The following is a 56,188-nucleotide window of genomic DNA, read 5'->3' on the forward strand; positions in this document are numbered from 1 at the left end:
TCCTAAACCTGTTAGACGAGAAAAGTTGCTGCATGAAATGAGCAATTATCTTTGATTAAGAGATCTAATATAGAGCCGTCACACTACGTGGCGGCTTTTTTTATGGGAACTCTAGTCTAGTATGTCGGCGCAGCATAGTTACCTTAGGGGGGACGCTAGAAAATCAGATATAGCCTCATAAAATAACCTTCCTTTTTGAACAACTGAGATACGCTATGCTTGCCGTTGCTTTCCTAGTAACCCTATGTTGCCTGTTGGCTTTGCCAATCCTAATCAGTAAGGAGAAATACGTACTGGACGATGTTCATCGTGCAGAAGCTCCGGGTCGATTTGTCGAACTGAAGTTAGGAAAAGTTCACTACCAATTAGAGGGCGATCCTGACGCGCCCTTAGTCGTACTTGTACACGGGTTCTCAGCTCCGTCGTATATGTGGGATAACAATCTCACCGTAATAGCGAGCGCGGGATATCGTGTTCTGACGTTTGACCTTTTTGGTCGCGGTTATTCATGTCGTCCGAAGGTTAACTATGATAAAGCGCTTTTTGTCGAACAAGTTCGAGAATTGACAGAGTTGCTTGTACCTAACAAACCATTTCATATCATAGGGCTCTCTATGGGTGGGGCAATAACCTCCGCATTTGTTAAGCAGTATCCAAAGAGAATTTTGAGTGTTGGTTACTTAGCACCATTTAATCAAGCCATTGATATTGGAGCACTAACCCTGCCAATCATTGGAAAATGGTTAGGCTATACCTTGTTCATACCTAAACTTCCGGCAAATCAGACTAACGATCTCGTTGCACCTGACAAGTTTCCGTTTTGGTCAGATAAGTTTAGTGAACAGATGAAATACAAAGGCTTTAGCCGTGCGGTAATTAGCACCGGTCGTCATCTAATTGCAAAAGATCCAAGTGAAGATTTTCTAGACGTGGGTACGCTTTCGGTTCCAAAACTAGTGCTTTGGGGAACGGAGGATAAAGTTATACCCCTGTCGGATCTAGAGTGTGTTGTCCAATTACTTGGTGACAATACTTCATATAGCGTATTTGAAAACGCAGGGCACGCATTGCAGTATGAATGCTATGAAAGGGTGAACAAACGAATCATCGAACACCTCAATCATGTTTAGTGAACTGTAGCAAACAAGAAACGCCAAAACATATGCTGTGTTTTGGCGTTTTTTATCGTCTAACTAGGGAGAAGAACGTTAAGCTGTTGCTAACGTGAGGTTGTTCATCCAGTAACGCTTGAGGTAGCGATGGAAACAGAGTGAAAACTTCACGACTTCTTCTACCAACATACAGGTGTAAACCAGTTTAAATTCCAATCCGAAAATGAAAGCAGCTGATGCAGTAAGCGGTAGCCCGACACACCACATCGCGATAAAGTCCATTCTTAGACAGAACTTGTTGTCACCACCCGCTCTTAGAATGCCATTAATGATGATTAGATTGAGCATGCGCAACCAAATCGCACAACACAAAATCACCATTGCGGGTGAGGCGAGTGGGTGAAGCTCTGGCGTCGTCAGATTCAACCACGACAAGATGGTTTCTCGACCCATGAGTAGGCCCGCTCCTGTCAACAAACCAAACACTAGTACCGCCTTGATAAACGTTTTTGACATGTTGAACGCCTGTTCAAACTCGTCTCTGCCTAGTGACTGACCCAATAATATCGAACAGGCTACAGAGATCCCAAAGAACAGAGAGTAACAGAGCGACTCAAATGGCCCCATCATGCTAAAGACAGCAAGCTCTGTCGTACCCATATGGCCAAAAATAACTTGGTACATCAAGGTACCCATCGCCCATAATACTGCATTCAATGTTGTTGGAATCGCAAGTGATTTGTAAGACGCCCATAAACGGGTAGCGTTATCCAGTACTTGCTCTCTCATCAACCAGTGATTACGTGCTTTTAAGTAGCCCCAGATAAACAACACCTGCAGTAAGCGAGAAATAGTGGTAGCAAGCGCTGCACCTGCGACCCCCATTGTTGGCACCCCCCAGCCACCTTTGATTAGCCAGAAATTCAGTGCGATGTTGATAACAATCGTCACCGCACCTAATACCAAAGGTGTGACAGCGTCACCTGAAGAGCGCATTGCGGATTCTGCAACGATGACAACGTGAGTCAAGATCAATACTGGGAACGCATACCACAGGTAGGTCGCACCAAGCTCAATAACACTCGTGTCTGTCGTTTGCAGCATCATGATGTAGCTGGAAAAAACAGTGATGACAAACGTCACAGGAATAAGTAGTTTCGCACCAAAAATCATTGATAGCTTGGTGATGTTTTTTGCACTGCGCTTGTCTGAGCGCCCCCAATACTGAGCAACCAAAACCCCATTCGCTGATGCCATACCAGCCATGATCATAATTGCTACGAAGTGCCATTTAGAGGCGATCCCCACTGCTGCTGTCGCTTCCTTACCAAAGTCACTGACCATAAGCACATCCGCTAACGCCAAAATCGCGACCAATGCACTTTGAATAGCAACTGGGAACCCCAACTTGACGACAGCGGATAAAAGTTGACTTTGAGCCACACCGTTAGATGACTTAAGATGGTGTTGAGTTGTCATAGCTGCCTCCTAATTCAGTAAGTTAGAGATTGAATAATCGCGTGAAGAGTGTGGGGGTATTAACGTCGCTAATATAAGAAAAACGGTATTACGAAACCATGTTCAAAAATAGACAAAACCTGTGCAAATCCGTCATTGAGCAATTTAGCAGCAAAAATGAATGGGTGGATGAGGTGCATTTATCTGAGCTGTGTGAAGAGCGCTTTCTATCGGCAAGCGATGTGCCTGAGTTTTCGTCGGAAGACATCTTTATGTCAGGTATGGCGAATCTCATTGACAGCTATCATGTTGAACGTGGGGGCGTCGATGTCCACACGATATTGTTCACCATAGAAGGTGGCGGTATTTTGATAACAGAAACAGAGGTAACGGCGATAGAGCCCTACACTGTGGTTGTGTTGCCAGCAAACAGCGCGTTTCGTTTCGAAATAAACCCTCAGTATCGTCATTGGCGCATGATTTGGTTTCTACCAAAGAATCGCCCGCGTTGGCAGATGTTTGCTGATTTGGGGCAAAAGGTGCTGCCGTTCAACGGCTGTGAGCGAATGTGGGCGTTAATGACCTTGTTGTATGCGGAGATTGGTGGTCGTTCGAGTTATCGAAAACTATTGGTGAGTGAAGTATGTCGATTGATAACGGGCTATGAATCGCAAACTACAGACTCAACAGTGAGGGTACAAGCCCTGTTTGCGCAAATAGAAAGTCAATTGCACTTGCCTTGGAGCGTTAAGTCGATGGCGCATAAGGCGTTTTTGAGCGAAGAGCAATTAGCTCGAATATGTAAGCAGCTTTACGGTGTCTCTCCGAGGACGAGGTTAATTAACCTAAGAATGGAAAAAGCCTGCGACCTACTTGAGAATAATGATTGGTCGGTATCTATGATTGCAGAGCGACTGGGCTATCGAGACCCGTTCAACTTCACCCATCGATTTACCAAGCAGGTCGGCTGTTCTCCATCGGCTTATCGCAAACGTATGTTAGAAGAGTCGACCCACTAGAAAAAATGACGAGTTATCTGTGGTTAAATCAACCCTTGGATAGTGCTTGATTTAGCCATTGATCAAATTGGGTTTTAGGTAATGCGCCATTGATCATGTCGACACGTTGACCAGATTTGAACACCATAATGGTAGGAATGCTTCTGATTTGGAACTGAGCCGCAAGTTGTTGCTGTGCTTCGGTATCGACCTTTAGAAAGCGAACCTCTCCTTTGCGCTCCTCAGCAACTTGCTCAAAAACAGGTGCAAACCCGACACATGGGTTACACCAAGTCGCCCAGAAGTCGACAACGACAGGTTGTTCACTGTTAATCAAAGCACTAAAGTTATCTAGAGTGCCCTCAATAGGGTGACCATCTAGCAGTGGAGTTTTGCAACGACCGCAGTTTGGAGACTCAGAGAGTCTATCGATTGGCAGTCGGTTGAGACCATTGCAGTTTGAGCAGCGTGTGTTGATTGTGGACATTACTTTTCTCCTTTCTATACCCTAGTTTTCTGGTACCAAAATGACTTGCGTATAGAAACGTGGATTTTTGGAAATCAGACTTCTTTGAGCCCTGGAATGTGAGTATACTCAGTCTTCTATAGTCAAGATAAGCAAGACATTGTCGGCCATTATGAATGCTTAGTGATTGATATGAATTGTTTATCTTGATTGGCGAAAACTATAAGAAAATAGGTACAGAATGACAACTTTTTACGCCGAAATTACTGGGTGGGGTAAGTGCCTTCCACCAGCAATTCTCTCTAACCATGACCTCAGCACAGTAATGGATACGTCAGACGAGTGGATTCGTACTCGTACCGGTATTGAAAATCGCCGTATTAGCCATGTTAATACTTCAGACATGGCGACGGTAGCGGCTAAGCATGCAATGGCATGTGCGGGTATCACAGCGGAAGAGGTTGATCTGATCATCGTCGCAACGTGTTCACCTGACTCGCTCATTCCAAATACGGCTTCTCGCGTTCAACAAAACCTTGGTGTACCTGCAGCGGCTGCGTTTGATTTAAATGCTGCGTGTACTGGCTTCGTGTATGGTCTTGAAACAGCGACTAAGCTGATTCAATCGGGCAATTATCGTAACGCGATTGTTATTGGTGCAGAGCGTCTTTCTTTCTTTATTGATTGGACAGAGCGCGACACGGCAGTTCTTTTTGGTGATGGCGCTGGTGCAGCTGTACTGACTCGCACAGAAAACCAAGTCGGTCTGCAAGACGCACAAATTGGTTGTGACGCCAAAGGTCGAGATATTCTAGCTGTACCTAAATTTGGTACATCTATGGAGCGTTTCGCGGCAGACAATGGCTACTTCGAGTTCGACTTCATCGGAAAAGAGATCTTTAAGCGTGCGGTTAAAGGCATGGGTGCTGCGGCAAACACGGTATTGTCTCGCTCAAACCTGACAAAAGATGATATCGATGTTGTGATTCCTCACCAAGCGAACATCCGCATTATCCAAACGCTGTGTGACCTATCTGGTATCGAGCAAGATAAAGCGTTTGTGAACATTCAAAACTACGGCAACACGTCTGCGGCAACAGTGCCAATTGCACTGTGTGAAGCACTCGAGCAAGGTAGAATCAAACCGCAAGATGATTTGCTGCTTGCCGCATTCGGTGCAGGATTGACGTGGGGTGCAGGACACATCAAATGGGGTGAGCGTGTTACTCCAGTAGGAACCAGTGACGCTGCGCTGCCGGTATGTGAGCAATCAGCATTGGAGCTGATGGCGACTGCGATTGAACATTGCAAAAACAAGCCAAACAAATAGGTTTGCAAGGAGAAGGGTGCACAGCGATGCGCTCCTTCTAAACTGATAAAAAACGCCAGCAGGCTTAGCGCATGCTGGCGTTTTTATTTGACTATCGATTAGATGAAGCGTCGATTAGTTGCTTTCTTTATCTCGATTTTCGTAGTAATCCCAAACCGTGTAGCGCTCTTCTTCAGAAAGTACGCAGTATGGTACGCGCTTGCCATTTTCTGTAACGCGCTCAAGCTTATGACCTTGCTCCACACAATAGACGTAAGCAGGATCACTTATTACCGTGATTTCATCCACATCATACTTATCTGGTTCACTCGCACAGCCTGCTAAAATGCCCACTGCAACAGCGCCAATCATCCATTGTACTTTTTTCATTATCTCTCCTATTTGGAAGTTAGGCTTTTGCTTAAGTGTAGGAGATTTCTAATAAAAAGTGTTTTGATTCGGTCAAATTATTCAACTTTATGATGAATAATCGCTGTCATTGCCCAGTTGCTCCCAGAATTCCTACAAACTCGATAGCTCATCGCTATTAGATGTGCTTGTTACCTTCACCAAATCGGTAAATAAGGCGCGAGCCCCAAAGGCTATCACGTGCTCCAGAGTTACGGTGATACGCGTATTTCCAGTCTGCTTGAATAGACCAGTTAGCATTGAGCGTATAGTGCAAGCCTGTACCTATGTTCCACTGGAGTTTCTTGGTGTCACGGTCTTTATTCAACATCGCTTCGCCCACACCCGCATTGATGTAGGGTTTAAGCGCGTTGTCAGCAAACAAGTAGTATTGCACGTCGAAGCTGTAGTTTTCGTAAATATGCTTCTGATTATCCACGGTCGACTCATAGTTGCCTTGCATGTAACCCAAGCGTGCTGACAGTTGGTTGGTAAAATACAGACCAAGAGTGAAGGCTGGGGCAAAGTCGTTCTTTAGGTTACGTTCTTTGTCGAGTTGTGGGTAAGCAAAACCAGCACTCACACCAACAATTCCATATGTAACAGGATCGTCTGTGTATTGATGATAGTTTTTCTTCTGACGTCGTTTTAGGCTGTCATCCGTCTCGCCTGCACCAAACGCGTATTGAACCTGCATTTGATATATAGTTTCTACTTCGCCGTTTCTTAGAACATTGGAGTGAACGCCAACAAAACCAGTACCCGCTTTGACGATTTCGCGACCCGCAATGTTGTTTACACCGCGGCCTAGGCTATCAACTGGGTCTAAGAAAAATAGGGCAGTTGAACCCAGCGCATCGGAACCGAACACAGTACCGCCACGTAAACGAATTTCTTTCTCTTTATTAAATGCCCATTCACCATATACCCAACCGAGCGTCGGGGTAACAACGAGGTCTTGGATAGATGGTACTTCGGCAAATGCTTCAATACCGTATTCCCAATAGAAGGTCGACATTAGCGTCGAGTACATGAAGGCGTCCCATTGGCGATAGCCTGACTTACGTGCCGCTTGATAGTAAACACCACCAAAATAAGGATGACCAATGTAGTTGATCACGTGATCATCACGATCCCAAACAGGACCAGAGCGAACGTTGTCCCACCATTTGTTCATCAACTTAATGTCGTCTTTTTCCCAGTTGGTGATGGACTCTGGCATCAGTGCCAAAACACCAGCTACACCAACGCCGTAAGCAAAAATAGACTTGGTTTGAGACCAAAGGCGCTCACTGTCTTCGCCATTCTGCGGATTAAACAGCGAGACACGGTAAGGGGAGTCATAAAAGTTTGCTTGGCTGATGGAGTCGTCTTGGCGTAGCTCTTCAAAACTGCTGTTGGTGGAAATCGAACGATATCCCAATGCATTCAGTGATTCTGATTGAGTTGAGTGAAACTCATCGTCAGTCATCATCTGATCGGAACGAATCGCTTGATTAAGTAAGTCTTGTTCTGAAACTGAGTCGCTTGATGAGTCGTCGGCTAGGGCATAAGAAGCCGAACTAAGAGCAACAGCAGCGAGAAAAGAAGTCGTTGGGTTCATAATGATTTATATTTATTTGATTGATACGGAATTAGTTGCTTAACCTGAACTTGGGCAAGTCGGCAATACTACCATTTCTATAAATATATGTCGCAATCGAATTGACTAGAAAACGCCATACAACTGTAAGTTCATATTTTTGTGGTAAACTTCACGAAAACAGACCATTAAAGAGCAAAACTGTGAGACAAATTACCACTGCTATCCACCCAGATATCTCTCACCTAGACGATAAAACGATCATAAAACGAAACGCGACGCGCGCAATCGTTGTTGATGGTGAAGACATTCTTCTACTCTATACAGAGCGTTATCACGATTACTCTTTGCCAGGTGGCGGCTTAGATGATGGAGAAGACGTTATTGCGGGTATGGTGCGTGAACTTGAAGAAGAGACGGGCGCGAAGAACATCCATGGTATCAAACCGTTTGGCATCTACGAAGAGTTTCGGCCTTGGTATAAAGACGATGCTGATGTTATGCATATGATTTCGTTCTGTTATTCTTGTAAAGTTGATCGTGAGTTAGGACAGACCGCTTATGAAGATTATGAGGTGAAAAATGGAATGAAACCTCTATGGGTCAACATCCATGATGCTATTGCCTTTAACGAAAAAACCATTGCTGAAAGCGACAAAAAAGGCATGAGTATCGAGCGAGAAACGTATCTGTTGCATCTTATTGCCAAAGAGATGCTGTAGCGTTAGGGAGAATGCATTCGATGAAATTGATGAGTAAAGACGACAACTTTTTCTTCTTGCTAGGCTCATTGTTGGTTCTTTTTTTTATGAGCGCCATGGTGCATCAGTTTAAAGATGACGCACAGGACTATGTTCTTGCCTTGATCATCTTATGTATGAGTACCTCGATAGTTGGCGTTCACCGAAAACAGACCTTTTACCGTTCTTGGTATGCGGTGATGATAACGGTTGCCGTTATTTCAGGTGTGTTTTCGCTGTTTGATGACTACGATTTGTCGCTGGTTACGTTGTTTTCGTTGCTGTTTTTCGTGCTTGCCCAGGCTTACTCTGCGTTAAAGCAAGTGATGATGCCAACTAAAGTCACCCTGAATCAGATCGTTGGTTCTATTTGTGTCTACTTGTTGTTTGGGCTATCGTTCGCTTTCATCTATCTCATTCAATTGGAGCTGTTTGAAGCTCCCTTTAATGGATTGGAGGCTAAGCCGTGGCTGGATAACTTGTTCGACGTTATTTATTTCAGCTTCATTACCTTAACGACCGTTGGCTATGGGGATATTTCTCCGGCGCTAGCCATCCCGAGGTTTTTTGTGTTCCTCGAGTCAATTACGGGCAGTTTCTATCTGGCAATCATGGTCGCAAGCCTGGTTAGCAGCCATCTAGCTCAAAAAGACGCATAGTTCTTTTTTATTGGTGAACATTTATCCTAAATCGAGCAGCGGCTTGCTGCTCGCTTCATCTCAGCTTGTCTCATTGGCATAGCATCAATAGTATCTTTGATTTCAATCCAATTGGTTGTCGGACCCCAACGAAGTTTCTCTGTGCCATCTTTGCCAATGAGTATTGCCTTGTGGTCACCTTCTTTGATGTCGTACATCTTAACCAACTTACTGTAGTCAAAGGTGTCTTTTACCCACCCAGGTGATGAAAACCCATCTTTGGTCATCACCATAGTGACAACGTCACGCTCTTCAAGCGCACACTCGTTAATTAGCGTACCGAGTAAGAACTCGTCCACCAGTACGTCTTTGGTAGGGGCAAAGTACATGACGCTGCGATGAGACAGTCCATGATAGAGGTGACCTTCATGATACTGAGAACCATGAGGATCGCTTTGATGCCCCTCTTTAGCGTATTCTGGATAGCCACAAGCTGTGGCACTGACTAGCGATGCGATTGCGATAAATACGATACCTTTCATAGTTGCCTCCTACCTAGCGACCAAAAGGTTATACGTTAAGTTTAGCCACTGAGATTCGTCTCACTAAGTTCCACTTCAGGACAATAAATTTGATACACTGCCGCCAAGGCAAATTCAATATCATGATTATGAAAAAAACAGCCATATTTGTTGACGTTCAAAACGTCTACTACACAACGCGTCAAGCTTTTGCGGGTCGCTTTGATTACAACGCGTTTTGGGCTCGAGTGAGTGAAAGTAGTCAAGTCGAAATCGCTCGTGCTTATGCGATTGCTTCACAAGATCAAAAACAAAGGCAATTTCACCACATTCTTCGCGGAATAGGGTTCGATGTTCAGCTCAAGCCGTTTATCCAGCGTTCTGACGGCAGCGCAAAAGGTGACTGGGATGTAGGTATTGCGCTTGATGTATTCGAAATGGCCCAAACTGTTGACCATGTTGTTTTGGTTTCTGGCGATGGAGACTTTCAAATCTTAGTCGAGCGCATCCAACAGCGTTTTGGAACTCAAGTAACCCTAGTGGGGGTTGAGCAACTCACTGCTAACAATCTTATTGATGCTGCGGATCAATTTATTCCAATCGACTCAAGCCTGCTGATTGGCGGATAGATTGAGAGGGTGTCATGAAGAAAAGCAGTGAAATCTTAGTTGGTGAGTTAGAAACCGAGTTCAAAACGGTTGCTGCTATGATGAAGATCTATTGCAAGCAACACCATGGTAGCTCAACGCTGTGTCAGCAATGTCGAGAGCTCCTCGTTTACGCTGAAACTAAGTTGGATCGCTGTCCTTATGGAGAGTCTAAGCCGACTTGTAATAAATGCCCAATCCACTGCTACAAACCAGAAGAAAAACAGCAGATGAAAGCCGTGATGCGCTACGCAGGGCCGCGCATGTTGCTACCACATCCGATTTTGTCGATTCGACATCTTCTACATGAACGCCGCGAAGTACCACCAAAACCGAAAGCGGGCTTGTCTAACCGAGCACGCCGCAAAGCTCAGCCTTCCGATAAACAGTCTTCAGATAAATAGTCTCATGTTAGTGGGCGCCGGCGAAAGCAACGATATGTGCCACAGCCACGCCCACGGTTAAATGGCTGCGCAGACGCTTATAATCTTTAGGAAACTCGTCTCCTAAAGCGTTAAGCTTGATTCTCTCGACCAGCCAAACGCAAACATATCCGACTAACGCCACGACGACGCCTAATCGAAACTGCTCTGGTGCGATGATAATCACCAGCCATCCCATCAGACAGATGAGGTTACTAAGAAGCAAAATAGGGAAGGAGAGCTTGTGTGTCGCGTAAGCGAGGGCGTGTGACCACAAAATACCGCACAGAAAACTCAAAATGATGGCACTGTACGCCAAGAACAGCAGTCTGGTATTAACGCCCATAAAGTCGGCGCTTGCCGTAAATGTTGCGATACATAGTGCAAAAGGAACTAGCCCAAGATAACCTAGCCAGCTCATCAACGCGATGGTTTTAGTCGATTCCCGATTTTCCATGTTCCCTCAATCATTAAGCTGCGAATACCCACAAGTTTAAGACGAGAAACACTAAGATGCTAACTATGGTGGTGACTAATACGTCTTTGATAATTCGAGCTAAGATAATCGCAAAGGTCGCTGCTAATAGATAAGGCAAGTTGTCAGGCAGCGCTAGTTCGCCGTGCGGGAGAAAGACGATGGGCCCCCAAATTGCTGTCAACACGGCTGGACTCGCGTAGGCTAGAAAGCGCTGTGCACCGCTACTGATCCGCAAAGGAACTTTGGGTTCCAAAAATAGGTACCGGCTTAAAAAAACAATCGCGGTAAGTACAAGAATTACGAGATACGTCATCGCTTCATTTTCTCCTCACACAGGTATCCAACTGTCATGCCGACTATGCTGGATATCACCAAACCAAGCTCAATGTCTAAAGCCGCGAAGAGCACTGACGATACTAAAGCTGATAAAGCAGCAAGGAATATAGGTAAAGTGGTAATGTTAGGAACAACAATGGCAATGAAAGTGGCGGCAACGGCAAACTCCAGACCATATTGCTGAAGGTTTGAGATCTTTGCTCCGATAATAATGCCAACGACCGTCGCTAAGTTCCAAATTAGATAGAAGGAAAGACCGGCACCTAAGGCATACCATCTATCAAATTTATCTGGTTTATGGTGTCCGCAAAGTGCGAACAGCTCATCTGTTAACAAGAAGCCAAGAGATAGCCGCCATCGCAACGGCAAATCTTTGATATGGCTGCGCATAGATAAGCTATAAAGGAAGTGACGAGAAGTAATAAAGAATATGGTCACGACCATGGTAAGGAGCGTCGCACCGGATTTTATCATACCCATCGCGACGAGTTGAGCTGCACCCGCAAAGAGTATCGCGCTCATCGCTTGCCCCTCGAGCGGTGTCAGACCTGAATCAATAGCAAATGAACCGGCAAGAAAGCCCCAGGGCACGACCGCCAAACTCAATGGCAGCATGGCAACACATCCCTTGGTGGCGCGCGCAACACGCGATGAAGAATTATCCATAAATACACTCCTTGTGTGACATAGATTGTATTTAACTGAATGATTTTCAAGGCTTGGAGCATATAAAATCGGAATTATTCATCACGCAGACTCCTTGATACTATCTCGCTCCCTGTTTCAACCTGAGTATCCCTCTGATGCTACGCACTCTTACTTTGATCATTCTTTTAGGCATGTCCACGTCGGCAATATCTGCGGAGCATGAAACCAAAACCGGTATTAAGGATGAAGATTATGGTCGCACGCTGCCATTTTTTGGCGATCGTGTGAGAGATATGGGTATTAAGCTTCCAAAGCCAATTGGAATCTCTCTATTTACCCACCAACAGGAAGATCTTATGCAGCTCGGGGATTTTAAGATTGATGGTGAACCCGTAGACGATATATTGCCAAATGGCGGCAGCCAAACCACCAACACAACGAGCATTGTTGCCGTAAGAGGGGATGTGTGGGTGCTGCCGTTTTGGGGCTTTAATGCCATGATTGGTAAAGCGGTCACCTCGTCAGACATAGCAATCGGTATAAGTGATCTTTCGAATGGTAACCTAGAACGACTAGAGATTAATGGTATGGCAACGTCCTCAACGATTACCGCTGTCGGTACCACGTTGGCGTATGGGCATAAGCAATTCTTTACCACAGTCGATACTCAATACGTGTCGACCTCTGTCTCTGGTGTCGGTGTGAGTCTCGACGCCTTAGTGGTGACGCCATTAATTGGACTGAATATAGGTGACAGTGGTTGGCGAATTGTGGTCGGCGGCCAATACCAAGATTATCAGAGACAACTTAAAGGGCAGTTAGGCGATATTAGGTTTAGTGCCAAACAAACGTCCAGCCGGTGGTCAACAATGGTAGGTATGCAAAAAGCCTTTACCGACAACTGGGAAGCGTCGTTGATGGCTCAGAGCGGAAAAACGAGGGAAGGCTTTACTTTTATGCTTGGCAAACGCTTTTAGCTAACCAGCTTTAAACGGGGAAGTAGAGCTTGTGGCATGGCTAAGTGGTAGCCTTGAAAGAAGTCAATATCCAGCGCTTTCATCGCTTCAAGCTGCTGTTCTGTTTCTACACCTTCAATCACTGTCTTTGCGTGACACTCTTTTTGCCAGCTTAATGCCATTAAGGAGTGGTTCTTTGGTGTCTTCCATATAATCAAGCAGCAGTTGTCTATCCAGTTTTAAGATATTGGGTTTTACCTGGGCAACACGCTCCGGGCTTGACTCTTTACACCCAAAGTCATCAATAGCAATCAAAAAGTCTTCTTTAGTTAGGTGGTTTGCCGCTGAAGCCAGAGTTTTGGAACTAAACGCAGTAAGCTCAACCAACTCAACAACGACTCGTCGACAATCGATTTGTAGCGCCTTTAATCGGGACATCAGCAAAGATGAACGAATACCTTCTGCAGCAAGTCGCTCACTAGAGATAGGTAGGAAGTTAAGAAAAATCAGCCTCTCTCGATAGTTCGACATACTAAAATTACGTAGATGGATCGCTCGGCTCAATCTATCCACATTAAGCTGGTCTGCTAAAGAAACGCTCTCATTTTGGAAGTACAAATTGGGTGGGATCGGGTCACCGTTTTTGTCGAATAACCTGACTAAAGCCTCCATACCAATAATAATATTCGAACGACTAAATATCGGTTGAAATACACTCTTAAGGGTGAGGTCTTTGTACTGCGCGATATAGCAACCGTTTTCTTCGGTTCGAATACACTGAGTAAATTGATGTTTTTCAGTAAGGAGCATCTTTTTGGAAACTGATATTGACGTTGTGATCATCTTGTCACGCTTAAATGACAAGTCAAATCGGTTTGGTGAATGAAAAGGGATTCAGTATTAGGAAGGCATTAGCGAAATGAAACGCAGATCAACATTTCATCTATAAAATAGAGCATAAAATGTGCACAATCATTGATAATTTGAACTATTAAACATTTTATCTCTATATTGAGTGAGTTAGATCATATAAAACACGTAAATGTTAGTAATCTAAATACAAATTTAAAAATATTTGTTTTTATGCAATTTTTTTGAAGAAACTCTCATTTCAGCGTTCGTCGAAAAAATCTTTGTTTCGAATGTACTTGCTCATCAGGTGGTAAGAGAAGGGCCGAATTATCCATGAGACCAACGACCGACCTAGACGGACAATTGTCGGTGTATTCTCGTAAATTCTTCCATTGTAGAGCCAAAGCAGTTTTCCTACGTGCCAGTAGATAAGGGGAAGCGGAGGAAGAAAGGTGACGATATCGAGATCGCAGCATATCCGATAGGTCTTGTGAGCGAGTTGAAAGTTCTTTTTAAACTTGAGTCCACCAACCGCTGGCTGTCCAAAGGTCACAATCCGCTTTATCGACTTTGGATATGCCGTCTCTAGTGCATCTGCGATGATACAACCGATAGCGCCGCCAGAAGAGTGGCCAGTAATCGTAATTCGCTTACCGTCTTCGATTAACTCTGATGCAATCTTTATCGTACGCTCAAAAAGCGTTAGCCCAAGTTTGTCTTTCTTGTGAGCAGGTTGGCTCTCTTGGTTCAGAATATAGTGGAAACCGGCGTGAATGCGATAGTCCAAGCCAAATGTTTTACAACTGCGTTGCCACATAGCAAAGGTGAGTAACCAGTCGGTTAGACTGTGAGAGCCTTTAATTACGATGACGGCTTCTTCTTGGTCTTTACTCCAAAGGATACGAACGACTGTTTTTCCGTAGCGATTCGAGACAATTCGTTGGCCGTTGGGGTCGAATCCATAGCGAGTTTGTTTAAACACTCTAGGATAAGCGAGGTTACAAAGTACAGCGTATTTCTCGTATTGGTAGCGTTTTAAACTCTTCACAATCTTTACGGTTTTCTATGAGATTACAATACTATGAAAAACCTTAGTGAAAGTTTAATGACATGTCGAAGAAAGCAGGCAACTACATTGTGGTGACAGCATACAATTGAACATACTTGAGAACCGTTTCTCCGGAGCCAGGCTTAGTCAGTGGGTGTATATGTGTCACATAATTGGGTACAACACCAAAGCGTTCGGAGAGTGTTGAGCTCATTGATGTTTCTGAAGGCAATAATCTTACGCCTTGTTTGATATAGGCAGCTTCATCTAACTGCGTGTCGTTGTTCCACCAGCTAATAAGAGAGCGGCTCTGGTGACAGCGACTTAGCCAGTGATCAGCAATAATAACTAACAGGTCTCGTTGCTGTACTGCAAACTGATATTCCGCTAGCCACTCGTTAATCAGTGAGTAAATATGGTCGCGACTATTTTGGTTTCCATTGACGAAATGATATGCCAGGACCCAAACCGTACCGTAAGAGGTGGTCACACGGTAGGTGCTGCTCAATTTGGGCGGCTCACTACAATCTAGAGATACAATTTCAGCGCTTAAACCCTGCTGTTCGAAATCAGATTTAATACGACGTGCGAACGCAAGTGACAAATGATGGCTAGTAAGTCCACCATTATGTACTGCCGGATAATGTTGTAAACAAAGTGCTTGGCAGTCCGTTTTAAATCGACGGATGCTATGCACGACGTTATCGAGAAGCATAACTCTTTCCTTGTCTCAGATACGGATTACCAGACGCGTACTCCGTATCAGAATTCCTTATATACGCTTTTCCCAAGTCCCCCAACGTACAACTCCAAGAATCTCGATCTCGTCGTCGTTTACCTGATGGATCGCGTTCTTCGTTGTGTCGTCACCGTACCAAACGTGAATGGTAGTACCGACTTTTACAAGCGTAAAAAAGTCTGGGTGGGGATTACCAGGTAATCGAGCGAGTACGATGTCATCGTTAATCCATTCCTGATTACGATTGACCAGAGCGACACAGTCCCATTTGTAAGAGACGGTGCCTCCTACTGGATATAAGACCCCAAAGCAATCTTTGTACTCAGGAGGCACGGGAATTGTTCCTTTACTTTCTGCTTCACCCGTTTCAAGCAGTTTAGTCACTTCGGTTCGGCTGTAGTAAGACACTGTTGCGGCACTTGTGCTCGCCGCTTTGGTAATTTCATTGGCTTCCGTGTACTTGTCGCCGACACCAAAACAGAGCCAGTGAGCCTGAACGTTGAAATAGTCTGCGATAAGAGCAAGGTCTTCGATAGAGGGATAGGTGCGAGTAGGACCTTTAGTTAGGTAACGACCAATTGTGGCTTTTCCTTTGCCGATAGCTTCTGCAAGCTCATTGTTAGTGATTTTATTTTCCTTAAGCAGCGACACAATGCGCTCTTGATAGCCGTAATCCATGATTCCTCCGTAATTTCCTGCATAGTGTAGTTTATGAGTTTCAGAAATGAAACGGGATTCTTGAATAATGTTTGAAAATGAGACTCTTGCGAGATTGTTGAATCGTGATCTAGTGTTAAAAATCGACAATCAGCATTGAAATCATAACGTTAATCACCCATAACCATCCTATATTTGTAACAAAAAATGAGATTAACAATGTTTGATACCAAGAAAAGAGCCGCAATAGTGTCAGAGTTGCAAAAGTATTTTGAACAAGAATTAGAGACAGACTTAGGCCAGTTTGACGCTGAATTCCTATTAGACTTCCTGATTAAGAAATTAGGGCCAGCCTTTTACAACCAAGGGTTAGAGGACGCAAAAGGGGTTCTTGACAGGCGAGTAGCAGACATAGCGGATGAACTCTACGAAATTGAAATGTCGGACGATCTCTAACCTGTTGTAGCACATCAGTTTTATAGATGTTCGAAAAAACTGAATGACTCTATCGAAGGGGTGTTGTCGTTAAAGTGTCAAGTTAGGTAAATACTGTATCCCATAGGTTGATGAGTTGTTAACATTATTGGCGAGTTAGATTAAATCATGGAAATGACGATGGCGGTAAAAGAAGTAAAAAACTACAACCCGATAGCAAGAGCACTGCACTGGATTTCAGCTATTGTAGTGATTGGAATGTTTGCAGTGGGTTTGTGGATGGTCGATCTCACTTACTACAGTGAGTGGTATAAAACGGCTCCACACTGGCACCGTTCTATCGGCATCCTTTTGGCAGGGCTCACTATTTTCCGTTTGGTTTGGAAGCACGTGACTGCAGCACCAAAAGTAGAAGGCAACCAGTTCGAAAAGGTTGGCGCTAAGGTAGGTCATCTCGCCATGTACGTTGCACTTATCGTCATTTTCGTTAGTGGATACCTTATCTCGACTTCAGATGGTCGCGGAATCGAAGTATTTGACTGGTTTACAGTTCCGGGCTTGGGAGAGTTTTTCCCTAATCAATCAGACATTGCGGGCGAAGTGCACTTTTACGCTGCTTGGTTCGTTATTCTTGCCGCTGGTGGTCATGCGCTAGCTGCTTTGAAACATCACTTTATAAACAAAGACAACACTCTTCGAAAAATGTTAGGAGTTTCGAAATGAAAAAGACACTAATCGCTACAGGAATGGCTGCGGCAATGCTATTGCCACTAGGTGCTAACGCTGCTGACTACGCAATTGATACGAAAGGCGCACACGCTTCTATCAACTTTAAAGTAAGCCACCTAGGTTACAGCTACATCAAAGGCCGTTTTAACACTTTCTCTGGTGACTTTAGCTACGACCCTGCAAACATCGAAGCGTCATCTGTCAACGTTGTTGTTGATACAACAAGTCTTGATTCAAACCACGCTGAGCGTGATAAGCACATCCGCAGCTCTGACTTTATCGATGCTGGTAAATTCAAGCAAGCGACATTCAAGAGCACAAGCGTGAAAGACAAGGGCAACGGTAAACTTGATGTAATGGGTGATCTAACACTTCACGGTGTGACACAGCCAATCACGATCGAAGCTGAGTTCATTGGCGCTGGTCAAGATCCGTGGGGTGGTGAGCGCGCTGGCTTCAATGGCACAACTCGTCTAGAACTGGCTGATTTCAAAATCCCAGTCATGGGCGCATCAAGCTACGTAGACATGGAACTACACGTAGAAGGTATTAAGAAGTAATTTCTACCAACTATTTTCCATCAAAGCCCCGAGCATAGTCTCGGGGCTTTTTTTATTCCTTAAATTCAACCAATTGACTTCAAGCCCTAACTTCATTTCTAACGCTTATCTAAGTAATTCAAACTCTAATAGGTTACTCACGAAATTTTTCTATCAATAGGATGCACTCCGTGTTCGAAGCGAGCACGACGGATGCAAGCACCGGGCAGTAATGGGGTGCATGCAGAAACACGTAGTCATCTCCAATGGATGACTGCGCGTTTGAATAAGGCGAAAGGAGAGTCGCCAGATAACGAATTCCTATTTTCCTTATTGATACGAAGAAACCTATTTTATGAAAAAGACATTTATCGCACTTGCACTTACTTCCGTTTTCGCTGCGCCAGCTATGGCTGCTACTAACTCTTTTGGTTCTATTGAAGATGTGCAAAAGTATTTAGCTGACTATGACGTTAAATCTGTAGAGGGTGAGTATGGTAATACGGACCTTTACACTAAAGACGGCCACCACATTGCTTCAATCAAGAACAATGGTTCTGGTGAGTACGTTGTCGTTGATCAAAACGAACCTGCTGGTAAAAATGGTGAGCGTTATTCTTACGAAGTTCGTGTAGACAAAGATGGAAGCATTACCCACATCGATGGCAAGCGTCCAGAAGCAAAAGATCTTCCAGTTAATCCGGGCCGCAACACAGTTATCGAAGATAATCCAAACCCTGATTACGATGTATTTGATGCTGCTGACGTAGTAGATGCTACTCGTAAACATCTAGATGAAAACAATCTTACTGTTAATGATGACGGTCAAGTTTTCAATAACAGCACTGGTGAGCAAGTAGGTCAGATCACTACTACTAAAGATGGTGGCGCTAAGATTATTGGTTTCGACGAAAATGGTAAAGAAACTCACATTTCAGTTGATTCTCACAGCGAAGGTCAAGTGAAGGTTAAGGTTGAAGAAAAGCAAAACAACGATCCTGCACCACTACCAGATCCAAAAGCGCCAGTAACTATCGATGACATGCACAGCATCTATAACGAAGTTGGTAAACAGGCTGATACTGCGTATAACACGCTAGATGATAAAATTAACTCTAACAGCAAGAAGATTGCTGGCCTTGAAACTGAAATGAAGAAGATGGGCGACAAGATGCTTGACCTAGAAGACCGTATGGACGGTGTTGTAGCGACTTCTCACGCTGTAACTAACGCACGACCTATGGTTCAAGACGCTGGTGAATTCGCTATGGGTGTGGGCATTGGTGCTGCGGGTTCTAAACAAGCTCTAGCACTTGGTGGCGCTTATCAGTTTTCTCAAAACTGGTCTGCATCTACAACGGTAAACTACGAAACTGCTGGCAAACGTTCTAAAGCACAGCTGTCTGCAGGTGCGGGTGTGCATTACCGATTCAAGTAAACCTAGTTCGACGTCAGTGAACCAATAGAATTAATTCAACACAACGTCATGCTTAAAAAAAAATGGCTTATAACGAGGTAGCCCCGGTTTTTACACCGGGGCTTTTTTCGGCCAAACGACTTATTTCCTAGCCAAAAATTGGTTTGTTGTCTTACGCTGATTCAAGTTCGCGTTCAACAACATTCAAGCGTTCGCCATAGATAGGGCGGACAGCTTTCATTACTTCAGCTCTTGATAAAATTCCAACCAAGACACCATTTTCTAATACAGGCAATACATGTGGTTTGTTTACTTTCATCGCTTTAGCACGCTCTTCTAGAGAAAGAGTAGAGAAGCTAGTCGCGATGCCCATTGAACTTACCGGATATAGCTGGTCTTTGTCGATGCAAAGAAATTCAGCGACATCTACCAGTTTTTCAGACGCGTTGATAGCGACAACATCACGGCTCATCAGGTCGACTACTTTCTGACCTTGCTCAGGGATGTAGTCTTGGCACCACAAATCAACCATTACATCGTGCACAGAGAAGAAACCAACCAAGCGACCTTCGATGTCTGTAACTGGAGCACTTGTTAGGTTGTGGTCCAAAAGTGTATCTAGAGCAACAGCTGTTGGCATTTCAACGCTTAGTGTTACTGGTTGAGTATTCATGATGTCTTTTACGATGATGTTGTTGTTCATTTGCGTCTCCTTTACTGACGTAAGTTCAGTGGTTTGTGTAATTGCAGTTACATTTGCTGCTTTTAGTTGTGGTCTGCGGTAGATACTCCAGTTAGCAAGTCCTACCAAAACCGAACCACCAATTATGTTTCCTAGCGTGACTGGTATAAGGTTGTTCGTTAAAAAGTGAATCGGTGTTAGGTCGCTAAATTGAGCTTGGGTTGTGCCCGTTGCTGCCCAGAATTCAGCGCCTGCAAAGTTTTGAATCACAATGCCCAGTGGGACCATAAACATGTTTGCTACACAGTGTTCAAAACCGCTGCTGACAAACATCGCGACGGGTAAAACCGTCATTGCGGCTTTTGTCATCGCATTTGCGCTGCTAAACGTTAGCCAAATTGCTAGACACACGAGTAGGTTACATAGAACGCCAAGAGCGAAAGCCTGTACCCAAGTGTGATGCAACTTATGCTGTGCAATATGCAGAGCGTTCAGTCCCCATTGACCATTGTCCATTTGGTAAAGACCTGCGGCAGAGACAATCAAAAGCAAGAACATCGCGCCAATGAAGTTTCCAACGTAGACCTTTCCCCAAATTGAAAGCATTTTGCTAAAGCTAATCTGTTTATTGGCCCAAGAGATGCTTGAAAGCACTGAACTCGTAAACAGTTCGCCACCGCATATCACGATGAGAATCAACCCCATACTGAATGCAAGTCCGCCAGCTAGCCTGCTTAAGCCCCATCCCGCATCTGCGCTTCCCGTCGTTACCGTGATGTAGAATAGAAATGCCAAGCCGATAAAGGCGCCCGCCATAATGGCCAAGCTCATTGTCATTCCACTGGTTTTCTTCGCTTTACTTAATGCGAACTTTTCAGCTTCTGCCATCATCTCTAATGGCGAGAAGAGCAGATTGTTCTCGGAGCTAGCTGATGCCATTCCTTACTCCTTAACCTCGTTTGTGTGTGAATCGCGCATTTCATAACTCCTTAAGTGGTTGAGATAAAAGTGCGAGAACAAAGCCCCGTGCTGTGTTCGAAACTAGATTAAGGGCAATCAGGTGCAGTGGTAAAATTGATAATTTTTAAAATTGAAATCAGAAATATTGATAACTTTACTGCACAAGGTAGAATAAGGGCTCAAGTCCATAACGTACTGTTTTTTAGTGAGAGACTAGCGAGCGTCGTGATTCTCAATCGGTGAAAAATTCGTCACAGAACGAACATCGAAAAAGCGACATAAAAGAAACTGATAGAAACAGTTCGTGATTTGCGGTCGAACACAATATTTTAAGATTTAGTGGTGTAAGGAAAACGGATGCGATATTCATTAAAACAACTTGCCGTTTTTGATGCAGTGGCGGATACGGGAAGCGTCAGTCAGGCAGCAGATAAGTTGTCGCTAACTCAGTCAGCGACAAGTATGTCATTGGCACAGCTGGAAAAAATGCTTGGCAGACCCTTGTTTGAGAGACAAGGCAAGCAGATGGCATTGACTCATTGGGGCGTATGGCTAAGACCAAAAGCTAAACGGCTGTTACAAGATGCGCAGCAGATTGAAATGGGATTCTACGAGCAACACCTTTTAAGTGGCGAGTTAAAGCTAGGGGCGAGTCAAACTCCAGCGGAACACTTGGTGCCGGACCTTATCAGCTCGATTGATAACGATTTTCCTGAAATGCGCATTTCTCTTGGTGTAAAAAGTACCGATTCGGTGATTGAAGGGGTCTTGGACTATAAATATGACCTTGGCATCATTGAAGGGCGCTGCGATGACAATCGAATTCATCAAGAGATCTGGTGCCGTGACCACCTAACGGTCGTCGCTTCAGCACATCACCCGTTTGCCCGTCGTGAAAAAGTAAGCCTTGCACAATTAGAGCAAGCACGTTGGGTTCTCCGTGAGCATGGTTCAGGTACTCGAAAGATTTTTGATAGCTCTATTCATCATTTGATAGGTGATCTTGATGTTTGGCGTGAATATGAACACGTGCCGGTGCTTCGTAGTATGGTGGCAAATGGACAATACTTAACGTGTTTACCTTATTTAGATGTTGAGCGATTTATTGAAGCTGGTGAGCTCGTTGCATTGAATGTTCCCGAACTAGAAATGGAGCGTACACTTTCCTTTATTTGGCGTGCGGACATGGCAGAGAACCCGCTTGTTGAGTGTGTAAAACGCGAAGGTTCGAGAATGATGAAAGGGAAACCATCCGTTCTTTAGTGATGTATATCACAGTAATAATGCAATGAAATGTATGTTGCGTTCATTGTCGTGATCGCGATCTCTTAAATTCAATCAATGTTCGGTTACTTTATGGTTAACGTAATCGAACAATTGGTTGACGATATGAGTCCATTAATCGCAATTTCTCTTACAACGGGTATTTTGTCTGGTATCTGGGGCTGGACGGCGTTATCGCTAGGTCTATTGTCTTGGGCTGGCTTCTTGGGTTGTACGAGTTACTTTGCTTCTCCAAAAGATGGTGTTACCGGCCTTGCTCAGAGCTTATTAACCAACATGTCAGGTGTGGTGTGGGCAATGGTTATTATTCATGGCTCATCATTGATCAATCTCGAGATCGCTGGCTACATAATGACGGCACTCGTATCCTTCTTTATGTGTATCCAAGCTAAACGTGCATGGCTGCAATATATCCCTGGCACGTTTATTGGCGCGTGTGCGACATTTGCTGCCGATGGCGCATGGCAACTCGTCGTGCCGTCACTAGTACTAGGTGGGCTATTTGGCTACACGATGAAGGCAAGTGGACTTTGGCTTCATAAACGTTTGAGTGACGAGCCAGACTCTGCTTTGGTTAACGAATAGAAATCTCGAAAGCCACTATCATAAAATCTGATAGTGGCTTTTTACTATGTATTGCCATTAGCCATTGTGATGACTCGGCGTAGTATCCACCGAATCAATACAGGAATACTTTCCACCCCTTTGTCTTCACACTCCGAAACGATAGCCAAGGCTAAATCAGGTTTTGCAAACTTTTTGAGAACGCGTGCCACCACTTTTTTCGGTGGGATTGGGTGATCATGAGGAATCTTGATAAGATCCTAAAAAATAGTTCGAATCCATTCACATAGAGGTAGTGCTCGATATCACGGTCAGGAAGTTCCGTTAAATGATGGCGGGGATGTTCACCTTCTAGTTGATGCATGACCGTTGTCGCGTATTTTTTGCCGGCGGCGTCACCGTCTGTCACTACGTGCCAGTCAATACCGAACGCTTTTGCTACCTTAATCAATGACTTTAAGCCTGATTGAGCAAACTCGATGATCTGAACGCCCTCTGCAGCCAAGTTGTAACCACATTGATTGGCAAGCTCGTTAAACAGCCAAACTTCAGTTTCACCTTCGACCAGTAGCCAGCATCGTGCAAACAAGGCTCTGGAGCGATGAAAACGAATATGAAACCCGACGCGTCTAAGTTCATCTTTAGTCAGGTTGTGGGTGGCGATACTCTTAGTAATCGTTTTGTCTGATTGCCTGACCAATCGTCTGATGGATTGAAGCGGTACTGCGCCAAGAAGATCACTACTGTTTGTCGTGAGAATCTTTTGCATGGGTAGCATTTGCAATAAACTCCACGCTCGCGCCAAGTGTGTAGGGTGCAAGCGTCCTTCTGGATCTTCAATAATTAGAATTGGGCGAGCACAACGCCTCAGATCTGTTGGACCTTTCGCTTGCAAATACGCATTGAGTAAACCCAATAGTAGTAAGCGTGTCTGATGGTTTTTGGTTTCATCGATAACCTGAGAAAGGTTTTGTTCCGTGTTGGGGCGTGAGAAGAAAACGCCATCACGATGTCCTTTGCCTGATTTTCTGGAATGGCTCTTAAATGAAAAATAGTGTTCAACCAAGGCTTTCATTGAGTTCAGGCTACTTTTCATTTCTCCTTTGTTTACATGCCCAGGGATCGCCATCAGACGTCTGACGGTGTTGTGAATTCGCTTCTCCGAACGTGAATTCATACCATTAGTCGGAGCATCTTGCGTATAGAGGCGCCTTGAGTCGCGTAATCGGATAACAGGATGAAGGGTCATGAGTTCTTGAGCGATTCTTTCAGAATGATGCAGTCTCAGCGGATTACCCATTTGATCCAAAAACTCATACCTTTGTGTGATGTCATAACCATCGAGAGTGGCACTAATGCGATAGTAGAAGCGTTGGATACCATTTTCATCCTCAAACCAAATAGGTTTAAGTTTGCGGTATCGACCGGATAGGGTTTCATTTCGCTCGGTCGATATAAAAGAAAGAACAATCTGTAGATGGCGAGTTTGGGGATGAGATGCGGCATAGTCGACATGAAAGTCTTTCATCTCAAACTGATAAGGTGACCCGTCTGCGGGCAAGACAACGCTCAATGCATCGAGCAAAGAAGACTTACCCCATGTATTCTCACCAATCAAGGTGGTGAGATCGTCTAGCGCAATAGAGAGACGTTTGATTCCACGAAAACCGGAAACATCAATTCGTTCTAGTTTCATTCAACTCTCCTAAAGAAAGTGATGCATATGGCACTATCTATTTCAATTATAAGCGGCTTTTTGTCATTGGACTGTAATCAAGCTCATAGTTGTTTCGTTTATGTCTGTCGCTGGAGGCTTGCTCGCTCGCTTTTTGTACGATTTCATTGTGACCTCTATCATAAAAAGACCTGTATAATCGGTATGTGATTTCATAAAATTCATTGGAATGTCACATAAAGCGCGCTACCATCAGAAGTGAAAATAAAGAGGAAAATCGATGACACACAATAATAAGCCTCTATCGCTGACAATAGCGCATATCAACGATACCCATTCTTACTTTGAACCAACGTCTCTCCCTTTAAGTATTGAACTCGATGGTCAAACTCATCAGCCTTATGTGAGTGCTGGTGGATTCGCACGAATCGCGACACGAGTAAAAGAGCTAAAACAGAACCACAGTTCAGATGGCTTTCTATTTCTTCATGCAGGGGACTGTTTTCAGGGTACTTTGTATTTTTCTCTGTTCAAAGGTGAAGCAAATGCGGTGATGCTTAATGCTTTGAACATTGACGCAATGACACTTGGAAACCATGAACTCGATATGGGCAATGAACCCGTGGGACAGTTCATTCGCAGTATTCAGTTTCCACTTCTAGCAGGTAACTGGAATGTCTCTAATGAGGGCGATAAGCAGTATCCATTGAAGGGACACGACAATCTTATCGACTTCGATGAATCACGTGGCGTTGCACGCTGGATTGAGCGTGAGGTTAACGGTGAACGAGTTGCCATATTCGGCTTATCGATCGAAAAAATGGCCGATATCGCCAACCCTGATTGTGATACGAGCTTTGAGCCTTGTGTACAGACCGCTACATCGACGGTTAGAGCGATTAATCAGCGCGGAATCAACAAAATAATACTACTCAGCCATATGGGCTATGAGGCAGATCTCGAATTGGCGGAGCAAGTGACAGGCATCGGCTTGATCATTGGTGGCCATAGTCATGTCCTTCAAGGTGATTTCAAAGCGTTAGGCATCAAGTCGCAAGACCAATATGGTGTGCGTGTGAAAAATACTCTGATTGTCCAAGCGGGTTTTCACTCAATGACATTAGGTCATTGCCACATCGAGTTCGATCAAAATGGCCTCGTCACGTCCTTTGAAGGTCAAAACGAACTGTTGATTGGCAGGCGCGTGTTCATGGATGTTAATAAAGAGAATACGTTGGTTGATTTGGAAGCTCTTAAGAGAAACGTTCAAACACACCAAAATGTGGCCGTAGTGAGAAAGGACCGCGAGATCAAAGCGGTAATGGCAGAGAAATATCAACCTAAGGTTAAAGAGCTTCAAACTCAGACGATTGCTCACATCGATCATGAACTTCGTCATGTCAGGCTTCCTGACGAGCAAGGACCAAGCCAGTTAGCACCACTTGTTGCACACTCTTTCTTGTACACGATGAAATCTCTTGGGCATAACGTAGATTTTGCAATGCACAACGCAGGAGGTGTCAGGAACTCTCTTGGCGTTGGTGACGTCTCTGTTGCTGATGTTGCAGGAAAACTTCTGCCGTTTGCCGTGCCTATTGGTGTTTATCGAATTCGTGGTCGCCATATTCCTCTGATTTTAGAAGGCGCACTTGATAATGCGTATAGCAACGGAGTACAGGGGACAGGATCGGGAAGCTATCCGTACACCTCGCAACTTGAGTTTCATTATGACCCGACGCTCGCAAAAGGGAAAAGAGTCAGTAAAGTGTTCGTCGATGGTTCACCCTTACAGCCTGAAAAGATTTATACAGGCACCTCAAGTGCTTACACGATGAAAGGTAAAGAAGGGTATGACGCCATTAAAAACATGGAAGACAATGGCGTTGTTACGACGTGGTCGATGGCCGATTGCTTTATCAAACTTTTATCTGAGCAGCCTCAAATAGTTAGCAATAACCAACAGAAAAATGCGGGCTTGCTTCCACAATGATGGAATAGTTTTTGCTCCAGTTGAACCTAATTGGGTTTTGGCCGTCTACCTCCAATAGATTGCCAACACATATCATTGGAAGAAAGGTTCATCGGGGGAGCTATGTGGAACAAAGATTGGCTCGACACATTTGTAGTGGTCGGTTGGATAGGCGCTTGGTCACTGTTGGTTTATTTAATACCTAGCGGAGCTATTTAACCATCAACTCATATTAACCATCAACTCATAAATTGCGACAGCAAAAAGGGTGGGTCGGCCGAGAACAGCAGAATCTCGGCCTTTCCAGACGCGCAAGCAAAGGCGTTCCGAACTAAAACTATGAGGGTTTGGGGTTGGCGTCAAGAGCAAAAACATGCGATACGCTATAATAGACCACAAATAAGGAAGTTTATTGTCTATGTGCGGTCGACTTAACATTATCGATGATCCCTTCAGCCAGTATGTTTCAGAACAACTGGGTTTGGAGTTTTCTACGTCACAGAAAACAGAGTTATTCCCTTCTGAACAAATAGACTGTATTGTCTCGAGCACAGAACAAAAGCTGTTTACTTTGCCTCTAAGTTGGGGGATTAAACCTAGCTGGAGTAAACGTCTTATCATCAATGCTCAAGCAGAATCCGTGGTAACGAAACCGACATTTGCCGACGCGTACGCTTACCACAGAGTGATTGTGCCTTGTTCAGGTTGGTATGAATGGAAGCAAAACGAGCTGTCAGAGAAAACTAAATATTTGTTCAGTGCCGAAAGTCATCGCCCACTGTACATGGCCGCTGTTGGTTATCCTCAGACCCAGCAGGTGGTAACACTCACAACCAAGCCAACGAAGCACTATTTACGCTATCACCATAGGATGCCACTTATATTAACCCCACAAGCTGCTATGCAGTGGTTGGTACCATCGATAGACAGGCATGATGAAATATTAAATAGCTTAGTGAGCGATGAGTTATGGCAGGTCGCTAAGGTTGGTTAGTGGCCCTGTAACTTTGGGCAAAGCTCATTCATCCACTAGAACCTCAAACCCACCATAGATCAATCGTTTAGTGTCAAATGGCATTGCGGCCATTTCACGTTGAATCATTTCGTCGTCAAACACGGCTTTCATTCCAGCATCTCGAACGTGTTTTGACGGCCAAGTAATCCAAGAAAACACGACACATTCGTCTTCTTTCTTCATTACCGCTTGAGGAAAAGAGGTTAGCTGACCTTCGGAAACGTCATCTTCCCAGCACTCAATAACGGACAGCGCTCCGTGTTGTTTGAAAACCGGGGCGATTTTTAATACATGCTCACGATACAAGGCCTTGTTTTCTTTGGGTACGGCCGCCACAAATCCATCTACATATTCCATATCTGCCCCCGTGCAATGATGGTGTCCACCATACAGTATGAACCAAGATCATTGTTTTAGTGAGCATTTGGAGGTCAAGGCAGTTTTAATCTTACAAGCACGCAGATACACTAGAGCCCTGAATTTATGTATAGAGAAGTAATATGTTCATTTTGATTCGCCTACTTAAACTAGCGGTAATTTCGGCCGTCTTTTTCACCATCTATGATTTGATAGCGTTTGGAGAAATCACTTGGGTAAGCCGCTTCTTCGGATAGGAGACACAAAAAAGCCCCGACATAAATCGAGGCTCTTAAATAGGGCTAAGATAACTAGATTGCTACAGATTAAGCATTGCTCTCTGTGCTAGCATCGCTCTTTTTTTGCATCTGAAGCAAGAAATAAACGTTAACACAAGCAATGAAACCGTTGGTGATCACAACAGGCATTGAATCGATCGCTAATCCATAAGCGGTAAAAAGTGCACAGCCAACAAAGTTCAACACGCGTAGTTTAATGATGTCTTTCATTGTCAGAGAGATTGCGACCATAATTGACGCCGCGTAGCCAAGTATTTCTACCATACTAAAGTCCATATTTTCCTCCTCAGATATTGCCAGGGTTTCTGGTACCTATTCTTCTCTTCATGAGATTAGTGAGGAAGCTCCGTGCCTCGAATGGTAATACTGTAATTCGCGGACACTATAACAGCGTCTATTCTGTGATGGAACCGTCAATTTGGGATACGGAGAGGGTTAGCGATTACGCAAACGTTTTGGCACGAAGGAATAGGGAGTTGATACCTAGAAGTGTTGAAACTATCAATAGATGTGCAGGAAATAAAAAAGCCTGCGTTTGCAGGCTTTAAGCATTCGTTAGGTAGAAATTACTTCTTACCTTGTACCATTTGCTTGTCTTCTTCAGTTAGCTCACGGATACGACGGCTGATGTCACGGCGAGCTTTTGAAATCTCAGCGCTCTTGATGATGTGGTCATCAACGCGGTCTTCGTAGTCTGCTTTCATGTTCTTGATGATGGTAACGATCTCGTCGTGTGTCATCTCTGGCTTGATGTAATCCATCAAGTTCTCTAGAAGGTCGACACGCTTACGGTTGTCTCGAACTTTCTTTTCGTTGTCTAGTAGTTCACGTTTCAATTTGTTTTTGCGGCGCGCCTGCGCAACGATTTCAAATACGCTACTCATAATCCTTTCCTAATTCGTGTTGATATCTGGCTTGATTAAAGCACAACAATCTCATTGATAACAGCCCTTAGATCAATACTCTCGGGCTATTGCTTATATTGTCGCCACTTAGTAAAAGAAACAATTGAGTTGCACTCTTAAATAGCGCTATGATTTCGACACACCAATGTAATATATCGCAAAGTAAACCATGTCACCGTTATCAAAATCTTCAACTGAATCGATTAGTGAAATTGTCTTCCCTAGCGACGACAAGCCAACGCCTAAAGACAAGCTCAAAGGAGCGTACATCAGTGAACGAAGTAAACTAGAGGTTGTCGAGGTTGAGCTCAATCGAAGTAAGGTTGTAATGATAGACCAAGATGGAAAAATGATCCGAGTCCCTTTTCTCTCGGAACACTAAGCTTAATCTGTGTGACAATGTATCGGACTACAAAGGAATAGAACAATGAATATAGAATTATCCTTGGTTGAGGCTCGAGTAATCGGCTGTCTTATTGAAAAAGAAGTCACTACTCCGGACCAGTACCCTCTGACCCTGAACAGTCTGACGACAGCATGTAATCAAAAAAGTAACCGCGATCCAGTGCTGAGCTTAACGGATGCTGAAGTTCAAGATGCCGTGACGGCGCTTATCGATCGTCGCCTAGTAAGTGATGAGAGTGGATTCAACAGCAGAGTCTCTAAATTTCAACATAGGTTCTGCAATACAGAGTTTGGCGATCTCAAGCTGACAGCACAAGAAAAAGGCATTGTATGCTGCATGTTATTGCGTGGTGCACAAACTCCAGGCGAAATCCGCACTCGTACCAACAGGCTTTGTAATTTTACTGACGTTAAAGAAGTCGAAGCTGTCCTGGATTCAATGGCGTCACGTGATAGTGGAGCGCTTGTAGTGAAACTGCCACGTGAAGCGGGTAAGCGTGAGTCTCGATACATGCATCTATTTAGTGGTGCAGTCGATGTAGAGCAACTTACACAGGAAGCCGCTGCCGGAGCAAGCCAAACGGTTTCAACACCAACCCAGGCTCGTATCGAGTCATTGGAGAATGAAGTGGAAGCGCTTAAGCAAGAGCTAAATGAGCTTAAATCACTGGTCAATTCACTGCTGTAATTTGAACTGGCGGCATATAATGCCGCCGATTCTACGTCCATCTGAATCGTATCGATATGACTCAAGTAAGTTTAAATCCACCTTGGTATGTGTATTTAATACGCACCGCAGAGAACAAGCTCTATTGCGGGATTACTAATGATCTCGAGCGCCGCTTTAATCAACATCAAATGGGAAAAGGAGCGAAGGCGTTGAGAGGGCGAGGGCCTTTAAAACTGGTTTGGAGCCAACAAGAACTAGATAAAAGTAGCGCCTTAAAAACAGAGATAGCGATTAAGAAGTTGCCGAAGAAGCGCAAAGAAGAACTGGTCTTACAACAGCAATCTTTTGCATTAAATAGTATGGAATAAGGATCGTTGCTGGCTCAATTCAAATCTATTGTATACACTTGTTCTTAAACACAAAAATGTATAGATCCGATGCGCAAATTTCATACTCTTCTTATCTCTATGTTGCTGGGAACGCCTGTATTAACAAGTTATGCAAATACTTTCCTGTCTGATTATTGGAACTATCAACATTTTTTAGAAGCTCATCCTGAGCAAAAAGCCTTGACTGATGAGCTTCAATTGGCGGTATCTAAGGGCCCTGAGCCACTATCTGTAAAACAAAGTAAACCAATCACTATTTCAGTGGTTTATCCCGGTCAACAAGTCTCTGATTATTGGGTTCGAAACATAAAAGCATTTGAAACCAGATTAGAAGAACTGGGCGTGGAGTATGAGCTGAACCAAGTTTTCACAAGACCCAATGATGATTTTAGACAGCAAAGCGTGTCATTGATGGAAGCGGTTAAAAACAAGTCCGGTTATTTGATCTTTACGCTTGACACTTCGCGGCACCGTAAATTCATCGAACACGTTCTGCATGCGACGGATACTAAGCTCATACTGCAAAATATCACCACGCCTCTAAAAAGTTGGTCAGAGAATCCTCCGTTCATGTATGTTGGATTTGACCACGTGAAAGGCAGTCTATTGCTCGCTGATTACTTCAAGGAGCGTTTTAATGGCGACAAAGCAGATTACTCAGTGCTGTATTTTTCAGAAGGCTACGTGAGTGACGCTCGAGGGGGGACGTTTATTCAAGAGATGGACAAGCTTAATGGTTTTTCCTTGGCGACGTCTTACTACACCAAAGCGAGTCGAGACAGTGGCCGTGAAGCAGCATTGAGCACATTAAAACAACATCCAAACGTGAACTTTATCTACGCATGTTCTACCGACGTAGCTCTTGGAGCAGCCGATGCCTTGAACGAATTGGATCGTAAAGATGTGGTGGTAAACGGCTGGGGCGGAGGCTCCGCTGAGTTAGAAGCCATTCAAAATGGTGAACTTGATGTAACCGTCATGAGAATGAATGATGATACAGGAGTAGCGATGGCAGAAGCGATCAAGTGGGATCTAGAAGATAAGGAAGTGCCTTTAGTGTATTCGGGTAATTTTGAGTTGGTGACAAGTACCGATTCGGCTGAAAAAATCGAAGCTCTCAAAAAAAGAGCGTTTCGTTATTCAGATCGCTAACACGACTCAATAGATTGTTATGCCTTTAACTGACTTTAACAACAGGAAAACTCTAGCAACCTTAATTACTCGGACCGTAATTTGGGTAGTTGGTCTGTTTACAATAGGGATGCTGGTGCAAAGCTGGTACCTAAGTCGCGATATAGTGAGAGAAGAAGTCCAAAGAAGCTCTCGTCAAACGAGCGCTCTAGTAGTGAACTACTTCAATTATCGCTTAGCAACACTTCAAATCTTACAAGACAGTAATGCGAAAAGTGATGCGGTAGAGAACTTCTTCCAATCTCGTGATGCTGAGTCTCTTGACTATTTTTTTCTTCGTGAAGATAACTTGCAGCCAACCCATACACCGGACTTTCGATACATCACTACTAACTCAAACATTGTGTGGGACGACGGCAATGCGTTGTTTTACGGGCTTGAGGAAAACAGCTTATCAACGATGAATATAGCGGCCAGTAAAACAAACAGCTGGACGACGGTTTCTACCGATTCTCAGTTGGGAGAGCGGCATATTTTACTTCGTCGTACACCGATTGTTGATAGAAGCTCCGGAGAAGTGTTTGGTCATCTGTCTGCCGGTGTTATTCTAGATGACAATGCAGGTCTGCTCACTAGCCTATTGAGGGGTAGCAATAGTGATGACGTTGTGCTGACGTTCGGAGCTGACATTATTGCCTCTTCTATCTCGGCTGATGACAATTACACCGCTGAGTCGGCATTGGAGGGGATTGAAAATGGTAAGATGGATTTGAATAAAATCTTGGTGACAGAAACCCCTTTATTCATCGGCAGCCAACCTTCAGATATCACCGTTTACTCTATACAACGAAATCCAGGCGTCTTAGCGCTGCGCAATAGCTATTTATTTTCGATCTTGCTATCCGTTGTCGTTATTGCAGTAGCATCAGTAGCCACCAGGCGTTGGTTGAATCGCAAAGTCACCAAAGAGCTTGCTAAGCTCATGGTGTATACAAAGATTGCTGGGGATACACAGAAATTTGAGCGATTTAGTGGTTCTGCAATACATGAGTTTAACCACATAGGAAAAACGCTTAGCCAAACGTTTGAGCGGCTTTCGGAACAAGAAAAGCTGTTCCAAGATTTGTTTAACTTCTCTTTATCGCCAATCATCGTTTGGACTGAAGATTCAACGATACTCCAAATTAACCCTGCTGCGAGAAAAGCACTAGGAATACAGCCAGGGCCAGACCGTGATCATGGGTCATCGTTTACAACATTTGTTGAAGCGATGGAACAACATGTAATTAAAGCCAATCATGGCGTAACCATTACCGGTATAGACGTACCCATTGATGATATGGTTTATCGCTGGAACCTATCGTCAATTCAGACTCGCAAAGACAAAAAGCTCGTATTGTCGCAAGGCCAGGATATTACCAAGCTTGTTGAAGCGGAGAAACAAAGTGCCAAAGCCAGAGTGGAAGCTGAACGCGCTGCTGTTGCCCGAACTGAATTTATGGCAAAAATGAGCCATGAGATAAGAACGCCACTTAACGGCATCTTAGGTATTTCTCAACTTCTAAAGAAAGAGGCGAAGGAAACTCGATATCAAGAGCAGATTGACGTTTTGTGTAACAGCGGTGAGCATCTGCTTGCTGTGCTTAACGACATACTTGATTTCTCAAAGATAGAAAATGGAAGTTTTAAGCTAGAAAAACATAATTTCAGTTTTAAAGAGGTGGTTAACGCTTTAGATGGTATCTACCGACCGCTCTGTGACGAAAAAAGCATTGAACTCGTTATCGACAATCAGTTGCCACAAGAAACAGTGTTGTTCACCGACCAAGTCCGCCTTAATCAGATACTATTTAATCTAGTGAGCAACGCCATTAAATTCACTCACAAAGGAGAGGTCAAAGTCTCTTTTCTGCTATCTCATCAACGTTCAGAGGAAACGGCTGAGCTTCATATACAAGTGGAAGATACGGGAATTGGGATCCGTAGTAATCAACTCGAACAAATATTCGACCCGTTTGTTCAATCAGAATCTACTCTAACCAGAGAGTATGGCGGCAGTGGCTTGGGGTTAGCAATCGTTCGAAATCTAGTCACGATATTAGATGGCGACATCCAAATACAGAGTGAAGTCGGTGAGGGGACACAGTTTAAGATAAATCTGCCAATAGACATCGTAGAGGAATCAGAACAGACGATTGCTGAAGAGACAGAAATTGACTTCGATTTGTTTAATCGTGAGTTAATGGTGTTATTGGTAGAGGACAACCACACGAACGCGTTCATTGCAAAAGCCTTCTGTGAAAAGTACGGAATGCGGGTTATGTGGGCGAAAGATGGGCAAGAAGCTCTCGATTACATAGACCAAATGAGCTTTGATCTAGTGCTTATGGATAATCAACTGCCTTCGGTATCTGGAATCGAAATTACTAAGAAGATACGCCAAGATATCGATAAGTCGTTACCTATTTATGCCTGTACGGCCGACAATCAAACATCAACCCGTCAGGCGTTTTTTGCCGCAGGCGCTGATTTTGTGATAGTAAAACCGATCAAAGAGAAGTCATTGAACGAAGCGCTAAAACATTTCCAACAATTTCACTATCGCGCAGCATAATCGATTGTCCTAGAGGCGAAGTCGATAGACAAAAAAAGAGGGCGCATTAGCGCCCTCTGGTTTGTTCGACAAACAATTATCTAGCCAACTTATGATGCGCTCTTGAAAAGTGCCCTGCACAGAACGCACCGACAATTGAAAGCTCCCCGGCTAGACAGAGTCCGGCAGCGACTTCGGCAAGTGCTTGAGATTTTCCTGAGCCATATAGGCCAAGCAGATCTAAGCAAGCTTTCTGACTTGGTAACCCGGTGCCTCCACCAACCGTACCGACCATCAAGTTTGGCAGTGTCACACTGGCATAAAGCTCACCTTTTGCCGTCACTTCCATTCGTGTCATACCAATGGCAGACTCAGCGACACACGCAGCGTCTTGACCGCAAGCAATATACAGAGCGGCGAGAGCATTTGCATAGTGAGCATTAATACCAATGGTACCGCTTAACGCGCCACCGACCGTGGTCATCTGTCCAAACTGTGCCATTTTTTCTGGAGTGGTATGCAGATACTTCTCAACGAGTTCGGCTGGAATAGTGACCTCAGCGGTCACTTTTTTACCGCGGACACTTCTTAAGGTTTGGGAGTTTGCTTTTTTGTCTCCCGAGAGGTTTCCGTCAAGAAATGCATAGTCGGGTTCGAGTGGCGTGTGCTCTAAGATGTAGTTGAATACGACATTGGTTGCGATAGTCACCATGTTTTGACCAGAAGCATCGCCAGTAAGGTATTCGAAGACTAAGTAAACATGATTACCTTCGATGTTCACACTCACATCACTCAGTTTTCCATGTGAGGTGGTTGATTCTGCTAACTGCTTAAAATGGTCGAATTGAGTCACGAGCCAAGCGACAAACTGACCGGCTTCTACTAACGATTTGAACGCGAAACCAGGGGTTCGCGTTACCCCTTCGTTAAGCAGCATTGCACTTGTACCGCCTGCCGCAGTAATAAGGTTTGCTCCACGGTTATATGATGCAACAAGGGCTGCCTCCGTTGTGGCAAGGGGTACTTGATAGTCGCCTTGTGCAAAGAGACCGTTGATTCTGAGCGGTCCTGCGGTTCCGATAGGCATCTTTAAAGTGCCAATAAAGAACTCGATATTTTTCTCGTAAGCTTCCATTTGAGCTTCTGTGTATGGATCGAGAAGCTGTGCTTGTGCGCTAGGGTTATTCAGAGTCTTCCAACGATAATCGATGTTACGTTGATTCAGATAAGGGCTGCGATTGACGCGCTTCGCTGGAGAATCAAACTTGGGCGCTAACTTGCTTTCGAACTCAGACATATCGAGTTCGGTCCCTAAGTTGTTTAGGTAGTCGCGCTTGTGAAGGTTTACTTTAGGCATGTCGATCTTAGTCAATCAATTTGAAGGGGGATTCTACCCGCATAGCACAGAGATACAAGGCGTGGCCTTAAAGTTCTGTGACATCTTATTACAGACGTGTAGATTTTGAACCGATTACTGTACAGGGAGGGAATAGGTGAATATCGGTCACTGCGAGTGATTAACGAAACAATTGAGACAGTGCTGAGAGCTCTTCTTCACTAAGCAAGCTATCAGAGCTTGGTTGAAGCTTACTAGAAATCTCACCTTGCAGCATTTTAAGTTGCTGAGGAGATAGTTGCTTTAGTTGCTCTCGAAGTTTCTCAAATTGTTGTGTTGGCATGGAATCACCGTAAATACGCATCATGGTTAATATAATGTAAAGCGGTTAGAGTTCCTTTCGTTCATCAATGATGAATCGCTATTTGGGTATTCTATAAATTAATAGTGTGATTTTTGTCCGAGGATTGTAAGAGAGCGTTAATCACTCTGTAAGAAAAGTCATGCTGACGCAAAGATTCACGTCAGCAAAATCTGAAGAGCTAGCTTTCGGTTGCTTTGTCTTCTAGTGCATTTGTCTGCTTGAGACTTGACGATAGGGTCTGAAATTCAGGCAACATTCGATAAATTAGATGTAACTGTTGCAATACCATGCGCGCAGAACGATCGTCTTCGTCGCGCCATTCGGAGAGACGTCGATGGATATCAAACTGGTCAACCGTTGTATGAGTGATGTCTTCTAAATTGTCGCCTAGATTTGCTTCAATCACTTCAATATGTTGATTGATACTTCGATGAGCCTCTAGGACAAGCAGGTGTATAGACTCGTCTTCTAGTCTTTGACGATGTGCACCTAGCGCAGAGATGTAACTAAGCAGGGCGTGGTTTAACGTTAAAAATCGAAAGCACTCGTCTGCAGGTAATTGATACCTATCTGGCTCTGCAAGCATATTCGAAATCGCTTTAGATAAATTAGCATCCGCGTTGTGAGCGTCGCGCCTTGCAATTCGATAGGCTAGGTCATCTTTTTTACCCACACGATATTGACCAATAATCTGCATTAGATAGAGACGATTGGTTTTCAAGGCGTTGGTCATGATCTTGGAGATACGTTTAGACTCCCAGTCGGGCAGGATAAAGTACACCGCACATACAGCCAAAGCACAGCCAATGAGCGTGTCCATCAATCTTGGCAGAACCACCGCATAACCCTCACCGAGCTGATCAAAACAGAGTAGGACCAGTACGGTAATAAAGCCTGTAGCGTATCCATAGTTATTGATCCTAAAAGCAAAGAACATCACGCCCGAGATCACTAATAGCACCAGCTGGCTCTCTGTCGATGGAAAAAGGGTCAATAGCGGTACGCCAACCAACAGCCCGACTATTGTACCCGCAATACGAGCTGTAAGTTTCTTGCGTGTTGCACTGTAGTTGGGTTGGCAGACAAAAAGGGTAGTGAGGAGTATCCAATAGCCTCTTTCCAAGTCGAAAAACTGGATAATTCCATAGCCGAGCGTAAGCGCGCAAGCCAAGCGAATGGCGTGCCTTAGTAACATAGAATCAAGAGAAAAGGCTGACTTAACACGGCGCCACATCGCAAGTGGGGTATGAGCATTGGTGTCATCTAATACACTGTCATCATGAGAAATGATGTCAGGATTGTTGACGTTACTCAGAAGCTTTTCCACCGTAGCTAGATTATTAAATAGATACTGAATTTGAAGTAACAGAGGTTTCCATTCCTCAACGTTTTGCTCTTGTAGATATTCAATAGAATCTTGAAGCTCTACAAGCGCAACCAAAGAATCATTGCTATGGGAATATTCATTACCAAGCTTTAAAGCTAAGGCGATTTCCTTACACGCTTTCGACTGCATCTCCAATAAGTGTTTAAATCGAAATAGCACATCAGAGTGAGAAAATTGTGTCGCTAATTCTTGATAGCGATAGTGGCTTGAACTCACGCGTTCGTGAATATCTTGTGCGATAAAATAGACCTGTAAGAAGCGGTCACTAGGTCCGTCAACATGCCCGCGCTTAGAGCGATTCAGTAAAGTCGTTTTGCATTCATTCAACGCAAACACAGTGCACGCGTTCAAACTCGCTTCTTTTAGTCGGTGTGGCTGGGGAATTAGGTCTCGAGTCGGATGAAAGAGATTTCGTTTAGCGTCCAAGTAGAGACTCAACTCGTTAAACACATTAGAGAGACTTTGTTGTACCGGTTGCAAAGGCCAAACACTGTTCCACATGATTGATACTAAGTAATACCAAGATGCACCACCGAGTAAAAGCGCGGGTTGCATCCAAAGGTTGGTACTCTCATGTGCGCCAAGCATGGTGTAGATCGCGACGAGCAAAGAGCCAAAAGCAATGCTGGTGTATCGAGGGCCGATTGCGCCTAGAAGCACGAATACTAATGTCGAAAGGAACAGTCCGATCGCAAATAGCAAAGGTGTATCGAAGAGTAGTTCTATTGAGAACGAAGCGATAGCAAAGCAAATTAAGGTGATAACCAACGCTTTAATGCGCCCTGTGAAACTTTCATCACTTTCTGCAAGAGCCGCTGCTATGACACCTAAGATTAAAGGTGTTACCCAGGTTTGCTGGTCCAAATACCAAGCGGGAATGACTACCCCAAGTAATGCAAACAGTATTAGAACACTGTAGTTAAATGTTTTGTTGGCCCATTGAAGGCGAAGTTGACCAAGAATGCTCACAATTGACAATGTGTAGGTGAAAAGAATGACTATCTTAACAGAAACTTAGTCAGTTTGAATGTTGGGATTGTTTGAACCCTAGTTAAAGTAATGTGCTTATCTAATGTTCCCCAAAGCTGTTAGCTGGCGCCTTAGTGCTTAAGTTCTATGAGAACTCTCTATAGATGCTAAATTGCAAAGTTTAATGAAATTGAGTTCAATGCTTTTCTAATTTTTGGTCGCGAATCGTATAGGCGCGTCAGGTGTTTTAGTGTTTATCATATTGATCTAGGTACTTTTTGAGTGAAGTCTCTACATGAACTTACGCGCTGGAATCTCAGAAAGAAGGGAAAGGGACTGAGTGAAGTTGGTCATAAAACCATACTCAGGAACAAAAAAAGGGGCAAAGCCAATTGAGGTAGACGGTACAAAAGAAGTGCTAGCTGACATCAAAGCAGATAGTCAATTCATTGAGAATGAGCACCCCGTTGATAATACCGAAGGCAAGAGAGTTTAACTAGCGACAACATGTCAAAAAAACAAGTGTGATGGGAGATTGCCACGTTCAAGTTTCCCGGAAGTTGGCCAGTACGAACACTCAGTCTTTCGTACTGGCCTGAACAGTTAGATGTTAGCGTTTGTTCTTCAAATAGCGCTTACGACGCTCTTCTTTTTTCTTCGCTTTCTCTTCTGCTTTGCGCGCCGCTTCAATTTCCACTTCTACTAGCTCTTTAGTGATCATTTCAGGCAGTTCTAATGTCAGTTGACCTAGTGTTCCATTGCGAAGTTCATGTAATAGGATTTCAGAGGTTTTATGTAGATTAACGCGTCCACCCGATTGCAGAGCACCTCGCTTGCGACCAATCAACTCCATGATCTCCAGATCAGACTCAGGCAGTTCTTCGTCGATTTGGTAGCGCTCTTTTAAACGCTCAGGATAGACAGCCGCTAGATACTCCACTGTATAAAACGCCACTTCATCATACTCAATAGCGGTATCTTTTACTGCGCCTGTCGCCGCTAGACGGAAGCCGCTGTGTGGGTTTTCCACTTTAGGCCACAGGATTCCTGGCGTATCAGAAAGTACAATGCCATTTTGTAGATTAATACGTTGCTGACGACGAGTTACTGCTGGCTGGTTGCCGGTAACTGCAATTGTACGACCTGCAAGTGTGTTGATGATCGTGGACTTGCCTACGTTTGGAATGCCCATAATCATGGTGCGAATATTTTTACCAATCTCTTCACGGTGCGGCGCGAGTTTACGACACAGATCGAGGATCTTGTTTACCTCTTGCGGGTTTGAGGTCGTGATCGCCATCGCTTTTACACCTTGCTCTTTCTCTAGGTGTTCAATCCATAATTCAGTTTTTTCAGGATCCGCCAAGTCTCGTTTGTTTAATACCTTCACTACGGGTTTATCACCACGAAGCTCGGAAATCATTGGGTTTTCACTGCTAAAAGGGATACGTGCGTCGAGAACTTCAATGATGACGTCAACTTGTGGGATGACTTCTTCGATCTCTTTACGCGCTTTGTGCATGTGACCTGGAAACCATTGGATTGAGTTGTTAACCATACAATCTATACCTTTGTGCTTTTATGGCTCAGCTGACAGTTAGTGGCATGTGCATCTTCGAGCAATATCGAACGGATTATCGTGTTTAGCGTCGAGATATGTCAGCATTTATTGCGTCAATTCTAACACTTTATGAAGTGTACCGAAATGCAATGAGGACGGTTTGGTTACTAGTTGTACGTCAATAGACATAACGGCCGACTTGGACATCTCACATTGAGTTATCCCTGTGTGCTGTTTTATAGTTGTAGATTGGCGACTAATAATAACCGTAGTTAATGCGCACATAATTAGTGCGTATCTAAAAGTGCTAATTTAACCATACAGTGTTAAATCAGCTTACTTTATGAGTATTACTATGAACCACAATTAACCATTAGCCTTCACTAAATTAGTGGGTTTACGTTAACTGCTCTTAATAAACTTACCTTTGTAACTCGATGAAAATTAAAATTTCAGTTCTATATTGGTTGAAAAGAATGATTCATTTGTATGCTTTTTTATTTCCATATTATCCACACAAAAAACATGCCTAATAAGATCTAATGACTCGATTATTAAAATTTAAATTAATAAGTATTAGTCATTCTAATACTTTATGCGGATGGTTCTAATGATTATGTAACTAAACTAGATACTGTTCTTTGCTTGGCTTTTGCTTTGTTTCATCTAACTATTTGTTAATAAAAGATAAATACAGTTTTATTGAGTGGTTTGACTATAGTAAAAAAACTACAGAAGTTTTAAATTTGTTTTAATTTCTATCGAAAACACGAAGTTTTGAGATTCATATCTCAAAAATACGCGTGCAAATGAAACGATTTCATATTCTGTCTTAATAATGAGACAGAATAAAAAGACTGATTGTAGTTTTCTTTCAAAATTTTTATTATTAATACGCTTAATTAAAAGCCCTATTATTTATCTGGATTGACCAGTATTAACAAAAGCTAGATGGATGTGGTAAAGGGTTAAGGAAAGGCATTACTAATTTAGCTATTGGCTTTAATTGTGTTTCCCATGTTTTTAGTTGTTATTTTGAAAGTCCATAATATTTACAGGGATAGTACATTGGGAACTGAAACCTAAGGGCGGTAGCGTACTTAGGACCAGTTTAAAGGTACAGGTATGTTATACATTGATCGAATTAAGAACCACGATGATGACTCAACATCAGTCTATAGAATTTTAGATATTACCGTGATACTGAGTATTTTATTTGTCGCCAGTTACTTCTATCTTGGCAACGTAACGATAGAATATTTATATGCTGCGGTTTCGGCTGTCGTTCTGTTTACAGTGACTACCGAGATATTAGGAGTCTATCGCGCCATTCATCGGACTCCACTAAACGAGAAAATGGTCCTCATTTTCGTATCTTGGTTTATCTGTATCTCGTTACTTCTTTCTGCAGCGTTTGCGCTGAAGTCGACGGAGTTCTATAGCAGAGTAGTTATAAGTTGGTGGTTTTCAACGGTGCCCGTTGTACTCGTTGTTGCGCGCTGGTCGTTTAAAAAGCTCTCAAGCTTCACAATTAGTGATAGCGGCTACAAACAAAAGACGGTGATCATCGGTGCGACGCCGACGGGACTGAAACTAGCTGAAGAGATTATTAAGCACAAGCATCTCGACTTAGATCTTGTAGGGCTTTATGACGACAGGACTCTTGAGCGTCTCGAGTTGTCAGATGATGAACTTCCCACGGAGTACAAAGGGACCATTGAAGAAGCATGCAAGCTGGCAAAAAGCTCTTCAATCAAAAATGTTTACATTGCTCTACCACTGGAAGCGACTCAACGAACGAAGCAGATAGTGAATAGCTTTGCTGACAGCACTGCGAGAGTGTTTATTGTGCCAAATTTCCATGTTTACGACCTTATGCAGGCAAGGTGGGGCTACTTAGGAACGCTGCCGACACTTAGTGTCCATGACTCGCCGTTTTATGGATTTAGTCAGTTTGTGAAGCGAGCAGAAGATATCGTTCTTGCGACGATAATCCTACTTCTTATTAGTCCGGTATTGCTTGCAGTAGCGGTTGGAGTGAAAGTTACGTCCCCAGGGCCTGTACTATTTAAGCAAAAACGTTATGGCCTTGATGGACGACCAATTAGCGTTTGGAAATTTCGCTCCATGACAACGCAAGACAACGGTGAAGTTGTAAAACAAGCAACAAAAAATGATCCGAGGGTAACAAAGTTAGGTGCGGTTTTACGCCGTACCTCGCTCGATGAACTTCCCCAGTTTTTCAATGTCTTGACAGGTCAGATGTCCGTAGTAGGCCCAAGACCCCATGCGGTTGCTCACAATGAAAAATATAGAACCTTGATAGAAAGGTACATGCTGCGTCACCACGTAAAGCCAGGTATTACCGGCTGGGCGCAGATTAACGGCTATCGTGGCGAGACCGACACACTAGATAAAATGGAAAAACGTATCGAATATGACCTCGCGTACATTAAATCTTGGTCAGTTTGGCTGGATCTCAAGATTATCTTTCTAACCGTGTTTAAAGGCTTTGTTAACAAAGCTGCATATTGAGAAGTTACCCATTGAACTAGGGTTTTGGTTACTAGGACGTAAACTTATGAAGATAGTAATTGTTGGGCTTGGCTACGTAGGTATGTCAAACGCCGTGCTGTTGGCGCAAAACAATGAGGTTGTGGCTTTAGATATAGATCGCCGCAGAGTAGAAATGCTTAACCGCGGAATTTCTGCTATCGAAGATAGTCACATTCAACAGTATTTAGACGAAAAAGCGTTAAATTTGCGAGCTACGCAAGACACTGAAGAACTAAAAGATGCAGACTATGTCCTTATTGCGACTCCGACAAATTATGACCCTGTAACAAACTACTTTGATACGCAATCAGTCGATAACATGGTGACGTTAGCGGTTGAGTATAACGCTGCTGCAACAGTCGTTATCAAATCTACGATACCGGTTGGTTATACCGAACGAATACGAGAAAAACTGAGCTCCCAGAACATACTCTTCTCGCCTGAGTTTCTGCGTGAGGGAACAGCACTACAAGATAACCTGTTTCCTTCTCGAATCATAATTGGTGATCATTCTGAAGCTGCTAATCATTTCGCGAAACTGCTCGTTGAAGGTGCGCTGAAGGATAACGTAGATGTGATCTTTACTGACTCCACCGAAGCAGAAGCGATAAAGCTGTTTTCAAATACATATCTTGCAATGCGCGTTTCTTATTTCAATGAGCTCGACTCCTTTGCTGAGACGCACAACCTCAATAGCCGTCAAATCATCGACGGTGTGTGTCTAGATCCTCGTATTGGAAGCCACTATAACAACCCATCGTTTGGTTATGGTGGTTATTGTTTGCCAAAGGACACCAAACAACTTCTCGCTAACTATCAAAATGTCCCAAACAATATAATCTCTGCGATAGTAGAGGCGAATAGGACTCGTAAAGACTTCATTGCCGAATCAATTCTAAAACAAACTCCACGGACGGTTGGAGTTTATCGCTTGATTATGAAGTCAAACTCCGACAATTTCCGGTCATCGTCAATTCAAGGAATCATGAAACGGATTAAAGCCAAAGGTATAACCGTTGTTATCTATGAGCCCAATTTGACTGACCAAACATTTTTTAACTCTGAGCTAATAAGAGATTTAGACGATTTTAAGCAAATGTCCGATGTAATCATTACCAATCGTATGGTTGATGAACTGTCTGATGTACACGAAAAAGTCTACACCCGTGATATCTACGGCTCTGATTCATAAGGATATGACAGGATGGATGAAGTAAAAGCACGACCAATTGAGATATTAGATAGCAACACTGTTCCTCGTGTTGAAAACCAGATCAATACTATCTATTTAATTGCTGATGGCGGTATTCAAATGGATGTATTTCTGGAATACATCGAGAAAGCGATTAATTCGACAGTGACATTTATCGAAAGCAGTTCACTTAGCGAAGAGCTATTAGAAACTAAGGACGCTCTTTTCATTGTCGACTATAGCTCAAAACGTAAGATGACAGACATTGCGAATACACTTTCTGTGGCTTCAGAAGATTCGATTACTGTTTTGATCAATGTTGACTCAGTAGAAATAGAAGACTTGATTTGTTGGAAGAATCTTTATGGCTGTTTCGGTGTACAAGATAGTTTAGACCAAGTAAGTCGTGGGCTAATGAAAGTGCTACAAAGGATTAACTGGTTACCGCGTCATGTAATGATGGAACTAATTGAGTATTTTCAGAACAATGGTTCGGATGTAAAACTGCAAAAGGTTGCCGCTAACTCTTTAACTAGAAGAGAAATGGAAATACTTGAACAACTTAAGTCTGGCGAGCCAAATTTCGTTCTGGCTCAACGACTTAACGTTAGTGAAAACACAATCAAAGTTCATCTTTACAATATTTACAAAAAGATTGAAGTGAAAAATAGACGTCAAGCCATTGATTGGACGACATGCTACATTCCTTAGAGTTGTGAGAACTAAAATGACGTTTACTACAAATGCTCTAAGAACAGCTGCTGGACTGTTGCTTTTACATTCTTTGACTGTATTGGCGAATGAATCACAAGAAGGCCATTTCGTGAATGGGGTAACGTACTTACCTAGCTTGGAGTTGTATACGGGTTATAACGACAACCTTCTTTATCAAAGTGATGAACAAGAGAAAAAGAAAACAGAGTTTGTTTACTTAGTGCCCCAGATGGGAGCTGCAATAGAGAAAAAGTCGCGAAAACACTATTTGGAATACAAAGCATTTTTAGGGCAGTACTTTAATAGTCAGAATGACGACTTCGTTGATCACTATGTAACAGCTGAAAACGAGCTGCGGCTGTCGTTAAGAAATGCTATTGAGCTCAACGGAGCCTATAGTTATCAACACGAGGCAAGGGGGCAAGGTACATCTTCGGGTAACGCTACGCTAATAGATAGCCCTATTAAGTTCCACTATTTCGAAGCGGGCCTAGGTTATCGTTATGGCGCTCCGGGTGCGAAAGGTCAACTTGCTTTTTCTTTGGAGTGGAATAAGAAGAAATATGCAAATTATACCGATGAACGAGACTCAAGCATTGGATTAAGTACCCGCCTAAAGGACTATGACTTGTGGGCTGCTGGCGTGAGTTTTTCAAGCGCTTGGAGACATGGAGTAAACGCGATTCTTTCCTACGAGCACGAGCGTAAAACTTACCCCTTTCAAAGAGAAGGCTCTCCTTCACAAGATAGTTTCAATCATCTGGTCTATGCGGGTTTGGATTGGGATATTGCCCAAAAGACTGAGGGATATTTAAAGTTAGGTGTCCAAGATAAGAATTTTTTAGATAGCCAAAGAGAAGACTTTACCGGGTTTAGTTGGGCGACAGGAATTAAATGGACACCTGTAAGACATTCAACAATTTCATTAAACTCATCACAAATCGCGAAAGATCCGGATCAAGATGGTGATTATCTAAAGCAAACAATATTTACAGTAGGTTGGCAGCATTACTGGATTGCTCACTTATATAGCCAGCTAAATGTAGGCTATACAATTGATAAATATACTGGTGCCTTTGATGTTAATGGCGTACTAAGAGACGAAAACTTACTTAATACTTCAGTGAAACTGGCTTATAAATTCAATCGAAATATCGAGATTGGAGTTCTATACACACACAACGATAAATCATCATCATGGAACAACTATCAGTATAATCAAAATTTATATTTAATTAATGGGAAATTGGAATTCTAGCAGGTAAGATATGGACAGCTTGTATATGCGAAGTGTGATGTTTCTATTAACTCTCAGTAGTTTTTATTCGTGGGGAGCAGGGGAGAGTGATAGCTATAAGATTGGAGCAGGCGATACGATAAGTATTGTCGTTTACGCGGAAGAAGATCTATCTAAAGAGGTGTTAATTAATTCTAGTGGTCAACTTGATTACCCATATATTGGGCCGATCATGGCCAAGGGAAAAACAACTTCCCAGTTGCAGATGCAGATTACTAAGTCTCTTAGAGGTGATTATTTGATTGACCCCAAGGTGATGGTTAACGTTGTTGAATATCGAAAGGTCTATATAAACGGCGAAGTCAAGCAACCGGGAGGCTATGAGTTTCAACCAGGACTAACCGTTGATAAAGCGATTGCGTTAGCTGGTGGTTTTACGGATAGAGCAGCAAAAGATAAGATAAATGTCTCATCAAACACGGCTCAATTAAGCAGTCGTAGCGTATCCCTAAGTTCCAATGTTCAACCGGGTGACATTATTGTCATCGAGCAAAGTTTCTTTTAAGGGGTAATCACGTTATGTTAATAAAATCTCAAGAAGTGAAACGACAAGATGAATTTATCGACTTGAGTAAGTATACTCAGGTGATAAAGAGCAACCTTAATCGAGCTTTATTGTTTACCCTTGTTGTGACAATAGTGTCTGTTATTTTTGTTCTTTCTATGACACCAGTATATAAATCTACGGCAACTCTACTTATTGAAGGTGAGAATAATAACGTAGTTTCAATTGAACGGCTGGTGGGTGTTGATACAAGCAAACAAGAATACTTTCAGACTCAACATGAGATAATTAAATCAAATGTAATCGCTAAAAAGGTAATAGAACGATTAGCTATTGGCCCGGATAGCAGTACGCAGACCCTATTGAGTTACTCTGATGAGGCTTTGCGTTCAAGTCAACCAAGCGCCATGCTAGCAAATCTTAAAGCTCAGGTTTCTGATACGCTTTATAGTTTACCGTTGCTGAATACGATTTTAGTTAAACCTAGAGCTATTAAAGATGACCAATTAGCTGACTTTCAAAAGCTAGAGTTTTTAAAACAGTTCAAGTCTAACCTGCATGTTTCTCCTATTAAGAATACTCAACTTGTACAGATTACATTTTTAGCGGAGGACCCAGATGTCGCTGCTATGGTCGCAAATGCTGTAGGAGAGGTCTACATAGAAAATCACTATGAGTCACAAGCTATTATTAATGCTCAAGCTTCTGATTGGATCTCAGGTCGCTTATCCGAATTAGAAGCTAACTTAAGACAATCAGAATTGAAACTGGTTAATTTCATGGACAAAGAGGGGCTTGTCGATGTGTCTGGTATCGATTCTCTCGCGTCGGCTGAACTGACCAAACTGATAGAACAGTTGGCTAACGCACGAGATCGAAGGCTTGCAGCAGAGTCGCTTATAACGGTACTTAAACAGAACAAAAACGCGGACGCGAGCTACCTCTACACCATTCCACAGGTCACCAACCACCCACAAATGCGTGATATTCGTTTGAGTGAAATTGAAGCGGAAAAAAAGGTCTCAGAGTTATCAAAGCGTTATGGCCCTAAACATGACAAGATGATTCAAGCACAAGCGCAGTTAAAAACCATTCAAGATCGTTCGAAGCGAACACTACAGAGGATGGTTGCTGGCAAGGAGAAAGAGCTTGTTACCGCCAAACAGCAAGAACGTAGCTTAAAGCATGAGTTGGCAGAGAAAAAAGCGGAGTTTCAGTCTTTTGCACTTAAACGTGCTCAATATGAAACACTTCAGCGAGAAGTTGATACCAATCGTCAGCTTTATGACTTGTTCTTAACCAGGCAAAAAGAATATGACGCCACAAGTGACTTTAGAAACGTTATCGCTCAAATAACAGAGCGTGCCGAGGTACCGTTTTCTCCTGCGAAACCCAACAAACCACTAATCGTCGCAGGCTCTGCCGCGAGTGCATTTTCATTTGCGATGATCATCGCGTTTGCTACCAGCGCGCTTAAAAACACCTTTGAACGTAGAAGTGATCTAAAAAATCGTGGGCAGGTGAGCGTATTTGGTAGCATCCCCAAGATCTCTGAAAAGAAAATTAGCAAATCACCAATTAACAGCCGCCTATACAGTGATCAAAGCGTTGGCGTGTTTGGTGAGTCCATCCGAAACATCAGGACCTCGTTGAGTATCAGCTTAATAAATGAACATAAAAAATGCATAAGCGTGACTTCCGCGCTGCCTAGCGAGGGCAAAAGCACTGTCGCGTTGAGCCTTGCAACCTCTATGGCAAGTTTAGAGAAAGTATTGCTAATTGACGCAGACTTCCGACGCCCATCACTAGCTCGCCGCTTTGACCTTGAAGAAGAAAGCCTCGGGTTAACTGATTATCTGAATGGCACTGCTGATCTTGTCTCATGCATTCACAAAGACGAATCTCTAGGTTTATATTTGCTACCAGCCGGAAACCACAAAGGTAACCCTCAAGAGTTGTTAAGTTCTAGGTCGTTTAGAGATTTAGTGAATGCAGTGGGTGAAAAGTTCGATCGAGTCATCATAGATACTCCGTCTATTAATAGCGTTATCGATCCAGTACTAATTGGCGCAGCGACAGATGGCACGCTTATGGTTGTTAAGGCTAATAGCACTCAGATCAATCAGTTCAAATTCGCCGTAGGTCGATTAAAAGAACACAATATCGAAATGCTGGGTGCTGTTCTCAACCAGGATGAAAGCAAAACCCAAGATGCATATCAGTTCTCCGGGACTTACGCATAGACTCATTACCATCAGGACGGGGTTATGAATAAACAATACAGTGCTGACATTATTATTCTGTCGTGGGATCGGCTAGAAGAAACTATCGCAGCAATAGAAAGCTCACTTGAACAAAAAGGCGTCAAACTAAGTGTTATCGTTGTGGATCAAGGCTCAAAACCAGAAACGATTGAAGCTTTACGCACCTACTGCAATGAACATCACCAGATCACATTAGTTTGCAATCAAGATAATAAGGGTGTCCCTGGCGGAAGGAATCAAGCGAGTGCTCTAGGATCCTCTGAGTTTATCGTTTCGCTCGATAATGATGCTGAGTTTGTAGATGAGTTTCAAGTGGCCAAAGCGTGTGAGTTGATGGCTGAGCGTGAAGATCTAGGTGCACTAGCTTTTCGGATATTGAGGCATGGTTCGAATGATGATGATGTAACGAGTTGGTCTTATCACCAATCACTTGATGAATGGTCAACCCAGTCGTTTTATACCGATCGATTCGTCGGAGCGGGCCATCTAATAAGGAGAGTGGCATTTGATAGTATCGGTGGATACGATGCTACGCTCTTTTTCTTGCACGAAGAGGTTGACCTATCAAAACGATTGATCAATGCAAATTTCAAGATTCTTTATACACCAGAGGTTGTTATTGGGCATAAGGTATCACAAGAGCATCGAGTGGCGTGGACTGCGGGTCGATGGGTGTTCGACATAAGAAATCGTACTTATCTTCACATGAAACACAAAACCTTTTTCCCTACTGCTGTTTTTCATACCTGGTTGATGGTTCATAAAGGTTTTAAATCAGGGCTGTATGGACCGACACTGACAGGGTTGTGTAAAGGTTTTGGTCTGTTCCCGAAAGCGATTAAGAGTTGGAAAAAAGACCCAGCACTAACAGTAAATGAGCAAGCACAGCAATACCTAGATGATTGCTCTCCTACGCAAGGGATGAGTATTGTTGAACGGGTCAAAATGCGCGTTCGTAATAATGGGTCGTTGCCGCTTGCAAAAGAGAATGGGGGTGATAAATGAATACTGCGCCCATCGTACAAGCTAATCAGTCAACCCTAAATAAACTGAGTGATCGTCTTTTTTGCCGAGTTGACGCCGTTACTGTCAGGTAAATCAATCGTTTTTATTGATTACCCAATCTATTGGAATGTTGGAGATTATCTAATAACACAAGGAGCAGAGTATCTCTTCCAGAAAGTAGGGGCTCGAGTGAACGACCGAATTTCAGGACGAAATAAACAGCGCTTGTTTAAAAAAAAGTTAGATAGTCAGACCGTACTAGTACTTAACGGTGGTGGGAACTTCGGTGATATTTATCCTCACCACCAAGAGTTACGAAAGGAAGTCGTAAGTGCGTTCCCTAACAACAAGGTCATCATTCTTCCACAATCGATTCATTACGACAACTCGATTGCTCGTCAGGAAGACATAGAAGTGTTCAAATCCCACCCGGACCTACATCTCTATGTCAGAGACCAGCATTCTTTTGAAGAGATGAAAGATTCGATGCCAGACGGGCGTCTCAAGAAACTACCTGATATGGCTTTTACTATGGCTCAAAGGTGGAACAAAACACTACCAGATAAGGATAAACCTCTTCGAATGAGACGACGGGACTGTGAAACTCAATCCATCGAAGACCAAACAGTCGATGCATTTGATTGGGAAGACTTGTGTACGACGCGTCACCAATTTGGGTATGACTTTGCGCGAAGGCTTGCACGTGCTGAGAATAAATTGAACTGTCCCCTTGGCCTGTCATGGTTTTGGAAGAAATATAGCGACCACGTAGTAAACATTGCGGTGGAACGTTTTCAGAGCGTCAATGTTGTAGACACCGATAGGCTCCACGGGCTAATTCTTGCTCTTCTACTAGGCCGAGATGTCGTTATGCGTGACAATTCTTATGGGAAGCTCAGTCGTTTTTCTAGAGAGTGGCTTGGACTTGAATCGCTAGATGAGTATCAACGTGCAGTTAACCAATAACCGGATCACTAAGTTACTTTGGATTGCAATTGAGAAAGGCGGGATGACACTAGTGTCTATTGCCACTTTTTTCGTCTACGCAAAATTGTTGACTCCAGAACAATTTGGCTATGCCATCTTCGCGTTAGCTGTTGGGCAAGGTATAGCGATGATCTTCGCTAATCTATTCGAAGATGCATTAATTCAACAAAGTGCCCCCTCGACGAAACACTATGATACTGCCTTTTGGGGTGGATTAATCTTCAGTCTGCTCTCCTGTTCGTTAGTGGCTATCTGGCTACTCTCAACCCAAAGCAACAGGGTGTTAACAGAATTAATTGCATTTTCCCTTCTTATTATTGTGTTTGTGGGTATGTCATCTATTTACGTCGCTAACGCAAGAATGGAAGGGGATTTCAAACTGCTTGCAAAACGATCCGTCATCGCACGTCTGATTGGAGCAGCCTGTGGTATCACTATGGCTTTCAAAGGTTTTGGCCCTCTTTCCGTTGTAATTCAAGCCGTGTTGATAGAGGTAATCAGCTTCTTCTACTTGGCTGTTCGCAGGCCCCAAAGAATTGGATTTGACGTTGGGATTACTGAGTTCAAGGAGCTTTCGGCTATTGGCTGGTTACTGTGCTTACGTAGATTAAGTTGGGATGGCACTACAAGAGGTTTACCTCTGATATTAGGAACCGTAGCAGGTCCTGCTGCTGTAGGATTATTCGGCTTTGCATGGCGAACTGTCGAAATGCCAAGAAGTGCAATCAGCAGCGGTTTGATGAGTTATGCTTTGCCGGCTTTTTCTCGCAAGAAAGATGACAAGGAAGAGCTTCAAGAGTTGTTTATCGGTATGACACGCTATACCGCGTTGCTTGTTGTTCCACTATTTGTGGGGTTAGCTGCCACAGCACCTACTTTAATACCGTTGATATTTAGTGATAAATGGTTAGAGGCGATTGTACCCGTTCAGGTGATGTCTCTAATCGGACTAGTAAGTCTGCTACGTGTGTATGCACCAAGCCTATTTACTGCACTCGCGCGTCCTAATGTATCGCTCACATCGGACATAGTGAGTACGCTAGCAGCCTTAGTTTGTACATTGATTCTCGCAGACGATTTTGGAGTATATGCTGCAGTATTTGGACTAATCACCAGAAGTGTTATTTCTGTGCCTTTCAGCGTAATAGGTATTAATAAGGTCCTCAAACTTAATGGCTTTAGTCAGTTATCACCCGTAGTAGTGCCTTGTGTAGCAAGTGTCGGTATGGCTGTCGTGGTGCACATGCTAGGGTACGTAATGAGCCAAACCACTCCTTGGGTTCTTCTTATTTATCAGATCACTGGCGGTGCCATTGTTTACTTCTCTTTAGTGCTCATTCTCATGCCAAACGTTAAGACTCATTGGGGTCTATTTATCAATCGATAGGTCACTCATGAAACAAGAAACTATCAGCAATATTGTTGTTTTTTTCGAATCACCTCCTTGCTTACTCAGAGACATTTATCTTAGCCCAAGGAGAGTCTTTGAGGCGGTATAAGGCAAACTACATGGGAAGTGACTTTGTCCCTAACGGCCTGCAAACGCCAAAAGATCGTTCTTTCGTGCTCAATAGTGGCCGGTTGGGTTCATTAGTTGACAAGGCGCTTAAACTGGGAATAACTCTACCGCGTGCTACGAAGCAGATCAAAGAGATACAGCCAAAGCTTTGCCACGCTCATTTCGGACCCAATGGTATGACTGCAGCGCCATTGTCCAAGAAGTTGAATATACCACTTGTTGTTACCTTTCATGGATTCGACTTAATTGAGTCACCTACAGTCATTGAGCATGGCCGACTACATGTCAACTACTATCGAAACCGACATCGTCTGAATGAAAAAGTGACCAAATTTATAGCCGTTTCCGAACGTGTTAAACAGAGAATGCTCAATGCGGGTTTTCCAAAAGAAAAAATCATTCGTCACTACATAGGAATCGATACGGAAAAATTCTCTCCCGCCCCAGATGTAGTGCGTGAAAACTTAGTTGTCTGCGTTGGGAGAATGTCTAAGTACAAAGGGCAAGAATATTTGATTCGTGCGATGGCGGAGGTGCAGAAGGTACAGAATGACTATCGTCTAGTACTGATCGGGGATGGTGATGAACGTGCTTCATTAGAAAGAATCGCGTCACAACTCTCCGTCAATATAACGTTTACGGGTCGGCAAACACCCGAACAGGTTGTTGAATGGATGAGAAAAGCTAAGGTGTATGTTCAGCCTAGTGTCCGTCTGAAAAATGGACAAGAAGAAGCATTGGCTCTAACGATTGTAGAGGCACAAGCGGTTGGCACCCCCGCGGTTGTGTTTAGCTCTGGGGGTATGCGTGAAGCAATTAATCCAGGAAGGTCTGGTTTCGTCGTTGATAGTGAGTCTACGACGCAGCTAGCAAATGCCATTTCGAATCTTGTATCTGATCAATGCCTGTGGGAAAGCTTCAGTGATGAAGCTAGGCGTTACGTGCTGGAAGTTCACGATCTAGAAAAACAAACGGAAAAGCTTGAGTCCATATATGAGCAAGCGATTAGAGACTACCGCGCGTAGTCATCGACATAAGGATTTGTCAATGAAACTATCAGTCATTATTCCATCTTATGAGTCCCAAGATAATTTAGAGGCAACCCTCAAAGCGATCGAGCCTCAGGTTAATGAAAATATAGAAATAATCGTAGTAGACTGCTCCGCTACCAGCGAAGTAGATCAAATCTGCAATCGTTTTGGCTTTGTCCAGTTTATAAAAGAAACGAAACGATTTAATCCTGGCAAAGGGCGAAATATCGGTGCCAAGTATGCACAAGGTGACTACTTAGTTTTCTTAGACTCAGACGTCATCCTCGAACCAAGAGCTTTAGAGTTGATAAGATCTCATGCGTCTAATGGTTTTAAGGTTTTCGGTGGCGCATTAGAGCTCAATACCGAAGCAGACTCGTCGCTTTCCTCATATATCGAGCACTATTACTTTAACCATGAATCGCAAGCCACTCGTACTCCAACGATTCGCTCGAACCTAAGTTCAGCCCTTATGGTGATTGCGAAATCGACTTTTGAAAATGCGGGAGGTTTTAGCGATTTACCTCGTATGCAAGATACGGAGTTGACTGAGCGATTAGTGTCAGATGGTCTAACGCTCTACTTCTTCCCTGATATCGTCGGGTATCAAATTCAGGACTCACCGTTAAAGAAAGTTCTGAAGAAGATTTTTATCACCGGAAACAATCTATTTTTCCTGCGCTATCAGCGCAAAGCAGTCGGGCTGGGAAAACTGGCGATCGCAGCACTTTTGCCATTTTTGATGTTAGCAAAAATAACCAGAATCAATTACAGAAACATCAAGTTCGCTGCTAGCCCTAAGATGATCTTTGTGCTGTGCCCAATGATGTATCTATGCGGAGTTGCATGGATGGCAGGCTTCTATAAAGGAATATTTGTCAGTAATGGGATTGATGCGGGGCGTTAGGTATGGATATCGCGTTGTACTCTATCTCAGATAAGATCAAAGGGTTTCATCGACTTCCGTTTATCAAGCAGTTAAATGGGAAGATTGAAAACGAAGGCGGTAAACTCGCGTATTTTAAGCGTCCACGTTTCTTCTTGGCGACTGATAGTGACTATCGACGTCGAGAAGAAGTTGATGGGGTCCCGTCATATCCACTGTACACATTAGTACCCGTATCAAAAGTTATAGGGTACCCACTGCTCCTTTGGCTGCTTGTCACATTGCCAATTAAGCTACAAGTGAACGTAGTTTTTAGAAATCGATCAAATATGTCGCGTATAGATTGGTTTTATAAGCCTGACCAATACTTATACCTTAAGGGAGTCAGTACCTCTTATGCTTACACGCACTACGATAACTACGATGACGACAAAGACTACTACTTCTCTCAATCAAGGAACTATGAGCAAACGTTGCGTTTATGCGTCCAAGAAAGTCTTGTTACGTTCACGACAGGGGAGAGGTTACTCGAAAAGCTTCAAGAGTTGGGGCAAGGGACCAACGTCTGCTATCTACCAAATGCCGTTTCTGATGAATGGTTGGGAGTGCCACATCCTGATGATAAACCTGAGCAAAAAGCAGTAGTAATCGGTTTTGTAGGCACAATCGATACGAGTATTGATGAGGATCTCATAGAGGTTATCTGTCAAAAGTACCGCAACGCATCAGTCAGGTTGATTGGCAGAGTAACGAATGATGCAATTGAGAGGCTGTCTAACAAATACCAAAACTTGCAGTTGCTTGGTCAAGTAGACTATCTAAAACTCCCTTCTATGATAAGTGACTTTACTGTAGGCCTGGTACCTTATAAGGGTTCCCCATTCAACGCCTACCGTAATCCTTTGAAGCTGTATGAGTACTGCGCATGTGGAATACCTGCCGTGTCAGTGGCCTGCGATTTTGATCGAAGTGGTCGTCATTTAATTAGTATCGCCAATGATATCGAGTCATTCTTGGATAGTCTTGAACAAATTTTATCAAGACGCGACGGTCTAAGGCGGGAGCGTACTGAATTTGCCGAGGCCAACACTTGGTCTATCCGAGCCCATCAAGCGATTGCCCAAATTAGGGATCATCAAATCAAGGAAGACAACAATGATACGCATATTTAGTGGTCTATTAGACAAAGTGACCACGTATCCAACCTCGGATGCCGTTATAGCCGTAATCGAGGAAAAGATGAGGTTCGGCGAGAACGTTAATATTGCTTTTGTGAATGCACACGCGTTCAATTTGGCATGCAGAGACGCAAACTTCTATTCCGCAATAAGACAAAGTGATCTTTTATTGAGAGATGGTATCGGAGTAGAGATATTGTTCCGTATGTTGGGTTCAGATCCAGGGGAAAACCTAAACGGCACAGATCTCATACCTCAATTACTTGAACGATCCTTCAAAAATCAACGGGTAGCTATTTTTGGTTCGGCCCAAGAAGAACTGGATAAGGCTGAAGTTTTGCTCAGAGATTGTGGGTTGAATGTAGTCGCTACTGTCGATGGGTTTCAAAGTGAAGACACTTATCTAGAATCATTGAGAGAGAATGTTCCCGACGTTGTCATACTGGCGATGGGGATGCCAAAACAGGAAATACTCTCCATTGCTCTTCAAGCTGAAATGACGTCTCTTGTTACCGTAAACGGAGGCGCAATTATTGATTTTCTGGCTGGAAAAGTAGAGCGAGCTCCTCGATGGGTTAGAGCGTGTCATATGGAGTGGTGCTTTCGTTTGTTTATGGAGCCCAAACGACTATTCCGTCGCTACGTTGTTGGTAATTTTGTTTTCCTATCGCGAGCAGTTTGGGTCAAGTTAATAATTGGTAAACGCTATGCAAATTAAAACTCACTTACTGATCGGACTAACAAGCCTCGTAAGTATCAACGTGGTCGCTAATGAAAAAAAAACGATCGAGCCACAACAATTTTTGACGTTTTCGTCTGATAAAACCGCTAGTTTGGTTTTTGAGTGTGCAGAATCGCTGTGGGAACACGACGAGGACACGGGCGTTACAACGTTTACTCTTACGCCTGAGAAAAATAGAAAACGGTGTGAGTTTGCAATCCAAGGGCTACTTCAAAGAGACGTCAGGTTCCGGTTAAGTTTCGAGTTTAAAGTGAATGAAGTGTATGACGATCCAGTTAACTGGCATAGTTATTTTCAATTCCATTCATTCCCAGATGAAGGCGAGCAATGGCGTTGTCCCGTTAGCGCATTGGAATCGAAAGGCGGCACGTTAAGAATGTTTAATCGATGGGATGAACAACATATATCGAGCACCATTAATGGTACTTGTGCCAACGATGGCAACTCAATACAAGCTAGGGCACTTTTCTCCGAACGAACTTTTAATGTCGGTAGTTGGAACGAGCTTACGGTTGAAGGGGTTATGAGCACTAATGATGAAGGACATATCAGAGTTTCGCTTAATGATGAATTGCTATCCGAAGTCGTTGGCCCCAATACATTTAATGATGATAGAGAGCCTTATTTTAAACTTGGTATCTACAAGCCGACACAATGGGCAG

Annotated in this window: 58 protein-coding genes and 1 pseudogene (2 of these 59 running past the window's edge); 37 read left to right on the forward strand and 22 right to left on the reverse strand. The window is 43.5% G+C overall.

Annotated elements, in window-relative coordinates; translation table 11 throughout:
* Both AC6I8Y_RS17645 and AC6I8Y_RS17650 read left to right on the forward strand, forming a co-directional pair.
* Window positions 1-55, forward strand: the 3' end of a protein-coding gene (locus AC6I8Y_RS17645) for a response regulator (protein ID WP_498022434.1). The gene continues 3,125 nt to the left of window position 1, outside the view; 55 of the gene's 3,180 nt are visible here — the last part of the coding sequence; its start codon lies beyond the left edge, outside the window; its stop codon occupies window positions 53-55.
* Window positions 56-215: 160 nt separating this feature from the next.
* Window positions 216-1,130, forward strand: coding sequence for an alpha/beta fold hydrolase (locus AC6I8Y_RS17650; protein ID WP_498022435.1), 915 nt, complete (start codon window positions 216-218; stop codon window positions 1,128-1,130).
* Window positions 1,131-1,208: 78 nt separating this feature from the next.
* Here AC6I8Y_RS17650 and AC6I8Y_RS17655 read toward each other — a convergent pair whose 3' ends face one another.
* Window positions 1,209-2,591 carry an MATE family efflux transporter gene (locus AC6I8Y_RS17655; RefSeq protein WP_498022436.1) on the reverse strand — a complete coding sequence of 461 codons (1,383 nt, stop codon included), beginning with the start codon at window positions 2,589-2,591 and terminating at the stop codon, window positions 1,209-1,211.
* 98 nt (window positions 2,592-2,689) lie between these two features.
* On the opposite strand from AC6I8Y_RS17655, the gene AC6I8Y_RS17660 reads away from it, so the two are divergent.
* A complete protein-coding gene (locus tag AC6I8Y_RS17660) occupies window positions 2,690-3,589 on the forward strand; it encodes a helix-turn-helix transcriptional regulator (protein ID WP_498022438.1) in 900 nt (299 codons plus the stop codon).
* A 28-nt stretch (window positions 3,590-3,617) separates the two neighbouring features.
* On the opposite strand, the gene trxC is transcribed toward AC6I8Y_RS17660, so the two are convergent.
* Entirely contained in the window at window positions 3,618-4,055 is a 438-nt protein-coding gene (trxC, locus tag AC6I8Y_RS17665) for a thioredoxin TrxC (protein ID WP_394151010.1), read from the reverse strand.
* A gap of 220 nt (window positions 4,056-4,275) precedes the next feature.
* Here trxC and AC6I8Y_RS17670 point away from each other — a divergent pair, with 220 nt between their 5' ends.
* On the forward strand, window positions 4,276-5,364 hold the full coding sequence (locus AC6I8Y_RS17670) for a ketoacyl-ACP synthase III (protein WP_394151011.1): 1,089 nt from the start codon (window positions 4,276-4,278) through the stop codon (window positions 5,362-5,364).
* Between the two features lie 114 nt (window positions 5,365-5,478).
* Here the strand turns inward: AC6I8Y_RS17670 and AC6I8Y_RS17675 are convergent, their stop codons facing one another.
* On the reverse strand, window positions 5,479-5,733 hold the full coding sequence (locus AC6I8Y_RS17675) for a putative hemolysin (RefSeq protein ID WP_128650086.1): 255 nt from the start codon (window positions 5,731-5,733) through the stop codon (window positions 5,479-5,481).
* Window positions 5,734-5,890: 157 nt separating this feature from the next.
* Entirely contained in the window at window positions 5,891-7,354 is a 1,464-nt protein-coding gene (locus AC6I8Y_RS17680; RefSeq protein WP_498022440.1) for a DUF3943 domain-containing protein, read from the reverse strand.
* Window positions 7,355-7,536: 182 nt separating this feature from the next.
* Between AC6I8Y_RS17680 and AC6I8Y_RS17685 the strand changes: the two genes are divergently transcribed.
* Window positions 7,537-8,055: an NUDIX hydrolase gene (locus AC6I8Y_RS17685; protein WP_042471470.1), complete on the forward strand. Its 519-nt coding sequence runs from the start codon at window positions 7,537-7,539 to the stop codon at window positions 8,053-8,055.
* A gap of 20 nt (window positions 8,056-8,075) precedes the next feature.
* Window positions 8,076-8,732 carry a potassium channel family protein gene (locus tag AC6I8Y_RS17690; protein WP_498022442.1) on the forward strand — a complete coding sequence of 219 codons (657 nt, stop codon included), beginning with the start codon at window positions 8,076-8,078 and terminating at the stop codon, window positions 8,730-8,732.
* 26 nt (window positions 8,733-8,758) lie between these two features.
* Here AC6I8Y_RS17690 and AC6I8Y_RS17695 read toward each other — a convergent pair whose 3' ends face one another.
* Window positions 8,759-9,253, reverse strand: coding sequence for a DUF4174 domain-containing protein (locus tag AC6I8Y_RS17695; protein WP_128650089.1), 495 nt, complete (start codon window positions 9,251-9,253; stop codon window positions 8,759-8,761).
* 128 nt (window positions 9,254-9,381) lie between these two features.
* On the opposite strand from AC6I8Y_RS17695, the gene AC6I8Y_RS17700 reads away from it, so the two are divergent.
* Together AC6I8Y_RS17700 and AC6I8Y_RS17705 are read left to right on the forward strand one after the other, a co-directional pair.
* Entirely contained in the window at window positions 9,382-9,861 is a 480-nt protein-coding gene (locus AC6I8Y_RS17700; RefSeq protein ID WP_394151335.1) for an NYN domain-containing protein, read from the forward strand.
* 14 nt (window positions 9,862-9,875) lie between these two features.
* A complete protein-coding gene (locus AC6I8Y_RS17705; RefSeq protein WP_394151015.1) occupies window positions 9,876-10,283 on the forward strand; it encodes a nitrous oxide-stimulated promoter family protein in 408 nt (135 codons plus the stop codon).
* A gap of 7 nt (window positions 10,284-10,290) precedes the next feature.
* Here AC6I8Y_RS17705 and AC6I8Y_RS17710 read toward each other — a convergent pair whose 3' ends face one another.
* From AC6I8Y_RS17710 to AC6I8Y_RS17720, 3 genes are read right to left on the reverse strand one after another with little or no spacing between them, the layout of a single operon-like run.
* Window positions 10,291-10,758: a DUF3429 domain-containing protein gene (locus AC6I8Y_RS17710; protein WP_234496833.1), complete on the reverse strand. Its 468-nt coding sequence runs from the start codon at window positions 10,756-10,758 to the stop codon at window positions 10,291-10,293.
* Between the two features lie 13 nt (window positions 10,759-10,771).
* A complete protein-coding gene (locus AC6I8Y_RS17715) occupies window positions 10,772-11,092 on the reverse strand; it encodes an AzlD domain-containing protein (protein WP_394151017.1) in 321 nt (106 codons plus the stop codon).
* A complete protein-coding gene (locus AC6I8Y_RS17720) occupies window positions 11,089-11,781 on the reverse strand; it encodes an AzlC family ABC transporter permease (protein ID WP_498022445.1) in 693 nt (230 codons plus the stop codon). Before AC6I8Y_RS17720 ends, AC6I8Y_RS17715 begins: the two co-directional genes overlap by 4 nt.
* Before the next feature lie 137 nt (window positions 11,782-11,918).
* Here AC6I8Y_RS17720 and AC6I8Y_RS17725 point away from each other — a divergent pair, with 137 nt between their 5' ends.
* Window positions 11,919-12,740 carry a hypothetical protein gene (locus AC6I8Y_RS17725; protein WP_498022446.1) on the forward strand — a complete coding sequence of 274 codons (822 nt, stop codon included), beginning with the start codon at window positions 11,919-11,921 and terminating at the stop codon, window positions 12,738-12,740.
* On the opposite strand, the gene AC6I8Y_RS17730 is transcribed toward AC6I8Y_RS17725, so the two are convergent.
* The 5 genes from AC6I8Y_RS17730 to AC6I8Y_RS17750 form a co-directional block, all read right to left on the reverse strand.
* Window positions 12,737-12,862 carry a hypothetical protein gene (locus AC6I8Y_RS17730; RefSeq protein WP_498022447.1) on the reverse strand — a complete coding sequence of 42 codons (126 nt, stop codon included), beginning with the start codon at window positions 12,860-12,862 and terminating at the stop codon, window positions 12,737-12,739. The genes AC6I8Y_RS17725 and AC6I8Y_RS17730 overlap by 4 nt on opposite strands.
* Window positions 12,855-13,562 carry an EAL domain-containing protein gene (locus AC6I8Y_RS17735; RefSeq protein WP_498022449.1) on the reverse strand — a complete coding sequence of 236 codons (708 nt, stop codon included), beginning with the start codon at window positions 13,560-13,562 and terminating at the stop codon, window positions 12,855-12,857. Before AC6I8Y_RS17735 ends, AC6I8Y_RS17730 begins: the two co-directional genes overlap by 8 nt.
* Window positions 13,563-13,830: 268 nt before the next feature.
* Complete coding sequence (locus tag AC6I8Y_RS17740; protein WP_394151021.1) at window positions 13,831-14,619, reverse strand: lipase family protein; 789 nt, start codon at window positions 14,617-14,619, stop codon at window positions 13,831-13,833.
* Window positions 14,620-14,701: 82 nt separating this feature from the next.
* Window positions 14,702-15,334, reverse strand: a complete 633-nt coding sequence (locus tag AC6I8Y_RS17745; RefSeq protein WP_498022451.1) for a hypothetical protein — start codon at window positions 15,332-15,334, stop codon at window positions 14,702-14,704.
* A gap of 57 nt (window positions 15,335-15,391) precedes the next feature.
* Complete coding sequence (locus AC6I8Y_RS17750; protein ID WP_128650094.1) at window positions 15,392-16,036, reverse strand: helix-turn-helix domain-containing protein; 645 nt, start codon at window positions 16,034-16,036, stop codon at window positions 15,392-15,394.
* Between the two features lie 198 nt (window positions 16,037-16,234).
* Here AC6I8Y_RS17750 and AC6I8Y_RS17755 point away from each other — a divergent pair, with 198 nt between their 5' ends.
* The 4 genes from AC6I8Y_RS17755 to AC6I8Y_RS17770 all read left to right on the forward strand — a co-directional run bounded on the left by AC6I8Y_RS17755 (window position 16,235) and on the right by AC6I8Y_RS17770 (window position 19,156).
* A complete protein-coding gene (locus AC6I8Y_RS17755) occupies window positions 16,235-16,471 on the forward strand; it encodes a DUF2164 domain-containing protein (protein WP_234496827.1) in 237 nt (78 codons plus the stop codon).
* A gap of 153 nt (window positions 16,472-16,624) precedes the next feature.
* Window positions 16,625-17,173: a cytochrome b gene (locus AC6I8Y_RS17760; RefSeq protein WP_394151336.1), complete on the forward strand. Its 549-nt coding sequence runs from the start codon at window positions 16,625-16,627 to the stop codon at window positions 17,171-17,173.
* Window positions 17,170-17,739 carry a YceI family protein gene (locus AC6I8Y_RS17765; protein WP_128650096.1) on the forward strand — a complete coding sequence of 190 codons (570 nt, stop codon included), beginning with the start codon at window positions 17,170-17,172 and terminating at the stop codon, window positions 17,737-17,739. Before AC6I8Y_RS17760 ends, AC6I8Y_RS17765 begins: the two co-directional genes overlap by 4 nt.
* A gap of 334 nt (window positions 17,740-18,073) precedes the next feature.
* Window positions 18,074-19,156: a YadA C-terminal domain-containing protein gene (locus tag AC6I8Y_RS17770; protein ID WP_394151023.1), complete on the forward strand. Its 1,083-nt coding sequence runs from the start codon at window positions 18,074-18,076 to the stop codon at window positions 19,154-19,156.
* A gap of 151 nt (window positions 19,157-19,307) precedes the next feature.
* Here the strand turns inward: AC6I8Y_RS17770 and focA are convergent, their stop codons facing one another.
* Complete coding sequence (focA, locus tag AC6I8Y_RS17775; RefSeq protein WP_498022454.1) at window positions 19,308-20,756, reverse strand: formate transporter FocA; 1,449 nt, start codon at window positions 20,754-20,756, stop codon at window positions 19,308-19,310.
* Between the two features lie 378 nt (window positions 20,757-21,134).
* Between focA and AC6I8Y_RS17780 the strand changes: the two genes are divergently transcribed.
* Both AC6I8Y_RS17780 and AC6I8Y_RS17785 read left to right on the forward strand, forming a co-directional pair.
* Window positions 21,135-22,040 (forward strand): LysR substrate-binding domain-containing protein, encoded by a 906-nt coding sequence (locus AC6I8Y_RS17780; protein ID WP_042471503.1) that lies wholly within the window; start codon window positions 21,135-21,137, stop codon window positions 22,038-22,040.
* Window positions 22,041-22,166: 126 nt separating this feature from the next.
* Window positions 22,167-22,646: a DUF1097 domain-containing protein gene (locus tag AC6I8Y_RS17785; RefSeq protein ID WP_128650104.1), complete on the forward strand. Its 480-nt coding sequence runs from the start codon at window positions 22,167-22,169 to the stop codon at window positions 22,644-22,646.
* Window positions 22,647-22,690: 44 nt separating this feature from the next.
* Here the strand turns inward: AC6I8Y_RS17785 and AC6I8Y_RS17790 are convergent.
* Window positions 22,691-24,321: pseudogene (locus tag AC6I8Y_RS17790) on the reverse strand (ATP-dependent endonuclease).
* Window positions 24,322-24,580: 259 nt separating this feature from the next.
* Between AC6I8Y_RS17790 and AC6I8Y_RS17795 the strand changes: the two are divergent.
* Window positions 24,581-26,290: a bifunctional metallophosphatase/5'-nucleotidase gene (locus tag AC6I8Y_RS17795; RefSeq protein ID WP_394151025.1), complete on the forward strand. Its 1,710-nt coding sequence runs from the start codon at window positions 24,581-24,583 to the stop codon at window positions 26,288-26,290.
* A gap of 397 nt (window positions 26,291-26,687) precedes the next feature.
* On the forward strand, window positions 26,688-27,263 hold the full coding sequence (locus AC6I8Y_RS17800) for an SOS response-associated peptidase (RefSeq protein ID WP_394151026.1): 576 nt from the start codon (window positions 26,688-26,690) through the stop codon (window positions 27,261-27,263).
* Between the two features lie 24 nt (window positions 27,264-27,287).
* Here AC6I8Y_RS17800 and AC6I8Y_RS17805 read toward each other — a convergent pair whose 3' ends face one another.
* The 3 genes from AC6I8Y_RS17805 to AC6I8Y_RS17815 form a co-directional block, all read right to left on the reverse strand.
* Entirely contained in the window at window positions 27,288-27,641 is a 354-nt protein-coding gene (locus AC6I8Y_RS17805) for a DUF1428 domain-containing protein (RefSeq protein ID WP_498022456.1), read from the reverse strand.
* Between the two features lie 326 nt (window positions 27,642-27,967).
* Window positions 27,968-28,216, reverse strand: a complete 249-nt coding sequence (locus AC6I8Y_RS17810; RefSeq protein WP_042471521.1) for a YgjV family protein — start codon at window positions 28,214-28,216, stop codon at window positions 27,968-27,970.
* Between the two features lie 290 nt (window positions 28,217-28,506).
* Window positions 28,507-28,824, reverse strand: coding sequence for a DUF496 family protein (locus AC6I8Y_RS17815; RefSeq protein ID WP_006072802.1), 318 nt, complete (start codon window positions 28,822-28,824; stop codon window positions 28,507-28,509).
* Between the two features lie 190 nt (window positions 28,825-29,014).
* On the opposite strand from AC6I8Y_RS17815, the gene AC6I8Y_RS17820 reads away from it, so the two are divergent.
* From AC6I8Y_RS17820 to luxQ, 5 genes are all read left to right on the forward strand, one after another.
* On the forward strand, window positions 29,015-29,227 hold the full coding sequence (locus AC6I8Y_RS17820) for a hypothetical protein (protein WP_498022457.1): 213 nt from the start codon (window positions 29,015-29,017) through the stop codon (window positions 29,225-29,227).
* Window positions 29,228-29,272: 45 nt separating this feature from the next.
* Window positions 29,273-29,938, forward strand: a complete 666-nt coding sequence (locus AC6I8Y_RS17825; protein WP_394151028.1) for a YceH family protein — start codon at window positions 29,273-29,275, stop codon at window positions 29,936-29,938.
* 56 nt (window positions 29,939-29,994) lie between these two features.
* The gene (locus AC6I8Y_RS17830) at window positions 29,995-30,288 is read left to right on the forward strand and encodes a GIY-YIG nuclease family protein (protein WP_498022459.1); all 294 of its coding nucleotides are present in this window, start codon (window positions 29,995-29,997) and stop codon (window positions 30,286-30,288) included.
* A 69-nt stretch (window positions 30,289-30,357) separates the two neighbouring features.
* Complete coding sequence (locus tag AC6I8Y_RS17835; protein ID WP_498022460.1) at window positions 30,358-31,461, forward strand: autoinducer 2-binding periplasmic protein LuxP; 1,104 nt, start codon at window positions 30,358-30,360, stop codon at window positions 31,459-31,461.
* A gap of 19 nt (window positions 31,462-31,480) precedes the next feature.
* Window positions 31,481-34,054, forward strand: a complete 2,574-nt coding sequence (gene luxQ, locus AC6I8Y_RS17840) for a quorum-sensing autoinducer 2 sensor kinase/phosphatase LuxQ (protein ID WP_498022462.1) — start codon at window positions 31,481-31,483, stop codon at window positions 34,052-34,054.
* A 76-nt stretch (window positions 34,055-34,130) separates the two neighbouring features.
* Here luxQ and AC6I8Y_RS17845 read toward each other — a convergent pair whose 3' ends face one another.
* The 3 genes from AC6I8Y_RS17845 to yccS form a co-directional block, all read right to left on the reverse strand.
* Complete coding sequence (locus AC6I8Y_RS17845; protein WP_498022463.1) at window positions 34,131-35,390, reverse strand: hydroxymethylglutaryl-CoA reductase; 1,260 nt, start codon at window positions 35,388-35,390, stop codon at window positions 34,131-34,133.
* A 160-nt stretch (window positions 35,391-35,550) separates the two neighbouring features.
* A complete protein-coding gene (locus AC6I8Y_RS17850) occupies window positions 35,551-35,712 on the reverse strand; it encodes a hypothetical protein (RefSeq protein ID WP_234496816.1) in 162 nt (53 codons plus the stop codon).
* Window positions 35,713-35,911: 199 nt separating this feature from the next.
* On the reverse strand, window positions 35,912-38,089 hold the full coding sequence (yccS, locus tag AC6I8Y_RS17855; RefSeq protein WP_498022465.1) for a YccS family putative transporter: 2,178 nt from the start codon (window positions 38,087-38,089) through the stop codon (window positions 35,912-35,914).
* Window positions 38,090-38,429: 340 nt separating this feature from the next.
* Here yccS and AC6I8Y_RS17860 point away from each other — a divergent pair, with 340 nt between their 5' ends.
* Window positions 38,430-38,585 (forward strand): hypothetical protein, encoded by a 156-nt coding sequence (locus tag AC6I8Y_RS17860; protein ID WP_498022467.1) that lies wholly within the window; start codon window positions 38,430-38,432, stop codon window positions 38,583-38,585.
* A gap of 114 nt (window positions 38,586-38,699) precedes the next feature.
* Here the strand turns inward: AC6I8Y_RS17860 and ylqF are convergent, their stop codons facing one another.
* Window positions 38,700-39,647 carry a ribosome biogenesis GTPase YlqF gene (gene ylqF / locus AC6I8Y_RS17865; protein WP_498022468.1) on the reverse strand — a complete coding sequence of 316 codons (948 nt, stop codon included), beginning with the start codon at window positions 39,645-39,647 and terminating at the stop codon, window positions 38,700-38,702.
* Window positions 39,648-40,775: 1,128 nt separating this feature from the next.
* Between ylqF and AC6I8Y_RS17870 the strand changes: the two genes are divergently transcribed.
* The 14 genes from AC6I8Y_RS17870 to AC6I8Y_RS17935 all read left to right on the forward strand — a co-directional run.
* Window positions 40,776-42,185: an undecaprenyl-phosphate glucose phosphotransferase gene (locus AC6I8Y_RS17870; protein WP_498022470.1), complete on the forward strand. Its 1,410-nt coding sequence runs from the start codon at window positions 40,776-40,778 to the stop codon at window positions 42,183-42,185.
* A 46-nt stretch (window positions 42,186-42,231) separates the two neighbouring features.
* Window positions 42,232-43,398 carry a nucleotide sugar dehydrogenase gene (locus AC6I8Y_RS17875; protein ID WP_498022472.1) on the forward strand — a complete coding sequence of 389 codons (1,167 nt, stop codon included), beginning with the start codon at window positions 42,232-42,234 and terminating at the stop codon, window positions 43,396-43,398.
* Window positions 43,399-43,410: 12 nt separating this feature from the next.
* Window positions 43,411-44,109, forward strand: coding sequence for a LuxR C-terminal-related transcriptional regulator (locus AC6I8Y_RS17880; RefSeq protein WP_498022474.1), 699 nt, complete (start codon window positions 43,411-43,413; stop codon window positions 44,107-44,109).
* Between the two features lie 16 nt (window positions 44,110-44,125).
* Window positions 44,126-45,370 (forward strand): outer membrane beta-barrel protein, encoded by a 1,245-nt coding sequence (locus AC6I8Y_RS17885; RefSeq protein WP_498022475.1) that lies wholly within the window; start codon window positions 44,126-44,128, stop codon window positions 45,368-45,370.
* A gap of 10 nt (window positions 45,371-45,380) precedes the next feature.
* Window positions 45,381-45,914 (forward strand): polysaccharide biosynthesis/export family protein, encoded by a 534-nt coding sequence (locus AC6I8Y_RS17890; RefSeq protein ID WP_498022477.1) that lies wholly within the window; start codon window positions 45,381-45,383, stop codon window positions 45,912-45,914.
* A 14-nt stretch (window positions 45,915-45,928) separates the two neighbouring features.
* Window positions 45,929-48,157, forward strand: a complete 2,229-nt coding sequence (locus AC6I8Y_RS17895) for a GumC family protein (RefSeq protein ID WP_498022479.1) — start codon at window positions 45,929-45,931, stop codon at window positions 48,155-48,157.
* Window positions 48,158-48,181: 24 nt separating this feature from the next.
* Complete coding sequence (locus AC6I8Y_RS17900) at window positions 48,182-49,183, forward strand: glycosyltransferase family 2 protein (protein ID WP_498022481.1); 1,002 nt, start codon at window positions 48,182-48,184, stop codon at window positions 49,181-49,183.
* A gap of 48 nt (window positions 49,184-49,231) precedes the next feature.
* Entirely contained in the window at window positions 49,232-50,149 is a 918-nt protein-coding gene (locus AC6I8Y_RS17905) for a polysaccharide pyruvyl transferase family protein (protein ID WP_498022483.1), read from the forward strand.
* A complete protein-coding gene (locus tag AC6I8Y_RS17910) occupies window positions 50,121-51,557 on the forward strand; it encodes an oligosaccharide flippase family protein (protein ID WP_498022485.1) in 1,437 nt (478 codons plus the stop codon). The genes AC6I8Y_RS17905 and AC6I8Y_RS17910 overlap by 29 nt, the downstream gene beginning before the upstream one ends.
* A 98-nt stretch (window positions 51,558-51,655) precedes the next feature.
* Window positions 51,656-52,714, forward strand: a complete 1,059-nt coding sequence (locus AC6I8Y_RS17915; RefSeq protein WP_498022487.1) for a glycosyltransferase — start codon at window positions 51,656-51,658, stop codon at window positions 52,712-52,714.
* A 22-nt stretch (window positions 52,715-52,736) separates the two neighbouring features.
* On the forward strand, window positions 52,737-53,627 hold the full coding sequence (locus tag AC6I8Y_RS17920) for a glycosyltransferase family 2 protein (RefSeq protein ID WP_498022488.1): 891 nt from the start codon (window positions 52,737-52,739) through the stop codon (window positions 53,625-53,627).
* A 2-nt stretch (window positions 53,628-53,629) separates the two neighbouring features.
* The gene (locus AC6I8Y_RS17925; protein ID WP_498022489.1) at window positions 53,630-54,778 is read left to right on the forward strand and encodes a glycosyltransferase; all 1,149 of its coding nucleotides are present in this window, start codon (window positions 53,630-53,632) and stop codon (window positions 54,776-54,778) included.
* A complete protein-coding gene (locus AC6I8Y_RS17930; RefSeq protein WP_498022491.1) occupies window positions 54,762-55,502 on the forward strand; it encodes a WecB/TagA/CpsF family glycosyltransferase in 741 nt (246 codons plus the stop codon). The genes AC6I8Y_RS17925 and AC6I8Y_RS17930 overlap by 17 nt, the downstream gene beginning before the upstream one ends.
* Window positions 55,492-56,188, forward strand: partial view of a heparin lyase I family protein gene (locus AC6I8Y_RS17935; protein ID WP_498022492.1) — the 5' portion only. It continues 47 nt past the right edge of the window; the window shows 697 of its 744 coding nt (coding positions 1-697); the start codon lies at window positions 55,492-55,494; its stop codon lies beyond the right edge, outside the window. The genes AC6I8Y_RS17930 and AC6I8Y_RS17935 overlap by 11 nt, the downstream gene beginning before the upstream one ends.

Source organism: Vibrio sp. KUL78 (genome assembly GCF_059725505.1).

Excerpts from the sequence above, each read along its gene's own strand:
- AC6I8Y_RS17650 (WP_498022435.1), top strand. The coding sequence starts at position 216 with ATGCTTGCCGTTGCTTTCCTAGTAACCCTATGTTGCCTGTTGGCTTTG.
- AC6I8Y_RS17655 (WP_498022436.1), bottom strand. The coding sequence starts at position 2,591 with ATGACAACTCAACACCATCTTAAGTCATCTAACGGTGTGGCTCAAAGT.
- AC6I8Y_RS17660 (WP_498022438.1), top strand. The coding sequence starts at position 2,690 with ATGTTCAAAAATAGACAAAACCTGTGCAAATCCGTCATTGAGCAATTT.
- trxC (WP_394151010.1), bottom strand. The coding sequence starts at position 4,055 with ATGTCCACAATCAACACACGCTGCTCAAACTGCAATGGTCTCAACCGA.
- AC6I8Y_RS17670 (WP_394151011.1), top strand. The coding sequence starts at position 4,276 with ATGACAACTTTTTACGCCGAAATTACTGGGTGGGGTAAGTGCCTTCCA.
- AC6I8Y_RS17675 (WP_128650086.1), bottom strand. The coding sequence starts at position 5,733 with ATGAAAAAAGTACAATGGATGATTGGCGCTGTTGCAGTGGGCATTTTA.
- AC6I8Y_RS17680 (WP_498022440.1), bottom strand. The coding sequence starts at position 7,354 with ATGAACCCAACGACTTCTTTTCTCGCTGCTGTTGCTCTTAGTTCGGCT.
- AC6I8Y_RS17690 (WP_498022442.1), top strand. The coding sequence starts at position 8,076 with ATGAAATTGATGAGTAAAGACGACAACTTTTTCTTCTTGCTAGGCTCA.
- AC6I8Y_RS17695 (WP_128650089.1), bottom strand. The coding sequence starts at position 9,253 with ATGAAAGGTATCGTATTTATCGCAATCGCATCGCTAGTCAGTGCCACA.
- AC6I8Y_RS17700 (WP_394151335.1), top strand. The coding sequence starts at position 9,382 with ATGAAAAAAACAGCCATATTTGTTGACGTTCAAAACGTCTACTACACA.
- AC6I8Y_RS17705 (WP_394151015.1), top strand. The coding sequence starts at position 9,876 with ATGAAGAAAAGCAGTGAAATCTTAGTTGGTGAGTTAGAAACCGAGTTC.
- AC6I8Y_RS17710 (WP_234496833.1), bottom strand. The coding sequence starts at position 10,758 with ATGGAAAATCGGGAATCGACTAAAACCATCGCGTTGATGAGCTGGCTA.
- AC6I8Y_RS17715 (WP_394151017.1), bottom strand. The coding sequence starts at position 11,092 with ATGACGTATCTCGTAATTCTTGTACTTACCGCGATTGTTTTTTTAAGC.
- AC6I8Y_RS17720 (WP_498022445.1), bottom strand. The coding sequence starts at position 11,781 with ATGGATAATTCTTCATCGCGTGTTGCGCGCGCCACCAAGGGATGTGTT.
- AC6I8Y_RS17725 (WP_498022446.1), top strand. The coding sequence starts at position 11,919 with ATGCTACGCACTCTTACTTTGATCATTCTTTTAGGCATGTCCACGTCG.
- AC6I8Y_RS17735 (WP_498022449.1), bottom strand. The coding sequence starts at position 13,562 with ATGATCACAACGTCAATATCAGTTTCCAAAAAGATGCTCCTTACTGAA.
- AC6I8Y_RS17745 (WP_498022451.1), bottom strand. The coding sequence starts at position 15,334 with ATGCTTCTCGATAACGTCGTGCATAGCATCCGTCGATTTAAAACGGAC.
- AC6I8Y_RS17750 (WP_128650094.1), bottom strand. The coding sequence starts at position 16,036 with ATGGATTACGGCTATCAAGAGCGCATTGTGTCGCTGCTTAAGGAAAAT.
- AC6I8Y_RS17755 (WP_234496827.1), top strand. The coding sequence starts at position 16,235 with ATGTTTGATACCAAGAAAAGAGCCGCAATAGTGTCAGAGTTGCAAAAG.
- AC6I8Y_RS17760 (WP_394151336.1), top strand. The coding sequence starts at position 16,625 with ATGACGATGGCGGTAAAAGAAGTAAAAAACTACAACCCGATAGCAAGA.
- AC6I8Y_RS17765 (WP_128650096.1), top strand. The coding sequence starts at position 17,170 with ATGAAAAAGACACTAATCGCTACAGGAATGGCTGCGGCAATGCTATTG.
- AC6I8Y_RS17770 (WP_394151023.1), top strand. The coding sequence starts at position 18,074 with ATGAAAAAGACATTTATCGCACTTGCACTTACTTCCGTTTTCGCTGCG.
- focA (WP_498022454.1), bottom strand. The coding sequence starts at position 20,756 with ATGGCATCAGCTAGCTCCGAGAACAATCTGCTCTTCTCGCCATTAGAG.
- AC6I8Y_RS17780 (WP_042471503.1), top strand. The coding sequence starts at position 21,135 with ATGCGATATTCATTAAAACAACTTGCCGTTTTTGATGCAGTGGCGGAT.
- AC6I8Y_RS17785 (WP_128650104.1), top strand. The coding sequence starts at position 22,167 with ATGAGTCCATTAATCGCAATTTCTCTTACAACGGGTATTTTGTCTGGT.
- AC6I8Y_RS17795 (WP_394151025.1), top strand. The coding sequence starts at position 24,581 with ATGACACACAATAATAAGCCTCTATCGCTGACAATAGCGCATATCAAC.
- AC6I8Y_RS17800 (WP_394151026.1), top strand. The coding sequence starts at position 26,688 with ATGTGCGGTCGACTTAACATTATCGATGATCCCTTCAGCCAGTATGTT.
- AC6I8Y_RS17805 (WP_498022456.1), bottom strand. The coding sequence starts at position 27,641 with ATGGAATATGTAGATGGATTTGTGGCGGCCGTACCCAAAGAAAACAAG.
- AC6I8Y_RS17810 (WP_042471521.1), bottom strand. The coding sequence starts at position 28,216 with ATGGACTTTAGTATGGTAGAAATACTTGGCTACGCGGCGTCAATTATG.
- AC6I8Y_RS17815 (WP_006072802.1), bottom strand. The coding sequence starts at position 28,824 with ATGAGTAGCGTATTTGAAATCGTTGCGCAGGCGCGCCGCAAAAACAAA.
- AC6I8Y_RS17820 (WP_498022457.1), top strand. The coding sequence starts at position 29,015 with ATGTCACCGTTATCAAAATCTTCAACTGAATCGATTAGTGAAATTGTC.
- AC6I8Y_RS17825 (WP_394151028.1), top strand. The coding sequence starts at position 29,273 with ATGAATATAGAATTATCCTTGGTTGAGGCTCGAGTAATCGGCTGTCTT.
- AC6I8Y_RS17830 (WP_498022459.1), top strand. The coding sequence starts at position 29,995 with ATGACTCAAGTAAGTTTAAATCCACCTTGGTATGTGTATTTAATACGC.
- AC6I8Y_RS17835 (WP_498022460.1), top strand. The coding sequence starts at position 30,358 with ATGCGCAAATTTCATACTCTTCTTATCTCTATGTTGCTGGGAACGCCT.
- luxQ (WP_498022462.1), top strand. The coding sequence starts at position 31,481 with ATGCCTTTAACTGACTTTAACAACAGGAAAACTCTAGCAACCTTAATT.
- AC6I8Y_RS17845 (WP_498022463.1), bottom strand. The coding sequence starts at position 35,390 with ATGCCTAAAGTAAACCTTCACAAGCGCGACTACCTAAACAACTTAGGG.
- AC6I8Y_RS17850 (WP_234496816.1), bottom strand. The coding sequence starts at position 35,712 with ATGCCAACACAACAATTTGAGAAACTTCGAGAGCAACTAAAGCAACTA.
- ylqF (WP_498022468.1), bottom strand. The coding sequence starts at position 39,647 with ATGGTTAACAACTCAATCCAATGGTTTCCAGGTCACATGCACAAAGCG.
- AC6I8Y_RS17870 (WP_498022470.1), top strand. The coding sequence starts at position 40,776 with ATGTTATACATTGATCGAATTAAGAACCACGATGATGACTCAACATCA.
- AC6I8Y_RS17875 (WP_498022472.1), top strand. The coding sequence starts at position 42,232 with ATGAAGATAGTAATTGTTGGGCTTGGCTACGTAGGTATGTCAAACGCC.
- AC6I8Y_RS17880 (WP_498022474.1), top strand. The coding sequence starts at position 43,411 with ATGGATGAAGTAAAAGCACGACCAATTGAGATATTAGATAGCAACACT.
- AC6I8Y_RS17885 (WP_498022475.1), top strand. The coding sequence starts at position 44,126 with ATGACGTTTACTACAAATGCTCTAAGAACAGCTGCTGGACTGTTGCTT.
- AC6I8Y_RS17890 (WP_498022477.1), top strand. The coding sequence starts at position 45,381 with ATGGACAGCTTGTATATGCGAAGTGTGATGTTTCTATTAACTCTCAGT.
- AC6I8Y_RS17895 (WP_498022479.1), top strand. The coding sequence starts at position 45,929 with ATGTTAATAAAATCTCAAGAAGTGAAACGACAAGATGAATTTATCGAC.
- AC6I8Y_RS17900 (WP_498022481.1), top strand. The coding sequence starts at position 48,182 with ATGAATAAACAATACAGTGCTGACATTATTATTCTGTCGTGGGATCGG.
- AC6I8Y_RS17910 (WP_498022485.1), top strand. The coding sequence starts at position 50,121 with ATGAGTATCAACGTGCAGTTAACCAATAACCGGATCACTAAGTTACTT.
- AC6I8Y_RS17920 (WP_498022488.1), top strand. The coding sequence starts at position 52,737 with ATGAAACTATCAGTCATTATTCCATCTTATGAGTCCCAAGATAATTTA.
- AC6I8Y_RS17925 (WP_498022489.1), top strand. The coding sequence starts at position 53,630 with ATGGATATCGCGTTGTACTCTATCTCAGATAAGATCAAAGGGTTTCAT.
- AC6I8Y_RS17930 (WP_498022491.1), top strand. The coding sequence starts at position 54,762 with ATGATACGCATATTTAGTGGTCTATTAGACAAAGTGACCACGTATCCA.